This window comes from Bacillus glycinifermentans, assembly GCF_001042475.2.
In the GTDB taxonomy this organism is placed as follows: Bacteria; Bacillota; Bacilli; order Bacillales; family Bacillaceae; genus Bacillus; species Bacillus glycinifermentans.
Window position 1 is genome coordinate 57,672 of record NZ_LECW02000067.1, and the last position, 56,672, is coordinate 114,343.

58 protein-coding genes, 1 other RNA gene, 2 pseudogenes and 1 other annotated feature (2 of these 62 cut by a window edge) are annotated in these 56,672 nt (G+C 48.0%); of the genes and pseudogenes, 44 read left to right on the forward strand and 17 right to left on the reverse strand.

What is annotated here, in order from left to right:
• The 12 genes from AB447_RS23530 to AB447_RS23585 form a co-directional block, all read left to right on the forward strand.
• Positions 1 to 58, forward strand: the 3' end of a protein-coding gene (locus AB447_RS23530) for a glycosyltransferase family 4 protein (RefSeq protein WP_048354358.1). Its footprint begins 1,091 nt before the window's first position; only the last 58 of its 1,149 coding nucleotides appear in the window; its start codon lies beyond the left edge, outside the window; the stop codon is at positions 56 to 58.
• Entirely contained in the window at positions 55 to 897 is an 843-nt protein-coding gene (locus AB447_RS23535; RefSeq protein WP_048354357.1) for a glycosyltransferase EpsE, read from the forward strand. Before AB447_RS23530 ends, AB447_RS23535 begins: the two co-directional genes overlap by 4 nt.
• Complete coding sequence (locus AB447_RS23540) at positions 890 to 2,050, forward strand: glycosyltransferase family 1 protein (RefSeq protein WP_048354356.1); 1,161 nt, start codon at positions 890 to 892, stop codon at positions 2,048 to 2,050. Before AB447_RS23535 ends, AB447_RS23540 begins: the two co-directional genes overlap by 8 nt.
• Before the next feature lie 2 nt (positions 2,051 to 2,052).
• On the forward strand, positions 2,053 to 3,156 hold the full coding sequence (locus AB447_RS23545) for an EpsG family protein (RefSeq protein WP_048354355.1): 1,104 nt from the start codon (positions 2,053 to 2,055) through the stop codon (positions 3,154 to 3,156).
• Positions 3,157 to 3,225: 69 nt separating this feature from the next.
• Positions 3,226 to 4,257, forward strand: coding sequence for a glycosyltransferase family 2 protein (locus tag AB447_RS23550; RefSeq protein ID WP_048354354.1), 1,032 nt, complete (start codon positions 3,226 to 3,228; stop codon positions 4,255 to 4,257).
• Between the two features lie 11 nt (positions 4,258 to 4,268).
• A complete protein-coding gene (locus AB447_RS23555) occupies positions 4,269 to 5,348 on the forward strand; it encodes a polysaccharide pyruvyl transferase family protein (protein WP_048354353.1) in 1,080 nt (359 codons plus the stop codon).
• Positions 5,345 to 6,364: a glycosyltransferase gene (locus AB447_RS23560; protein ID WP_048354352.1), complete on the forward strand. Its 1,020-nt coding sequence runs from the start codon at positions 5,345 to 5,347 to the stop codon at positions 6,362 to 6,364. The genes AB447_RS23555 and AB447_RS23560 overlap by 4 nt, the downstream gene beginning before the upstream one ends.
• Positions 6,361 to 7,917, forward strand: coding sequence for an MATE family efflux transporter (locus AB447_RS23565; protein WP_231592533.1), 1,557 nt, complete (start codon positions 6,361 to 6,363; stop codon positions 7,915 to 7,917). The genes AB447_RS23560 and AB447_RS23565 overlap by 4 nt, the downstream gene beginning before the upstream one ends.
• A gap of 20 nt (positions 7,918 to 7,937) precedes the next feature.
• Entirely contained in the window at positions 7,938 to 8,540 is a 603-nt protein-coding gene (locus tag AB447_RS23570) for a sugar transferase (protein WP_048354350.1), read from the forward strand.
• Positions 8,540 to 9,166 (forward strand): acetyltransferase, encoded by a 627-nt coding sequence (locus tag AB447_RS23575; RefSeq protein ID WP_048354349.1) that lies wholly within the window; start codon positions 8,540 to 8,542, stop codon positions 9,164 to 9,166. The genes AB447_RS23570 and AB447_RS23575 overlap by 1 nt, the downstream gene beginning before the upstream one ends.
• Positions 9,167 to 9,188: 22 nt before the next feature.
• Entirely contained in the window at positions 9,189 to 10,334 is a 1,146-nt protein-coding gene (locus AB447_RS23580; protein WP_048354348.1) for a DegT/DnrJ/EryC1/StrS family aminotransferase, read from the forward strand.
• 11 nt (positions 10,335 to 10,345) lie between these two features.
• Entirely contained in the window at positions 10,346 to 11,311 is a 966-nt protein-coding gene (locus AB447_RS23585; RefSeq protein WP_048354347.1) for a polysaccharide pyruvyl transferase family protein, read from the forward strand.
• A 21-nt stretch (positions 11,312 to 11,332) separates the two neighbouring features.
• On the opposite strand, the gene yvfG is transcribed toward AB447_RS23585, so the two are convergent.
• Positions 11,333 to 11,545, reverse strand: coding sequence for a protein YvfG (gene yvfG, locus AB447_RS23590; RefSeq protein ID WP_048354346.1), 213 nt, complete (start codon positions 11,543 to 11,545; stop codon positions 11,333 to 11,335).
• A gap of 75 nt (positions 11,546 to 11,620) precedes the next feature.
• Between yvfG and rpoN the strand changes: the two genes are divergently transcribed.
• Complete coding sequence (gene rpoN, locus AB447_RS23595; protein ID WP_232517728.1) at positions 11,621 to 12,931, forward strand: RNA polymerase factor sigma-54; 1,311 nt, start codon at positions 11,621 to 11,623, stop codon at positions 12,929 to 12,931.
• Positions 12,932 to 12,960: 29 nt separating this feature from the next.
• On the opposite strand, the gene lutP is transcribed toward rpoN, so the two are convergent.
• Complete coding sequence (gene lutP / locus AB447_RS23600; protein WP_048354344.1) at positions 12,961 to 14,649, reverse strand: L-lactate permease LutP; 1,689 nt, start codon at positions 14,647 to 14,649, stop codon at positions 12,961 to 12,963.
• A gap of 213 nt (positions 14,650 to 14,862) precedes the next feature.
• Here lutP and lutR point away from each other — a divergent pair, with 213 nt between their 5' ends.
• The 4 genes from lutR to AB447_RS23620 all read left to right on the forward strand — a co-directional run bounded on the left by lutR (position 14,863) and on the right by AB447_RS23620 (position 18,653).
• Positions 14,863 to 15,591: an L-lactate utilization/bacilysin biosynthesis transcriptional regulator LutR gene (lutR, locus tag AB447_RS23605; RefSeq protein WP_048354379.1), complete on the forward strand. Its 729-nt coding sequence runs from the start codon at positions 14,863 to 14,865 to the stop codon at positions 15,589 to 15,591.
• A gap of 159 nt (positions 15,592 to 15,750) precedes the next feature.
• Complete coding sequence (locus tag AB447_RS23610; RefSeq protein ID WP_048354343.1) at positions 15,751 to 16,467, forward strand: (Fe-S)-binding protein; 717 nt, start codon at positions 15,751 to 15,753, stop codon at positions 16,465 to 16,467.
• Between the two features lie 39 nt (positions 16,468 to 16,506).
• Positions 16,507 to 17,934: a LutB/LldF family L-lactate oxidation iron-sulfur protein gene (locus AB447_RS23615; RefSeq protein ID WP_048354342.1), complete on the forward strand. Its 1,428-nt coding sequence runs from the start codon at positions 16,507 to 16,509 to the stop codon at positions 17,932 to 17,934.
• Positions 17,931 to 18,653, forward strand: coding sequence for a LutC/YkgG family protein (locus tag AB447_RS23620; RefSeq protein ID WP_057957775.1), 723 nt, complete (start codon positions 17,931 to 17,933; stop codon positions 18,651 to 18,653). The genes AB447_RS23615 and AB447_RS23620 overlap by 4 nt, the downstream gene beginning before the upstream one ends.
• A gap of 40 nt (positions 18,654 to 18,693) precedes the next feature.
• On the opposite strand, the gene AB447_RS23625 is transcribed toward AB447_RS23620, so the two are convergent.
• Positions 18,694 to 20,451 carry a CocE/NonD family hydrolase gene (locus tag AB447_RS23625; RefSeq protein WP_048354341.1) on the reverse strand — a complete coding sequence of 586 codons (1,758 nt, stop codon included), beginning with the start codon at positions 20,449 to 20,451 and terminating at the stop codon, positions 18,694 to 18,696.
• The gene (locus AB447_RS23630; RefSeq protein WP_048354340.1) at positions 20,448 to 21,284 is read right to left on the reverse strand and encodes a MerR family transcriptional regulator; all 837 of its coding nucleotides are present in this window, start codon (positions 21,282 to 21,284) and stop codon (positions 20,448 to 20,450) included. The genes AB447_RS23625 and AB447_RS23630 overlap by 4 nt, the downstream gene beginning before the upstream one ends.
• A 160-nt stretch (positions 21,285 to 21,444) precedes the next feature.
• Here AB447_RS23630 and AB447_RS23635 point away from each other — a divergent pair, with 160 nt between their 5' ends.
• The 3 genes from AB447_RS23635 (at position 21,445) to AB447_RS23645 (ending at position 23,434) form a co-directional block, all read left to right on the forward strand.
• Positions 21,445 to 22,134, forward strand: coding sequence for an ABC transporter permease subunit (locus AB447_RS23635; RefSeq protein WP_048354339.1), 690 nt, complete (start codon positions 21,445 to 21,447; stop codon positions 22,132 to 22,134).
• Positions 22,134 to 23,060 carry an ABC transporter ATP-binding protein gene (locus tag AB447_RS23640; RefSeq protein ID WP_048354338.1) on the forward strand — a complete coding sequence of 309 codons (927 nt, stop codon included), beginning with the start codon at positions 22,134 to 22,136 and terminating at the stop codon, positions 23,058 to 23,060. Before AB447_RS23635 ends, AB447_RS23640 begins: the two co-directional genes overlap by 1 nt.
• 80 nt (positions 23,061 to 23,140) lie before the next feature.
• A complete protein-coding gene (locus AB447_RS23645) occupies positions 23,141 to 23,434 on the forward strand; it encodes a hypothetical protein (RefSeq protein WP_048354337.1) in 294 nt (97 codons plus the stop codon).
• 77 nt (positions 23,435 to 23,511) lie between these two features.
• On the opposite strand, the gene AB447_RS23650 is transcribed toward AB447_RS23645, so the two are convergent.
• The 4 genes and pseudogenes from AB447_RS23650 to AB447_RS23665 all read right to left on the reverse strand — a co-directional run bounded on the left by AB447_RS23650 (position 23,512) and on the right by AB447_RS23665 (position 26,833).
• A complete protein-coding gene (locus AB447_RS23650) occupies positions 23,512 to 24,174 on the reverse strand; it encodes a response regulator transcription factor (RefSeq protein WP_048354336.1) in 663 nt (220 codons plus the stop codon).
• Positions 24,171 to 25,383 (reverse strand): annotated as a pseudogene (locus tag AB447_RS23655) (sensor histidine kinase). The gene AB447_RS23650 and the pseudogene AB447_RS23655 overlap by 4 nt, the downstream one beginning before the upstream one ends.
• 17 nt (positions 25,384 to 25,400) lie before the next feature.
• Positions 25,401 to 25,874 (reverse strand): DUF1453 family protein, encoded by a 474-nt coding sequence (locus AB447_RS23660; RefSeq protein WP_048354378.1) that lies wholly within the window; start codon positions 25,872 to 25,874, stop codon positions 25,401 to 25,403.
• 83 nt (positions 25,875 to 25,957) lie between these two features.
• Positions 25,958 to 26,833: a LysR family transcriptional regulator gene (locus tag AB447_RS23665; RefSeq protein WP_048406638.1), complete on the reverse strand. Its 876-nt coding sequence runs from the start codon at positions 26,831 to 26,833 to the stop codon at positions 25,958 to 25,960.
• Positions 26,834 to 26,939: 106 nt separating this feature from the next.
• Here AB447_RS23665 and AB447_RS23670 point away from each other — a divergent pair, with 106 nt between their 5' ends.
• Entirely contained in the window at positions 26,940 to 27,446 is a 507-nt protein-coding gene (locus AB447_RS23670) for a YbhB/YbcL family Raf kinase inhibitor-like protein (protein WP_048354335.1), read from the forward strand.
• A gap of 152 nt (positions 27,447 to 27,598) precedes the next feature.
• On the opposite strand, the gene AB447_RS23675 is transcribed toward AB447_RS23670, so the two are convergent.
• Positions 27,599 to 28,069: a hypothetical protein gene (locus AB447_RS23675; RefSeq protein WP_048354334.1), complete on the reverse strand. Its 471-nt coding sequence runs from the start codon at positions 28,067 to 28,069 to the stop codon at positions 27,599 to 27,601.
• Between the two features lie 315 nt (positions 28,070 to 28,384).
• Positions 28,385 to 28,622, forward strand: a binding site (T-box leader).
• Between the two features lie 63 nt (positions 28,623 to 28,685).
• Between AB447_RS23675 and AB447_RS23680 the strand changes: the two genes are divergently transcribed.
• From AB447_RS23680 to eno, 9 genes and pseudogenes are all read left to right on the forward strand, one after another.
• Positions 28,686 to 30,032, forward strand: a complete 1,347-nt coding sequence (locus AB447_RS23680) for an amino acid permease (RefSeq protein WP_048354333.1) — start codon at positions 28,686 to 28,688, stop codon at positions 30,030 to 30,032.
• Positions 30,033 to 30,166: 134 nt separating this feature from the next.
• Positions 30,167 to 31,171 (forward strand): LLM class flavin-dependent oxidoreductase, encoded by a 1,005-nt coding sequence (locus tag AB447_RS23685; RefSeq protein ID WP_048354332.1) that lies wholly within the window; start codon positions 30,167 to 30,169, stop codon positions 31,169 to 31,171.
• Between the two features lie 35 nt (positions 31,172 to 31,206).
• Positions 31,207 to 31,655: pseudogene (locus AB447_RS25555) on the forward strand (MFS transporter); the annotation flags it as partial.
• 286 nt (positions 31,656 to 31,941) lie between these two features.
• Positions 31,942 to 32,982, forward strand: a complete 1,041-nt coding sequence (locus AB447_RS23695) for a sugar-binding transcriptional regulator (protein WP_048354330.1) — start codon at positions 31,942 to 31,944, stop codon at positions 32,980 to 32,982.
• 34 nt (positions 32,983 to 33,016) lie between these two features.
• Positions 33,017 to 34,024 carry a type I glyceraldehyde-3-phosphate dehydrogenase gene (gene gap, locus AB447_RS23700; RefSeq protein WP_048406641.1) on the forward strand — a complete coding sequence of 336 codons (1,008 nt, stop codon included), beginning with the start codon at positions 33,017 to 33,019 and terminating at the stop codon, positions 34,022 to 34,024.
• A 174-nt stretch (positions 34,025 to 34,198) separates the two neighbouring features.
• Positions 34,199 to 35,383 carry a phosphoglycerate kinase gene (locus AB447_RS23705; protein WP_048355548.1) on the forward strand — a complete coding sequence of 395 codons (1,185 nt, stop codon included), beginning with the start codon at positions 34,199 to 34,201 and terminating at the stop codon, positions 35,381 to 35,383.
• Between the two features lie 30 nt (positions 35,384 to 35,413).
• Positions 35,414 to 36,175 (forward strand): triose-phosphate isomerase, encoded by a 762-nt coding sequence (gene tpiA, locus AB447_RS23710; protein WP_057957776.1) that lies wholly within the window; start codon positions 35,414 to 35,416, stop codon positions 36,173 to 36,175.
• Positions 36,168 to 37,703, forward strand: a complete 1,536-nt coding sequence (gene gpmI / locus AB447_RS23715) for a 2,3-bisphosphoglycerate-independent phosphoglycerate mutase (RefSeq protein ID WP_048355547.1) — start codon at positions 36,168 to 36,170, stop codon at positions 37,701 to 37,703. Before tpiA ends, gpmI begins: the two co-directional genes overlap by 8 nt.
• Positions 37,704 to 37,725: 22 nt before the next feature.
• Positions 37,726 to 39,018 carry a phosphopyruvate hydratase gene (eno, locus tag AB447_RS23720; protein ID WP_048406642.1) on the forward strand — a complete coding sequence of 431 codons (1,293 nt, stop codon included), beginning with the start codon at positions 37,726 to 37,728 and terminating at the stop codon, positions 39,016 to 39,018.
• Between the two features lie 37 nt (positions 39,019 to 39,055).
• Here eno and AB447_RS23725 read toward each other — a convergent pair whose 3' ends face one another.
• Complete coding sequence (locus tag AB447_RS23725) at positions 39,056 to 39,448, reverse strand: hypothetical protein (RefSeq protein WP_048355546.1); 393 nt, start codon at positions 39,446 to 39,448, stop codon at positions 39,056 to 39,058.
• Positions 39,449 to 39,587: 139 nt separating this feature from the next.
• Between AB447_RS23725 and AB447_RS23730 the strand changes: the two genes are divergently transcribed.
• A complete protein-coding gene (locus AB447_RS23730; protein ID WP_082634701.1) occupies positions 39,588 to 40,538 on the forward strand; it encodes an ABC transporter substrate-binding protein in 951 nt (316 codons plus the stop codon).
• A gap of 126 nt (positions 40,539 to 40,664) precedes the next feature.
• The gene (locus tag AB447_RS23735; RefSeq protein ID WP_048355544.1) at positions 40,665 to 42,455 is read left to right on the forward strand and encodes a zinc ribbon domain-containing protein; all 1,791 of its coding nucleotides are present in this window, start codon (positions 40,665 to 40,667) and stop codon (positions 42,453 to 42,455) included.
• Positions 42,456 to 42,507: 52 nt separating this feature from the next.
• On the opposite strand, the gene AB447_RS23740 is transcribed toward AB447_RS23735, so the two are convergent.
• Positions 42,508 to 43,287, reverse strand: a complete 780-nt coding sequence (locus AB447_RS23740; RefSeq protein ID WP_048355543.1) for a zinc ribbon domain-containing protein — start codon at positions 43,285 to 43,287, stop codon at positions 42,508 to 42,510.
• 148 nt (positions 43,288 to 43,435) lie between these two features.
• On the opposite strand from AB447_RS23740, the gene AB447_RS23745 reads away from it, so the two are divergent.
• Positions 43,436 to 44,068: an NAAT family transporter gene (locus AB447_RS23745; RefSeq protein ID WP_048355542.1), complete on the forward strand. Its 633-nt coding sequence runs from the start codon at positions 43,436 to 43,438 to the stop codon at positions 44,066 to 44,068.
• A 33-nt stretch (positions 44,069 to 44,101) separates the two neighbouring features.
• Here the strand turns inward: AB447_RS23745 and AB447_RS23750 are convergent, their stop codons facing one another.
• The gene (locus tag AB447_RS23750; RefSeq protein ID WP_048406644.1) at positions 44,102 to 44,638 is read right to left on the reverse strand and encodes a GbsR/MarR family transcriptional regulator; all 537 of its coding nucleotides are present in this window, start codon (positions 44,636 to 44,638) and stop codon (positions 44,102 to 44,104) included.
• A 258-nt stretch (positions 44,639 to 44,896) separates the two neighbouring features.
• Between AB447_RS23750 and AB447_RS23755 the strand changes: the two genes are divergently transcribed.
• From AB447_RS23755 to AB447_RS23770, 4 genes are read left to right on the forward strand one after another with little or no spacing between them, the layout of a single operon-like run.
• Positions 44,897 to 46,039, forward strand: coding sequence for a betaine/proline/choline family ABC transporter ATP-binding protein (locus AB447_RS23755; protein ID WP_048354935.1), 1,143 nt, complete (start codon positions 44,897 to 44,899; stop codon positions 46,037 to 46,039).
• Between the two features lie 12 nt (positions 46,040 to 46,051).
• Positions 46,052 to 46,705 (forward strand): ABC transporter permease, encoded by a 654-nt coding sequence (locus AB447_RS23760; RefSeq protein WP_048354934.1) that lies wholly within the window; start codon positions 46,052 to 46,054, stop codon positions 46,703 to 46,705.
• A 13-nt stretch (positions 46,706 to 46,718) separates the two neighbouring features.
• Complete coding sequence (gene opuCC, locus AB447_RS23765; RefSeq protein ID WP_048354933.1) at positions 46,719 to 47,636, forward strand: osmoprotectant ABC transporter substrate-binding lipoprotein OpuCC; 918 nt, start codon at positions 46,719 to 46,721, stop codon at positions 47,634 to 47,636.
• A gap of 21 nt (positions 47,637 to 47,657) precedes the next feature.
• Positions 47,658 to 48,335: an ABC transporter permease gene (locus AB447_RS23770; RefSeq protein WP_048354932.1), complete on the forward strand. Its 678-nt coding sequence runs from the start codon at positions 47,658 to 47,660 to the stop codon at positions 48,333 to 48,335.
• 48 nt (positions 48,336 to 48,383) lie between these two features.
• Here the strand turns inward: AB447_RS23770 and AB447_RS23775 are convergent, their stop codons facing one another.
• On the reverse strand, positions 48,384 to 48,782 hold the full coding sequence (locus AB447_RS23775) for a helix-turn-helix domain-containing protein (protein WP_048354937.1): 399 nt from the start codon (positions 48,780 to 48,782) through the stop codon (positions 48,384 to 48,386).
• Between the two features lie 155 nt (positions 48,783 to 48,937).
• A complete protein-coding gene (locus AB447_RS23780) occupies positions 48,938 to 49,342 on the reverse strand; it encodes a transcriptional regulator (RefSeq protein ID WP_048354931.1) in 405 nt (134 codons plus the stop codon).
• 200 nt (positions 49,343 to 49,542) lie between these two features.
• On the opposite strand from AB447_RS23780, the gene AB447_RS23785 reads away from it, so the two are divergent.
• The 7 genes from AB447_RS23785 to ssrA all read left to right on the forward strand — a co-directional run bounded on the left by AB447_RS23785 (position 49,543) and on the right by ssrA (position 54,672).
• Entirely contained in the window at positions 49,543 to 49,728 is a 186-nt protein-coding gene (locus AB447_RS23785; protein WP_096892181.1) for a helix-turn-helix transcriptional regulator, read from the forward strand.
• Between the two features lie 29 nt (positions 49,729 to 49,757).
• On the forward strand, positions 49,758 to 50,042 hold the full coding sequence (locus AB447_RS23790) for an AbrB/MazE/SpoVT family DNA-binding domain-containing protein (RefSeq protein WP_048354936.1): 285 nt from the start codon (positions 49,758 to 49,760) through the stop codon (positions 50,040 to 50,042).
• 159 nt (positions 50,043 to 50,201) lie between these two features.
• Positions 50,202 to 50,432 (forward strand): preprotein translocase subunit SecG, encoded by a 231-nt coding sequence (secG, locus tag AB447_RS23795; protein WP_048354930.1) that lies wholly within the window; start codon positions 50,202 to 50,204, stop codon positions 50,430 to 50,432.
• Positions 50,433 to 50,549: 117 nt separating this feature from the next.
• Complete coding sequence (locus tag AB447_RS23800) at positions 50,550 to 51,296, forward strand: alpha/beta hydrolase (RefSeq protein WP_048354929.1); 747 nt, start codon at positions 50,550 to 50,552, stop codon at positions 51,294 to 51,296.
• Positions 51,297 to 51,309: 13 nt separating this feature from the next.
• Complete coding sequence (rnr, locus tag AB447_RS23805) at positions 51,310 to 53,613, forward strand: ribonuclease R (protein ID WP_057957777.1); 2,304 nt, start codon at positions 51,310 to 51,312, stop codon at positions 53,611 to 53,613.
• A gap of 112 nt (positions 53,614 to 53,725) precedes the next feature.
• Positions 53,726 to 54,199 (forward strand): SsrA-binding protein, encoded by a 474-nt coding sequence (gene smpB, locus AB447_RS23810; RefSeq protein ID WP_048356477.1) that lies wholly within the window; start codon positions 53,726 to 53,728, stop codon positions 54,197 to 54,199.
• A gap of 115 nt (positions 54,200 to 54,314) precedes the next feature.
• Positions 54,315 to 54,672: a transfer-messenger RNA gene (ssrA, locus tag AB447_RS25560) on the forward strand.
• Positions 54,673 to 54,745: 73 nt separating this feature from the next.
• Here ssrA and AB447_RS23815 read toward each other — a convergent pair.
• The 3 genes in view from AB447_RS23815 to AB447_RS23825 are tightly spaced (at most 48 nt apart) and all read right to left on the reverse strand, a layout consistent with a single transcriptional unit that may run on beyond the window.
• On the reverse strand, positions 54,746 to 55,810 hold the full coding sequence (locus AB447_RS23815; RefSeq protein WP_048356478.1) for a tyrosine-type recombinase/integrase: 1,065 nt from the start codon (positions 55,808 to 55,810) through the stop codon (positions 54,746 to 54,748).
• A 48-nt stretch (positions 55,811 to 55,858) separates the two neighbouring features.
• Complete coding sequence (locus AB447_RS23820) at positions 55,859 to 56,302, reverse strand: ImmA/IrrE family metallo-endopeptidase (RefSeq protein WP_048356479.1); 444 nt, start codon at positions 56,300 to 56,302, stop codon at positions 55,859 to 55,861.
• Positions 56,303 to 56,324: 22 nt separating this feature from the next.
• Positions 56,325 to 56,672 carry the 3' portion of a helix-turn-helix domain-containing protein gene (locus AB447_RS23825; RefSeq protein WP_048356480.1) on the reverse strand. The gene runs 69 nt beyond the window's last position, so 348 of the gene's 417 nt are visible here — the last part of the coding sequence; the start codon falls outside the window, past its right edge — the gene reads right to left on this strand; it ends in the stop codon at positions 56,325 to 56,327.

A 56,672-nucleotide genomic window follows, 5' to 3' on the forward strand; every position in this document is an offset into this window, starting at 1 on the left:
GGACATATATTCTTCCTTTATGAAAAACGAAGCAGCTGAAAGGAGGCTGAAAGGATGACAAACCGGCAAAAGCCGAAAGTATCGGTCATTATGGGAGTGTACAATTGCGAAGACACGCTAGCCGAAAGCATCGAGTCGATTTTGAGCCAAACCTATAAAAATTGGGAGATGATCATCTGCGACGACGCTTCGACAGATCGGACCTATGACATCGCCAGGCAGTATGCCGACCATTACAGCGATAAAATCAGGCTGATCAGGAATGAGAAAAATAAGCGCCTCGCCGCTTCCCTAAATCATTGCCTCCGGTATGCCGGCGGGACATATATCGCGCGCCAGGACGGCGATGATATCTCTTTGCCGCGCCGCTTTGAAAAACAGGTCGCGTTTTTGGAAAAACAGCCCCATTACCAGGTCGTCGGAAGCGGGATGATCGCTTTTGATGAAGAAGGCGTGAGAGGCGTCAGAATGCTTCCTCCTGCGCCGACCCCGCGAATCATGGCAAAAGGGACGCCGTTTTGCCATGCGACGATCATGATGCGTGCTGAAGCTTATCAGGCGCTGAAAGGCTACCGCGTTGGCAGGCGGACGAGAAGAATGGAAGACATCGATTTATGGCTCCGGTTTTTTGAAGCGGGATACAGAGGCTACAATCTTCAGGAGGCATTGTACAAAGTAAGGGAAGACGAATCGGCGTTTAAAAGGAGAAAGCTCAGCTATTCCATCGATAATGCGTTTATCGTCTATGACGCATGCAGACGGCTGAAGCTGCCGCTTTCCGACTATGCTTACATGATGAAACCGATCATCAGGGGGCTCATGCCTCCTTTTATCATGAACAAATATCATAAAAAAAGACTGATGAATGAAGGCGGAGGGGTCGTAAAACATGAATGACAGAAGCGCGAGACCAAAACGGGTGCTCCACATCGTAAGCGGAATGAACCGAGGCGGCGCGGAGACGATGATTATGAACATGTACCGCCATGCCGACAGGAGCCGGGTCCAATTCGATTTCATTTCACACCGGGAGGAAACGTGCGACTACGACCCGGAAATCATATCGCTCGGCGGGCGCGTGTTTTATGTGCCGAGCATCGGCACGGCCGGTCTTCTTTCTTATATCAAAAGGATCAGGGACGTTCTGATCGAAAAAGGGCCGTTTTCAGCCGTTCATGCACACACCGACTTTCAGACGGGCTTTGCCGCTTTGGCGGCCAAGCTTGCGGGCGTTCCGGTCCGCATCTGCCATTCGCATAATACGGCCTGGAAGCCGAATCCCCGTTTTATGGATGCGGTTCAGCTCCGGTTGTTCCGCCGGCTCATGTTCGCGTGCTCCACGGCGCTTTGCGCCTGCGGCCAAGATGCCGGCCGCTTTTTGTTCGGCGGAAAGAAGATGAGCAAAAACGCTGTTCACCTTTTGCAAAACGGAATTGACCTTGCCCGTTTTCAAGAGGCGAACAGCCGCTCAAAAGCCGGTATGAGAAAAAGGTTCGGCATCCGCGAAAACGCGCTTGTCATCGGGCATGTCGGCCGCTTTTTCGAACAAAAAAACCACCCGTTTCTGCTTGAGCTCGCCGGCAGCCTCAAAAAAACGGGCACACCCTTTCAGGCGGTGTTCGCCGGCGACGGGCCGCTTCGCAAACAAATCGAAGAACAAGCGGCAAGGCTCGGGCTGGAAGACGAGGTCTTGTTTCTCGGCGTTGTTGAAGACGTTCCTTCCTTGATGCGGACGTTTGACGTATTCGTGATGCCGTCCTTGTTTGAAGGGCTGCCGCTCGTTCTTGTGGAAGCGCAGGCTTCCGGTCTTCCTTGCGTCGTCTCGGACACCATCACGAAGGAAACCGACCTTGGTCTCGGTTTATTGAAGAGGGTCAGCCTTGGAGCGGGGTTTGACCGATGGGCAGAGGAGATCGGCCGGGCACAGCAGGCGGAACAGCCGGCTTGGCCCGACATCGAAAGCGCTCTGGCGGCGAGGGGATATGATGCGAAAGCGAATCTGACAAGGTTAATGGATCTCTATTCGATCTCCTTAGCAGAAGGACAGTAAACATGGCCGTTTACATGCTGAATATGGGGATCGTTTTCGTATGGTCATGGTTTGCGAAAATGTACGGCAAAGAAGATCATTCTCTGCCGACGGGCTACCGTCCGAACGCGATTCTTGCCGCCGTTCCGCTCGCTTCCCTGATCATCGTCGCCGGATTGAGGTACAAGGTCGGAACAGACTACCAAACCTATATGCTGCTTTACGAATTGGCCGGCAAATATGACAGCATTTGGGCGATTTTCGGATTCGGCGGGTCCAAAGCCTCTACAGATCCGGGCTTCACTGCGCTCTTGTGGCTGTTGAATCATATCACAGGCGATCCGCAGATCATGTTTGTCACCGTCAGTGCCATCACCTATTTTTTTATCGTCAAGACGCTTTATGTATACGGACGGCCGTTTGAATTAAGCATGTTTTTATTTTTAGGAATGTTCTATTACTATGCGTCATTCAACGGGATCCGCCAGTACATGGTGGCGGCTGCCTTGTTTTGGGCGGTCAAGTACGTGATCGGCGGAAACTGGGTGCGCTATACGATGACCGTGCTGATTTGCTCGCTGTTTCATTCATCTGCCCTGATCATGATTCCCGTCTATTTCATTGTCAGAAGAAAAGCGTGGTCGCCTGTCATGGGTCTCCTCACTCTTCTATTTTTAGCCGGGACTTTCATGTATCAAAAGTTTCTTTCCGTCTTTATCTCCGTGCTTGAAAACAGTTCATACGGACATTATGAAGAGTGGCTTATGAAAAATTCAAACGGAATGAACTCGATTAAAATCATCGTCCTTCTCCTTCCGCTCGTGCTTGCGTTTTGCTTCAGAGAGCAGCTGCGGAAGCGCTGGCCCGAGATCGACTATATCGTCAACTTTTGCCTGATCGGTTTTTTATTCGGTGTTTTGGCGACAAAGGATGTCATCTTTGCAAGGTTTAACATCTATTTTGGACTTTATCAGCTGATTCTCGTTCCTTACTTTGTCCGGATTTTTGAACCGAAATCGAATGCGCTTTTATACGTTTTGTTTTTGATCTGTTATTTCTTATACAGCTTTATGCTCATGCCGTTCGATTCTTCGGTGCTGCCGTACAGAACGATTTTTGAACGTTAATCTATGAAACAGACAAGGCGGCGGATCATTCCGGTCTTGTGAAAAATGTCGACAAAGGAGTTAATCATATTGGAAAACCCAGCCGTTAGCTTACTGGTCGCAGTATACAATACAGAAGCTTTTTTGCCGAATTGTTTACAATCGCTGATCAGCCAGACCTTAACAAATATCGAAATCATCATCGTCAATGACGGTTCGACGGACGGAAGCCAGAAAATCATTGATCATTTTGCCAGAAAGGACGGCCGGATCAAAACGATCCAGCAGGAAAATCAAGGGCTCGGGGCCGTGCGGAATAAAGGAATAGAAGCCGCAGAAGGAGAGTATCTGGCTTTCATCGATTCGGATGACTGGATTGACCCCGACTATTGCAGGGCCATGTATGAAAAAGCGAAGGCCGAGGAAGCCGATCTCGTCATCTGCGATTATGCCGTAGACATTCAGGATACGGGGAAAACGATCTTTCCCGAGATTGGGAAACTCTACGCCGGAAAGCCGAAAGACGCATACATCACAGATCTGCTCAAGGGCAGGGTGAGCGGTTTTTCCTGGAACAAGCTTTACAGGCGCAGCCTGATCGAAGAGCACCGGCTCGCCTTTCCGCTCAGGGATGAATTGGAGAATATCGAAGATCAATACTTCAGTTTCAGGTGCCTGCTTTTTGCAAATACAGCGGCGTTTGTGACCAAGCCTTTGTACCACTACAGGGTTCACCTGACATCGATTGTCCAAAAGTATCAGCCGGGGCTTTACGAAGACGGCCTTGCCCTATACGAGGCAAATCTTGAATGCCTGGCAAAGCACGGAGGGCTTCAAGCTTTGGAAGACGCGCTTCACGTCTTTCTCGTGAACCACGCGTTGGGCAGCATTTTGAATGAGTGCAAAAGCCTGAATAAAAACCCTTCGGCGGAAAAATACAAAAATATCAGGCGGATTTGCGCCTCTCCTGAGTTTAGAAGGAAAATTCCCGCTGTCGACCTGACGGCTTTTGATTCGAAGAAGAAGCTGCTGCTGTTGCTCGTCCGCTGGCGCCTCGTGCCGGCCGTGTACGGGTTCGCAGCGCTGTATCAGAAAACGATCGAGTACAGAATGAAGAAATAGGCGGTGAGGACATGACCTTTCAGGAATGGAAAGTCAATCTTGCGGAATGGCTTCTGCTGAAGGTGAAATATCCATCAGAATTCTTGATGGGAACACCTGGTTTAAAAAGGTTTGACCAATATAACGGGAAGAAAAAGATCATTTTGACGCTAATTCCTTCCCACGATAATTTGGGGGATCACGCGATTGCCCTGGCAAGCAGAACATTTATAGAAAATGAGTTTCCCGGTTTTGAAGTGATCGAGATCGGCATCAATGATATTTACAAACACGCAAAAGCGCTGCGGCGCGTCCGCCACCCAGAGGATATGGTGTTTATCATCGGCGGCGGCAATATGGGCGATTTATACAGAAATGAAGAATGGACGAGACGCTTTATCATCAAGACGTTTAAGCAGTATAAAATCGTGCAGCTTCCGGCCACTGCCCATTTTTCGAAGACGCCTTACGGACAAAAGGAATTAAAAAGGGCGAAAAAAATCTACAATGCCCATCCCCGCCTGTTGCTGATGGCGCGCGATGAGACAACCTATCAATTGATGAAACGGCATTTTGCGGATAAAACGATTTTGAAACAGCCGGACATGGTGCTGTATTTAAAGAAAGAGAAGCAGGGGGAAAGAGACGGCATTTTGGTGTGCTTGAGGGATGATAAAGAAAGCTTTCTAAAAAAAGAAGAGCGAAAAGCGCTGTTGAAAGCAGTCACTGACGAATACGGAGAGGTCAGAACGTTTACGACGACGATCGGCAAGAGAGTGAGCAGCGTCTCGCGCGAGATGGAGCTGAACAAGCTCTGGGATCGATTGAGAGGCGCTGAAGTTGTGGTGACGGACAGGCTGCACGGCATGATCTTTTGCGCGATTACCGGAACGCCGTGCGTCGTGATCCGCTCCTTTGACCATAAGGTGCTTGAAGGGTTCAACTGGCTGAAAGACATCCCGTCGATGAAGCTTGTCGAAAAGCCCGGAACGGCAGAGGTGCTCGGTGCGATCAAGGAATTGATCAAAAGCGATGCATCACACGAAAACGCTCCGACAAGGGATCATTATTTCACCGATCTGAAGCGGAAGATATTAGGTGATGCCCTATGAAGCCGTTCGTCAGCATCATCGTTCCGATGTACAATGTCGAAGCTTATATTGAAGAATGCGTCAATTCTTTGCTCAAGCAGACGTTGAGAAATATCGAAATCATTCTCGTTGATGACGGGTCACCCGACAGATCTGGAGACATCGCAAGGCGGTATTGCGATCAGGATGCAAGAGTCAAAGTGATCCATAAAAAGAACGGCGGGCTGAGCTCCGCCAGAAATGCGGGGCTCCATGCAGCGACAGGGGAGTATGTCGGCTTTGTCGACGGAGACGACTTTGTGTCGCCGGCGATGTTTGAAAATATGTACGCCGCTGCGAAGGAGGACGATCTTGATATCGTCATGTGCGGCTATCATAGGCATTCTGATAAAGGAAACGAGTATGTTCCGCCGACTTTGCCGGCCGGACGCCTGCTGCTGGGCTGGGATATTAAGCATGAGCTGAGAAGGGCGCACGAAACCCGGTTCATCTGGTATGTATGGCGGAATTTGTACAGACGCGACCTGCTGAAGCATAACGAGCTCTATTTTTATGAAGATATTCGTTTTGCGGAAGATTCGCCGTTTAACCTGTACGCTTTTTACGCCGCAAAGCGCGTAAAAGCGGTCGATGAAGGCTATTACATGTACAGGTGTAATCCGGAGAGCCTGACAGAGCTTCCTTTTAAGCCGTACATGGATGACAGCCTGATCAGGCAATATCGTGCAAAAAAGAGATTTTACGAGACATTCCAGATGTTTGAGGAATGTGCGGAGGATCTGCAGACGTACATGTGCAAACACCAGATTCCGATGCTTCTGGCCAATGCGTGCGCCGAACGGAAGCCTTCAAAACAGGTACGGCGGCATATTAAGGATATTTTGTCCTACCGGATGGTGCAGTCATCGGTGGAAAAAACGTCATTGCGCAATAAAAAGCTATTGCTCGGACAGCGGATTGTTTTACTGTTATGCAAATTGCATGTTCCGATCCTGCTCGAATTGTTTTTTAAACGAAATCTGCCCAGTAAGGGATGAGCCTTTTGAATAAGACATTTTTGCTGAATCTGGGCGCCAATGTGGCGTCCTTTTTGCTATCCGTGCTGTTTTCGATGTGGCTGACTCCGTTTGTCATCAAAACGCTCGGAGTTGAAGCGTTCGGCTTCGTTCATTTAACGCAAAACATGATCAATTATTTTTCGATAATTACGGTCGCCTTGAGCGCGGTCGTCGTCAGATTTTTTTCCGTCTCCGCCCACAGGGGGGCGCTCGATGAGGCAAGGGGCTATATGAATACGTATATGATTTCGTCTTTTGCCCTCTCGCTCGTTTTGCTCTTGCCGCTTGGCGGAACGATCTATTTTGTCGACCGGATCATCCGCGTCCCTGCGGGTCTCTTGAGCGATGTGCAAATCGCGCTGTTCATCGGCGGTCTGCTTTTTCTGCTGACATTTTTTATGTCAGGGTTTGCGGCAGGTCCATTTTTCGCCAATAAAATCTATATCACGAGCACGATCCAGGCGGTGCAAATGCTGATTCGCGTGCTGTCGGTCTTCTGTATTTTTTCATTGTTTGCGCCGAAGATTTGGCACATTCAGCTCGCCGCTTTTATCGCCACCGTGTCGGCGTGCATGCTGTCGCTCGTTTTCTTTAAAAAACTGATTCCCTGGTATTCGTTTCGAATCAAGGATATGTCGCTCAAAAAATGCAGGAAGCTGCTGCAGTCCGGGGGATGGAGCTCGGTCAGCCAGGTCGGCGTGCTGCTGTTTCTGCAAATCGATTTAATGGTGGCCAACCTTATGCTTGGGGTCAGCGAATCGGGAATGTACGCGGCGATCATTCAGTTCCCGCTTTTATTGAGGACGCTGTCCTCAACGCTTGCAGCCGTATTTTCTCCGACGATTACGCTCTATTATTCAAAAGGGGACAAAGAAGGGCTTGTCCGCTATGCCAACCGGGCCGTCAGGTTCAACGGATTGATCCTTGCGCTGCCTGCAGCATTGCTCGGCGGACTGGCCGGCCCGTTTTTGACGATTTGGCTCGGACCTTCTTTCGAGCATTTGAAATGGCTTTTATTGATACATGCCGGATATTTGGTCGTTTCTTTAAGCCCTGCGCCGCTGTTTTACATTTTTACAGCTTACAACAAGCTGAGAACGCCGGCGCTGACGACGGTTGCCTTCGGCGCCGTCAACTTGATCCTCGCCGTCGTGCTGAGCGGTCCGGCGGGACTCGGCCTTTACGGAATCGCGCTTTCCGGAGCTGTTGCCTTAATGCTGAAAAACGTCGTCTTCACCCCGATGTACGCCTCAAAGATCACGGGTGAACGAAAACGGGTCTTTTATAAAGGCGTGTATGCCCCGCTTGCCGGCGCTTCATTCGCATTGGGCGTCTGCTTCGCAATCCAGTTCTTTTTTGCGGTCGACGGCCTGCCGTCTCTTATTATGACGGCGCTGGCAGCGTCTGGTGCGTACGTATTGTTTGCGTATTTTGTGTTATGTACAAAAGAAGAACGGCTTTCAGTCCTCAGCTGGCTGGAAAAGTTTCGGACTTCTGCGTTGCTCCCTTTTCAGAAGGGATTTTTCAAATAGGAGAAAGGGGTGCGGTATTCGTGAAAGCTAAACGGTTTTTTGATCTTGTGTCAGCGATTGTTTTGCTCCTTGTTCTCGGTCCGGCCATGCTGCTTGTGGCTTGCATCATCAGGTGGAAAATCGGCTCGCCCGTTTTGTTCCGCCAGACGCGTCCGGGGCTGAACGGCAAGCCTTTCACATTGTATAAGTTTCGAACGATGACAGATGAAAGGGATGAAGCAGGGAACCTGCTCAGCGACGAAAAACGGCTGACAAAGACGGGAAAGCTGATCAGAAAAACGAGCCTTGATGAACTGCCGCAGCTGATCAACGTCATCAAAGGCGACCTCAGCCTCGTCGGCCCGCGGCCGCTGTTGATGGAATATGTCCCCTTATATACAAAGCGGCAGTGGAGGCGGCACGAAGTCAGACCCGGCATTACAGGCTGGGCGCAAATCAACGGCAGAAATAAAGTGACATGGGAAGAAAAGTTTGAACTCGATGTCTGGTATGTCGATCACAGGTCTTTCTTTCTCGACCTGAAAATCATTATGTTGACGATCGGCAAGGTGCTGAAGTCAGAGGGCGTCAGCCAGGACCATCATGTCACCGCCGAAAAATTCACGGGGAGAAGGAATGCCTGATGCAAAACGTGGTAATCATCGGCGCAGGGGGCCACGGCAAGGTCATCCGGGAGATCGTCGAAGAGCTGCCGGATACAGTGCTGGCCGGAATTCTTGATGACCGGTTTCAGGAGCTTCAGCTAGAAAACGGCCTTTATAAAGGACCTTCCCATGCGGCGAAAGAGCTGATCCAGGAGCTTTCGGATGCGAAGTTTATGCTTGGGGTCGGAAGCAACGAAACGAGGGAAAAGCTGTTTCAAAGCCTCGGCCTCCCGCTTGAACGGTATGCGGTGCTTATTCATCCGTCCGCCGTTATCAGCAAATCGGCGCAGCTTCAAAACGGGACGGTCGTCATGGCGGCGAGCGTCATTCAGGCTGATGTCTTTATCGGTGCCCACAGCATCGTCAACACCGGTGCGATCGTTGAACACGACAATGTGATCGGTGACTATGTCCATCTGTCGCCGGGAACGATTTTGACCGGAAGCGTGACCGTTAAAGACGGAGCGCATGTCGGCGCAGGAACCGTTGTCATTCCCGGAAAGACGATCGGAGAGAGAAGCGTGACCGGCGCGGGAGCGGTGGTGACCGGCGATATTCCGGACGATTCGACCGCCGTCGGAACACCGGCGCGAACGATTAAATAACTGCGTAAAAAGGGTGAAAACAATGGATCAGAAAAAGCGAATTTATTTATCGCCTCCGCACATGAGCGGTGAAGAGGAACGCTATGTAGCAGAGGCTTTTCGGACAAACTGGATCGCGCCTCTCGGTCCGCTCGTCGATGCGTTTGAAGAAAAGCTGGCATCATATGCCGGAACGGCCGGAGCGGCAGCCGTCAGCTCGGGGACGGCTGCGATTCATCTCGCACTCAAATTATTGGGGGCCGAAAAAGGCGACAAAGTATTTTGTTCTACCTTTACGTTTGTCGCCAGTGCCAATCCTGTACTGTATGAGCAGGCCGAACCTGTGTTTATCGATTCTGAACCGGATACGTGGAACATGTCTCCCGAAGCGCTCGAACGGGCGCTGGACGAAGCGGAGCGCGAAAGGAGCCTTCCAAAGGCCGTCATCGTTGTCAATTTATACGGGCAAAGTGCCAAAATGGACGAGATCATCTCGATCTGCGACAAATATGCCGTGCCGGTCATCGAAGATGCAGCCGAATCGCTCGGATCAGAATATAAAGGCAGAAAAAGCGGAACATTCGGCCGGTTTGGCATCTATTCGTTCAACGGGAATAAAATCATCACGACCTCCGGCGGGGGAATGCTTGTCAGCGATGATGAGGAAGCCTTGCAAAGAGCGCGGTTTTTGGCGACCCAGGCGAGAGAGCCTGCCGTTCATTACCAGCATGAGAAAGCCGGCTTCAATTACCGGATGAGCAATGTGCTGGCCGGAATCGGCATCGCCCAGCTCGGCGTTTTGGACGACAGGGTAAAAGCGCGGCGCGCTGTTTTTAAACGGTATCAGGAGGCGCTCTCTGACATCGCCGGCATCGACTTCATGCCTGAAATCGGCATGTCAAACAGATGGCTGACGACCTTGACGTTTGATGCAGAAAAGATCAAAACGTCACCGGCGGACATCATCGAACAGCTTGCACGCGAAAATATTGAAGCGCGTCCGTTATGGAAGCCGCTTCACAGGCAGCCGCTTTTTAAAGGCGCCGCCTTTTATGCGCATGATGAAACCCGCCCGGTTGCCGACGACCTTTTCGAACGGGGGCTCTGCCTGCCGTCAGGCTCAAGCTTGACGATCGAAGAACAAGACCGGATCATTCAGGTGCTCTGTGACCGGATCACATATAAATGAGGTGTAATACAATGACTACAATCTATTCCATGGACAGCTTGAAGGAAAAGCTGGCGGAATTGCTGGATGTCATTCCAAAGCATTCGTCAGTCGTTTACTTGGATTATCCCCTCTACGGGAATGTAGGCGATTTATTGATTATGAAAGGAACGGAAGCCTTTTTTAAAGCATACGGCATTCGCGTCCGCGAAAGGTGGAATGCGGAAAACTTTAATCCGGGCCGGAAAATTCCCCAAGAAGCGATTATCGTCTGCCAGGGAGGCGGCAATTTCGGAGATTTATACCCTCATTTTCAACAGTTCAGGGAGCGTGTCATCGAGCATTATCCGAACAATCGGATTGTGATCCTCCCGCAGTCGATTTACTATGAAAATGAACAAAACATCAGGCGGACAAGAGATATATTGACGGCACACCCGGATCTTCACCTTTATACGAGGGAAAAAGCGTCATTTCAATTTGCAAACAAACATTTTGAAGGGCTCAACAACATCAGGATGATGCCTGACATGGCCCATCAGCTCTGGCCGATTGAGCCGCCGGAGAAGCCGTCGGAATCCGTGCTGCGCTTAATCAGAACGGATAAAGAAGCAAACGGAAGCCTGCAAAAAGCGCAGGAGCCTGATACATACGACTGGCCTGTGATTTTGTCAGACCGCGACAAACGCGGCATCAGGCGGCTGCAAACGTTGAACGCCCTCAATAAAAAAGCGGGGAATCCGCTGCCGATCGCTCATTATTGGGAGCGTTATTCAGACATGCTCGTCAACAAATCGATCCGATTTTTCAGCTGCTACGAATCAGTCGTCACCTCAAGGCTTCACGGGCACATTTTATCGTGTCTGCTTCAAAAGGAAAACATCGTAATCGACAATTCCTACGGGAAAAATGCAAACTATTACAACACATGGATGAAAGATATTCCGGATACGAAGCTCATCCAGGAAAAAACAGAAGAGCCGCCTGTTCTCGTGTAACAGACGGCTTTTTTCTTTCCCTTATTCTCCGCGTTTTACTTTGTTGTAAGCCTCATCCAAATGCTGAATCCGTTTTAGGACGACTGCGTTCTTTGTCAGCTGGTCCTGCACAAGCGTCGAAACGACGGAACGGTAATAGCTGTTCATGGCATGGATCTTATCCTCGTCTGGATTCATTTCAATATGGGATTTAAAATTTTCTATGAAATAAGGCACTGAAAATAGTTCTGTCATTACGGTAAACACTCCTTTTTATGTCTATACGGTAAAGATTCGATCGTGTAAACTAATAATGGGAGGGGAGAAATGATGAAATTGCATGTGCAGCAGCAGCAAACGGTGAAACTTCACTTGACCCAGGGGCTTACACAAGCAATTACCATGCTTCAGTATACCTCGGCCGAACTCAACAGCAAGATAGATGAGCTCTCAATGGAAAACCCTCTTATCGAACGGAAGGACTCCGACGTTCCCCGATCATTTTACCATAAAACAAAGCAGCATTTGCAGCGGGAGCAGACGATTGTTCCGGAGGCGGCGTATCACCGCGAGACGCTAAAAAGCGCCCTGAAACGGCAGGCGCTTGACCTGCATTTGTCAAACCGGGAAAAGCGGATCTTCGCCTACTTGGTTGAATCGCTTGATTCAAACGGCTATGTGACGGAAAAGCTGTCGTTTATCGCGTCCGAGCTGTCCGTACCAGCCGGGGAGCCAGAAGCGGTTCTGGCCAAACTTCAGTCTCTTGAGCCTGCAGGCGTCGGTGCGCGTTCTCTTCAGGAATGCATTCTCATCCAGCTAAGGCGGCTGCCGAAAGATACAGGTCAGGCTGAAACCGTCATTTCAAGCTATTTTGAGCTTTTCGCAAAAAAAGCGTGGAAGGAGCTTTCTGTTAAAACAGGCCTGTCTCTGGCTGAACTTCAGAATATTCAAGATATTGTCGCCAACCTGTCGCCAAGGCCGGGGCTTGCGTATGATGCTGATGAACGGGACGTCTATATCGAGCCCGATGTCGTCGTCTCAGCCGAGAACGGAAAATTGACGCTCGAGCTCAGCAGCCGCTCGTTTCCGGATATCCAGCTCAATTCGTTTTACGAAACGTTTCTCGAAAGGCGGGCGAATGATGAAACTGCCTCGTTTTTATCCGAGAAATACAGGCAGTGGAAATGGCTTGACCAGGCGCTCAGACAGCGAAGGGAAACGATGACAAGGGTCATGAAGGAAATCATGGTTCGCCAAAAGGGGTATTTTTTTAACGGACAACATGATATTCAGCCCCTGACCTTAAAAGAGGTGGCAGATGCCCTCGGCATCCACGAATCGACGGTGAGCCGGGCGGTGAAGGGGAAAACGGTGCAAACGCCTTATGAACTGTGCGAGCTGAAGCGGTTTTTTTCGGCAAAAGTAAAGGATTCAGGCGACGGCCATACGTCAAGCCATACAGTGAAAGCACATCTGTGCCGCCTGATCGAACAGGAAAACAAAATGAAACCGCTTTCAGATCGAAAGCTGGCCGATTTATTAAAAGAAGCGCACGGCATCGTCATTTCGAGGCGAACCGTCGCAAAATATCGAGACCAGCTCAACATTTTGCCGTCATCCGTCAGGAAACGGTACGAATAAAGGCCGACGTGCGAACCGCCGGCCTTTTTTTACGGAATCATCCATGAGAACGCATGATGCTGCAAAAACGTGATGATGCATACGAGCAGCAAGAGAAATAAACTGTGTTTCACCGTAAAGCGGAGCAGATCGGATTCTTTTCCGGCCAGGCCGACGGCGGCGCAGGCTACTGCGATCGATTGCGGGGATATCATTTTCCCCGTAACGCCGCCAGATGAATTGGCGGCCACCGCAAGCACCGGCTCCATTCCGACAGATGACGCCGTCACTTTTTGCAGGCTGCCGAACAGCAGGTTTGCCGAGGTATCGGAGCCTGTAATAAAGACGCCGAGCCAGCCGAGCACAGGAGAGAAAAATGAAAACATCGCACCCGTCATGGCAAGCGACATGCCGAGCGTCGTGCTCATGCCCGAAGAGTTGGTGACATAGGCAAAGCCGACGACGGAAGCGATCGTCAACACGGGCTTTCTCAGTTCCTTCAGGGTGTCGACAAAAACGGAGCCCCACTCTTTCCATGAAACAGCCGTGATAAACTTGGTCAGCACAGCGGCAAGCAGAATCGCAGTTCCTGCTGAGCCGAGCAGATCGAGTTTATAAAGGGCTTCAAGCGGCTTACCCGCCCCATCGAGGATCTCGTTGTTCAAAAAAGGCACACCCGGAGCAAATGACAAACGGCTGCCGATTTCATTGATAAAAAGCAGGAACGGATTTGCCCCTTGATAATGACCTGTCAGCGCTTCTTTCACAGCGGGAATGCCCCATATGGAGACCATTGCGGTTAGCAATAAAAACGGTGTCCACGCTTTCAAAATGCGGCCGGCCGAATACGTGCGCTCTTGTTTTTCCTGTCTCGCTTCCGCGGCGGCGGCCGCCTCTTTTTCCCCGGGAAATCTGAACGTCGTCTTCGGCTTCCAGAACTTTAAAAATACGGCGAGCGCAACAAGCGAAACGATGGCCGACAAGATATCCGGAAGCTCAGGCCCCAGGAAATTCGAGCTTACATATTGCGTGGCGGCAAAAGAAACGCCCGACACCAAAATGGCCGGCAGCACTTCCAAAGACCTCCTGAAGCCGCTCATGATCACGATCAAATAAAACGGAATAAAAACGGATAAAAACGGGAGCTGACGGCCGACCATTTTTGAAATATCCATCGCCGGTATTCCGGTCGGCCCTTCGACTGCGATAATCGGTATCCCGATCGCGCCGAAGGCGACAGGCGCCGTGTTGGCAATTAAACAGATGCCTGCCGCGTATAAAGGGTTGAATCCGAGCCCGACAAGCAGTGCGGCCGATATCGCAACCGGGGCCCCAAATCCGGCCGCTCCCTCTAAAAACGCACCGAATGAAAACGCTATCAAAAGTGCCTGCAGGCGCCGGTCATCTGTGATCGACAACACGGAGCTCCGAATCACGTCAAACTGCCCCGTTTTCACCGTCAGCTTGTACAAAAAGACCGATGTGACGATGATCCAGCCGATTGGCAAAAGCCCGTACACTGCGCCCTGCGATGCGGACATGACGGCTTTTTCGGCGGGTATGCCGTAGACGAAAACAGCCAAAACAAGCGCGATCAATAAGGTCGTCAACCCGGCTGTATGCCCTTTCATTCTTTTGATGGCCAAAGCCCAGAAAAAATATAAAATCGGTATAAGCGCTGCAATTGAAGAGAGCAGCAAATTGTTCCCCAGCGGAGTGTAAATTTGAGTCCATCCCATCTCCTCATTCCCCCTTTGTTGGTAAAACGGCCTGTCCAAAATCAGACATCTGATGACATGATGACAGGACCAATCACATTTAGCATTATATTTCTGAATGTTCAAAATTACAATCTTTTTTTGCATGACGCTCCGGCTATATATTCAAACTGGAAAGAGCGGTATAATAAAAAAATGAAGCATCACGTGCAGTCTGTCGATGAGGTGAAAAAATTGAAATATAAGCAAATCAAGACGAAAAAAATATACGAGGAAGTAGCTGAAGCGCTGCTTGATACGATCAAAAAAGGCGAGCTTCAGCCTGGGGATAAACTCGATTCCGTCCAATCGCTCGCCGACAGCTTTCAAGTCAGCCGCTCAGCCGTCCGGGAAGCCCTCTCTGCTTTAAAAGCGATGGGGATGGTCGAAATGAAGCAAGGGGAAGGCACCTATGTGAAAACGTTCGAGCCTGAACAAATCTCAATCCCGCTTTCAGCCGCCCTTCTGATGAAAAAGAAAGATGTCGCTGAGCTGCTTGAAGTGAGGAAAATTCTGGAAATTGGCGCCGTCTCGGCTGCGGCGGAAAAGCGGACGGAAGAAGACCTGGAACGCATGCATGCGGCGCTTGCCGATATGAATCTGGCCGACGGGAACGATGAGCTCGGCGAAAAAGCCGATCTTGCGTTTCATTTGGCGCTGGCCGGTGCATCGCAAAACGGCTTGTTAAAAGGCCTGATGAACCATGTCTCATCACTCCTGATCGAAACGATGAGAGAAACGCGGAAAATCTGGCTGTTTTCCAAAAAAACGACCGTAAAGCGGCTGTACGAAGAGCATGAAGCGATCTACAGGGCCGTGAAAGAGCAGGACGGACAAAAAGCCGAACAGGCGATGCTTGAGCACCTGACAAACGTCGAAAAAGTGCTGGCCTCGTACTTTGAAGAAACAGAGCAGCCCCATTGAAAAGCAGACGAGCGTCTGCTTTTTCTTATAGAGCCGGACCCGAAACTCGAAAGAAACCCCTTTCAAAAAAAGTTCACAAGGTGTAAGATGAAAAAAGAGGTTTTTACATCCAAGTCATCAGATGACCTGACTAATTCAGGTCGGGGAGAGGGGATCAAGATGAAAGTTTCACTGTTTGTCACGTGTTTGGTTGACATGTTCCAGACGAATGTCGGAAAAGCAACCGTTGAGCTGCTGGAACGGCTGGGATGTGAAGTCGATTTTCCCGAAGGCCAAATCTGCTGCGGCCAGCCTGCATACAACAGCGGGTATGTCAAAGACTCCAAAAAGGCGATGAGACGGATGATTGAAACGTTTGAAGGGGCAGAATACGTCGTCAGTCCTTCCGGTTCATGCGCTTTTATGTTCAAGGAATATCCGCACCTTTTTCAGGATGAGCCTGCCTGGGCGGAAAAAGCGCAGCGGCTTGCCGACAAAACGTATGAGCTGACCGACTTTATCGTCAATGTACTGAAAGTGGAGGACGTGGGGGCAAGGCTTGAGAAAAAGGCGACTTATCATACGTCATGCCACATGACCAGGCTTCTCGGGGTAACAGACGCGCCGATGAAGCTGCTGCAGCATGTGAAGGGGCTTGAGTTCACACCGCTGCCCCGAAAGCATGACTGCTGCGGATTCGGGGGGACATTTTCGGTGAAAATGTCGCAAATTTCGGAGCAGATGGTCGACGAGAAAGTGGCGTGTGTCGAAGAAACGGCCGCAGATGTGCTCATCGGGGCGGACTGCGGCTGTCTGATGAATATCGGGGGGCGGATCGCAAGGAAAGAAAAACCGATTCAAGTGATGCACATCGCTGAGGTCTTAAACAGCAGATAACACATCCGGTCATTTCACAGATAGAGGGGGACGATGGTCATGGCAATGAAGATCGGAACACAACATTTTAAAGACCGCGTATCAGAGGGGCTTGAAAATCACTTCATGAGAGGCGCCGTTTCAAGCGCCCAGGAACGGTTGAGGGCCCGCCGGCTTGAAGCGGCTGAAGAGCTCGGCAACTGGGAAGAATGGCGGTCTCTCGCCGAAGAAATCAGACAGCACGTACTGGCGAATCTCGACTATTATCTTGAGCAGCTCGCCGAAAATGTCGCCAAAAAAGGCGGGCACGTTTTCTTTGCGGAAACGGCAGAAGAAGCGACAGGCTACATACGCGACGTCGTCAAAAAGAAAAACGGCAAAAAAATCGTCAAATCAAAATCGATGGTCACGGAAGAAATCAATATGAACGAAGTGCTTGCAAGAGAAGGATGCGAGGTGGTCGAAACCGATTTGGGAGAATACATCCTTCAGATCGATGACCACGATCCGCCGTCGCATATCGTGGCGCCCGCGCTTCATAAAAACAAAGAGCAAATCCGCGACGTTTTCAAAGAGCGGCTCGACTACCGCAAAACGGAAAAGCCCGAGGAGCTCGTCATGCACGCGAGAGCCGTGCTCAGGAAAAAGTTTTTGGAGGCGGACATCGGAATTACGGGCTGCAACTTCGCGATTGCCGATACGGGCTCCGTCAGCCTCGTCACAAACGAAGGGAACGGACGCCTCGTTACGACGATTCCGAAAACGCAGATTACCGTCATGGGGATGGAACGGATTGTCCCGTCTTTCGACGAATTCGAGGTGCTTGTCGGAATGCTGACGAGAAGCGCCGTCGGTCAGCGGCTGACAAGCTATATCACCGCGCTGACAGGACCGAAGCTCCCTGATGAAGCGGACGGACCGGAAGAGTTTCATCTCGTGATCGTCGACAACGGCCGCTCGAAGATTCTCGGAACCGAATTTCAATCGGTTCTTCAATGTATCCGCTGTGCGGCCTGCATCAACGTCTGTCCGGTCTACCGCCATGTCGGCGGACATTCCTACGGCTCGATTTATCCAGGACCGATCGGTGCGGTATTATCTCCGCTGCTCTGCGGGTATGACGACTACAAAGAGCTTCCTTACGCATCGTCGTTGTGTGGGGCCTGTACGGAAGCCTGTCCGGTGAAAATTCCTCTTCACGAGCTGCTCTTAAAACACCGCCAGCGCATCGTAGAACAGGAAGGGCGCGCTCCGATTGCCGAAAAGCTGGCGATGAAAGCCTTCGGTCTCGGAACGTCTGCACCGTCGCTTTATAAAATGGGATCAAAATGGGCTCCGGCGGCGATGAAGCCGTTTAAAGAAGGCGAAAAGATTACGAAGGGACCGGGGCCATTGAAGCAATGGACGCAAATCCGCGACTTTCCCGCACCGAACCGGTCCAGATTCCGCGACTGGTTCCAGGACAGACAGAAGGGGGAAGACAGATGACAAACGGAACGATCCAAAACAAGGAAAGCTTCTTAAACAGGGTTGCCGAAAGACTCGGCCGCGAAAGGAGATCATCAGGCGTCACAACACCCGATTACACATATCAGCCGCAGCACAAAGTGTATCAAGGATATACGCCCGATGAGCTCTTAGGCGTATTAAAGGAGCACTGCCTGAAGATTCATACCGAACTGATTGAAACGGACGCCGTCAGCTTGTACGATGCGCTCCATGATCAAGTATCGCGATTTGGCGGGGGCCCCGTGATCGTTCCGAAAGACGATCGCTTTCAAGAATTCGGACTGTCCGGGCTGCTTGCCGATACATGGCCGCAAGAAGGCACACAAGTGTGGGAATGGGATGCGGCCGCTGGAGACGAAAATATTAAGCACGCCGAACAGGCGAACGTCGGCATCACATTCAGCGAAATCACCCTTGCGGAATCAGGCACCGTCGTCCTTTTCAGCTCAAAAGATAAAGGGCGCTCCGTGAGCCTGTTGCCGACGACATACATCGCCATCGTGCCGAAAAGCACGATCGTCCCGAGAATGACGCAGGCAAGCCGGATCATTAAACAGAGGATTGCAGAAGGCAGCGTCATCCCGTCCTGCATCAACTATGTGACAGGACCGAGCAATTCCGCCGATATCGAAATGGACCTCGTTGTCGGCGTCCACGGACCTGTCAAAGCGGCTTATATTGTGGTGACAGACCGCTAAAAAACTTCAGCGCTATCATGCGCTGAAGTTTTTTTAGCAGTCACTTTCCCGGTATGACAGGGAGAATGATTGCAGAAGGATGATCTCTGTCATGAAGGATGGTTTGCCTCGCTGTCCGGGCATCTTCCTTGCGGCCGTTTCCGATATCAAGCCCGTTGTTGAGATTCCGGTCCCAGCGGGGAAAACTGCTGCTTGTGATATCCAAGCGGATGCGGTGCCCTTTTTTGAATACGTTGCTCGTTGACCAGAGGTCGATTTCATAAAGGTACGCTTTTCCCGGCTCGATCAGGCTCGGTTTTTCGCCTTTTGAGCTGTTCCGGAAGCGGGCCCGGATGATGCCGTCGGTCAAATTGTATGCCGAGCCGTCGGGGTGTACGTCAATCAAGCGGGCGACAAAATCGGTGTCAGCCGCACTCGAGACCGCCCACAGCCTGACCGTTACAGGCCCTGTCACTTCCGTGTCTTCTTCGAGAACAGGGGAAGTGTACACCAATACATCTTCCCGTTTTTCAATGTCCCTTTGATCATGGGCGCCGCTTGTAAAATCAGGCGGCATCATGATGGCTCCGCCTTTTGTCGGAACGGGATGCAGCGGATCGTAGACGAAATGATCGGGTGCTTCCGCATCAGGCGGCGCCGCGCTGAGAGTTCCGTCGCCATGCAATGTATTCGCCTGACCGCCGCTGTGCAAATAATACGGCGTAAACCGGGTGCGGGCGAGCGGCCATTCGTTTTCATCGCGCCACACGTTTTCTCCCATCACGAACAATTTGATCGGCGCTTCATTCGTCATGCCGGTATCGATTCCTTTTACGAAATGATCAAACCACCGCAAATGGATCCCGTCCAAATCAAGGGAAGCGGAATGGGCGGCTAATCCGAAATTCTTTTCGCCCGACTGATGGCTATGATCCAAATGCTGCCACGGGCCGATGATCAGCCGGCTTTGCCGGGCTTCAGGAGTGGCGCCGTTTTCTCGCATGTGCAGAAAGTTCTCAATCGTTCCCGCCAGGAATATATCGTACCAGCCGGCGATATTCAGCACAGGCGTCGTGAATGTATGATACTTCCCTTTTAAAGATAAATGGTCCGTATATTTCCGATCCATACCCCTCTTGATCAGTTCAAGAATAGAAGGCGCGACGCGGTTTCGCCGAAACGGCGCAAAATCCTTCAGCGGGAGCGCTTCGATCTCTGTTTTGAGCTGATCAATGTCTGAGATCAATCGTTTTCTCGCAGCCGCGAGTTCGTGTTCAGCTGAATACAGCGCCGGCAATGTATCAAGATACATGCCCATTTGCCAGTAAGATAAAAAACCTAGCTCCAATGCGCCACCCCGGAATATCAGGCCGTCAAAAGGGTCGCTCCAGGAAAATGCCGGAGCCGCCGCTTTCAGCGCTTTTGCTTTTCGCTCTATTCCGGCCCATTGCGTAAATGCGTAATAAGATGAACCGAACATTCCGACCCGCCCGCTGCTGTAGGGAAGCTTCGCCGCCCAATCGATCGTTTCCTCTGTATCCCCGGCCTCATGGGCGCTCGTCACAATCGGGTCCCACCCGCCGTCTGATGAAAAACGTCCTCTCGTATCTTGAAGAATGACGACATATCCTTTCTGAACCGCCCGAATCACGCCATGAAAACCTAACAGCACATGGGGAACGTCCTTCCCGTAGGGGAGGCGGGTCAAAAGAACAGGCCACGATCCTTCGCCTGCCGGCCGGTAAATATTCGCGCGAAGCACTGTACCGTCTTTCATTGTCAACGGAACATTCAATTCAGTAATGATTTGATCGGTCATGCTCCAAACTCCTTTCTGATGCCGGCCTTTTCAATCGGGATTTGAACCTCTGCGATATAATCGTTTGAATGTTCATGTTCAGGGTGCAGAAATACTTCGCGGCGCGGCTGATTTTCCTTGATGCGATACCCGTTTTGTTCAATCCAAACCCCGAGATGCGCGCTTGCTTTGCAAGGGCTTGCCGGATTGCAGCGGTGCAAAAGCGTTGCCATTACCGGAATCTCCGGCAGCCGGCTCACGCTGCCATTCGGAAGAGACGGCAAGGGACGGCTGATGAGATAGCCTGCTTCTAAATCAATTGCATCTTCACACTCTTCGCAGCCATGCCAAAGAATGATTTTGGGAAGCGAAGCCGTGAACCGCTTATCGAATCGCCCCTCCAACTCTTGAAAAAGAGCGGGGATTCGTTTGATCGAAGTCTGCCTCCGTACGGATATGAGCTGCCGGCTTTCCGCTTTTTTCAGCACGATCTCGTGCTCGGCGTCTCCATATTCTTCATTTTCTACCTGCTCAAGCCGTTCTTCGATTCGTTTCAGGCGCGCCTGTTCTTCTTCTATGAGCGTCAAAATCTCTGCTTTTTTGAGCCGGAACATCCCCCTGATCTGTTCTGCCGGCACATTTTCTTCGATAAGCTCTGCAATCTGCTGAAGCGTGAATCCGAGCTCCTTAAAAGCGAGAATGCGATTCAATAGAAAGAGCTGGTTTGCCGTATAGTAGCGGTAGCCGGTTTCCTGATCTGTACAGGCCGGCTTTAACAAACCGATCTGATCATAATACCGCAGGGCTTTTACGGAAACCTGGCTCAGTTTGGAAAACTCGCTGATTTTAAACAAAAGCTAAAATCTCCTCCTTTCTAAAAGCGATTATAAACCCTCCAGTAGAGGGGAAAGTCAAGACAGATGCGCACGTTTCGATTTAAGGTAATGTTAAGGATAAAATTATTTCCGGATAATCTTCAGCCTCTATAATAAAGGGATGAAGGAGTGACTTGTGATGCGGGCAATCTGTCTGAATGAATTTAAAAGTCTTTTTAAAAGTATTAAATCGATTATTGTGATCGCCATCATTTTTTTCGTGAGCTTTAAGGTGGCCGATGTCATCGAAAACTTGCCGGCCGATATGGTCAGCGAATTGGATTTGGGAAGCGACGCCAATGCAGCCGGAACTGCTATGATCGTATTCCTGCTCGGTTTTCTGATCATCACCGGACTGTCCCATGACATCATCAACCGCGAGGTCTATACGCGGACGATAAGATTTCTTGTGACGAAAACGTCGCGTCCGAAAATTATCATAGGCAAATTTTTAGGAGTCTGGCTGTTTTGGTTCACGTGTATTCTGGCATCATACATATTGGTCATGATCGTATCTAAAACGTTTTTATGGCAGAGCGCTGCTGACAGCATGGCATTTCTGACAGCGGCAATCGCGTTAAATCTCTTATTCTCGGTTATCTTTCCGAAGCCTGCTATGTCAATGTTTTTCGGCATTGTGTTTGCCCTGTTCTTTCCCGCACTCAGCATATGGGCCATCTTCTCGGACAATATGATGATCAGCTGGTTTAAATATTTGTCGCCCTATTATTATTCTAATCTGGGACATTATTTTACCCTGATCAACATCGTTTACGCGATTGCGGTGCTCGGCGGGGCCATCGCTTTATTTAAAAGGAGAGATTTATAATGAGTGTTGTGATCGAGGCAAAGGGATTGACGAAGACATTCGGATCAAGGACGGTCGTCAACAATGTCGATCTTCAGGTGGAAAAAGGGGAGATTTACGGATTCCTCGGCCGCAATGGCGCCGGGAAATCGACGTTTATCAACATGATCACCGGAATTATTGAACCGTCAGCCGGCAGCTTTCAACTATTAAACGAATCTTCTATTGATCATATAAAGCAACGCATCGGCGTTTTGCCGGACTATTCGACCTTTTACGATTCAATGACGGCGGCCGGGCATTTAAAATACTTCGCCAAGCTGACCGGACAAAACGTGTCAAGACAGCAGTGCGAGTCCGTTTTGGCAAGGGTCGGTCTGCTTGAACACGCCGACAAAAAGGCGGGGACTTTTTCCTTCGGCATGAAAAAAAAGCTTGGAATCGCCCAAGCCATCATCCACGACCCGGAGTTGATCTTCTTGGATGAGCCGACTTCAGGAGTCGATGCAGAATCAGCCTTGAATATACAAAAGCTGATCATCGATCTGCAAAAAGAAGGGAAAACGGTATTTATGACATCCCACAATCTATACGAAATCGAAAAGATTTGTACCAGAATTGCGATCATGAAGGATGGCGGTATTTTACGCGAAGGGACGCTAGATGAATTAAGAAAGCATTTTATGTCTTCTATTACGGTTTATATCAGGCATTCGCAAATTCCCGAACAGCATTTCGGCTTGATCAGCAATTTCCTCGAGTCAGCAGGCGAGGAAGTCAACTTCCGTGACAATGAGCTTTCGCTCGTCGTCAATTCAGAAGAAAAAATCCCCGCCATTATCCGCGTCTTAACCAATTGCAAAGTAAACATTTACAGGGTCCATGTCGACGAACCGTCGCTGGAAGACATTTTTTTGGACCGTGAACAAGAAAACAGCGCATCTTAGGCAGCCTCCGGAAAGACACGGAGGCGTCTTTTTTTAGGTGCTGGAAAAATGCGCCCGCACATAGAAGAGGAAGTGCTTGAATGTTTATCAAGTATAATGAGAATGAACCGGTAATTATCACACATAAAGATGCTGGCGAGTTTATTTATGCGTATAAAGAACTTCAACATTTTAAATTGATCTTTACTCTGGAGGTCTATCAAAAAACGTGCAGCCTTAGCATAACATATAACGATTACATCATTTTTGCAGGTTCTTTTACAAATGTTACCAGAATCAAAAAAGCTGACAAACATTCAATAGTGATATTCGTTGAGAATGAAGAAAAAGTAAGGGTAAAGTTCTCTATACAGGTTGGGGTAGAGCTGCTATAACTATTGCTGCGAATTTGAAATACAAAAAGAATCCTCCTGCATACAATGAACACAGCGGAGCTTTTCCGTTCAACAAACTATTCAACAATCCCGTTTCGTATCGCAAAAACGACGGCCTGCGTTCTGTCCTGGGCGCTGCATTTTTGCAGGATGCGGTAGACGTGCGTTTTGACGGTGCTTTCGCTGACGAAAAGCTTGTCGGCGATGTCTTCGTTTCTTAAGCCGTAGGCCATTTGCTGGAGTACCTCCAGTTCTCTTTTTGTAAACGGCTCAAGCAGGTCTCCGTCCTGCGGTTGATATTGTTGTTTTGTGCGGAACGTTTCGCTGATGATTCTGGCGGCTGTGGCCGTCCGGAAGATGGCTTCTCCTCTGGCTGCGGCGCGAATGGCGTCAATCAGTTCTTCGGGAAGGGCATCTTTCAGCAGATAGCCGGCTGCATCGGCGCGGATGCCTTCAAATACATATTCTTCAGTGTCAAAGGTCGTTAAAATGACGATTTTCGTATCCGGATATGCAGACATGATCTGTTTTGTCGCTTCAATGCCCGAGCAGGACAGCATTTGGACATCCATGAGGATGACGTCGGGTTTTGTTTGTTTTGCGAGTGATGTGATTTCGTCTCCGCCGCCTGCTTCGCATGATACGGTCATATCGTGTTGTGCATTGATGACATAGCGGAAGCCTTCGCGTACAAGCGGCTGGTCGTCGGCGAGCGCGACGCGGATTTTATGATCGTTCATACTGCTTCCTCCTTATTGATTTGTTGCGTAAGCGGCAATTGTAATTCGACTTGCATGCCGCTCGGCTGGAGTGCCTTGATAAAGAAGGAGCCGCCTGCTTGCTCGGCGCGCTCTTTCATGCCTGTCAATCCGAACCCGAATGTGAGATCTCCGCTGAATTCGCCGTCGTCTGAAACAGTCATGTTCAGACGGCATTCATCGTTTGACAGGACGATGTCCGCACGGGAAGCGCCTGCATGTCGCAGAATATTTGTCAGCGATTCCTGCAAAACGCGGTATACCGTCTCGCTGACGTTTTGCGGCCATGATTCTTCTTGCAGGCCGGACGTATCCAAAGAAATGGCCAAATCGCTGCGCTCCCCGGTTTGATGAATAAGGCCCCGGATCGAGGCGAGGCCCACCATCGCTTCGCTTTTGCCCATTTGATGTACGACGGAGCGGACTTCCCCAAGGCACCCCCTTGCGACGGTGAGTACGTTTTGGATGACTTTTTCCGGATCTTCGGCGCTTCCTTTCAATACATACGGAAGCGATTGGAGCTGGACGATGACAGACGTCAGTTCATGGCCGATGCTGTCGTGAATGTCGCGGGCGATCCTTGTCCGTTCTTCAAGGACGGCATACCGCAAGGAAAGGACCGATGCTTCCTTCGGTTCAAGGTGTGCCTGTTGAAGCTCTGCGTGTGCTTTCTCTAATTCCTTGTGCATGTGCGCCAGCTTGGCGTGATTTCGCTCCGTCTCTTGCCGGGCTTCTTTTCTGATGCGGAAAGAGGTAAAGAGAATATACAGTCCGGTAATCACCGCCGCGTTATCGATGAGCACACCCAAGCCGCTGTGATAAACGCTAAAGACCAGCAAGCTGTTGGATATGACCAAAAACGCAACGAATATCGTTGATAGCCTTCCCGGAAGCTTTGAAGAGACATAGACGGTTAAAAAGGCCATTAAATAACGCAGACCCTTGCTCATGCCCGGACACGATCCATAATAAGCTTGCCGAAAGCCAAAGGCTTGCAAATATACTTAAAAGGGCAGGAATCGGCGTGAGGCGGGGAATGATCCACACTGCCGCCACATAGAGCGCGAAAACCGCCGCAGTAAAGAGCGGATCGGCATTGGTAAGAGAAGAAAGAGATTGTATGAGATTTGCAATGAGAATAGAGCTCGGCAAAAGCGGTCGATAATGCCGAGCTGAAAATTGTCTGACCATGCTGATCCTTCTTTCAGTTATTGAATCCGTGCTTTGACCTTTGTGAGCCTGCTGTATTCCTTGAACAGCATGAAATTGCGGGCGGCAATGGTGCCGAGCGGGACGAACAGCATGGAATGGACAATCGTTGAAAACCATTCGTTATCCCCTGGCAGCCATATTCTTAGAGACATCCGCAGCAGCAGTACGGCTATGATGAGGATGACACTGCCGAGAGAACCGCGTGACGTGATATTTCCGCTTTCCTCATCAATTCGAACGGTCACCATTTTTCCGATGGCATAACCGATTCCTGAGCCGATGATCAGTAAAATGCCGCTTATGATGATGTGCTGCGTAGAGGAGAAATATCCCGGCTGAACGGAAGAAGACACCCCCCATAAAAGCAGAATGGGAAAGAACAGCAGCTTCCAGGGCCGCACTGTCCGTTCACGGTACATATTTAAAATGATAAGGGCAAAAACCACTAAAATGTAAGGACCCATTGTCATTGTCATGTTGATCAACTCCTTTCTGCAACGAGTATAACGAACGTTGGAAAGGAATGCGTCAACCGGCAGATTGATTTTGATCACTACATCTGTTCCTGCTTCAAAAATTCGCATAACATGGCGTGGAATTGTTTAATATGCTCACTGTTTCTTTTCCATATCATATAAGTCTGTGAAGCGGACAGCTCCAAATGCGGCGTCTCGATCGGCATCAGTCCGTATTGATCGTGCTTGATGATGTATGTCGGAAGAAAAGAAACGCCGATTCCGGCCTTGATCATGTTAACCGCGGCATCAATCTGTCCGACAGACATCGTTTGAACGTGCGGATATTGGAGACGGATCATCGCCATCAGAGAATCTCCTGAGGGATGATCGTGTGTCAGCAGCCGGCAGCGGCCGAGAATGGCGTCTGCATCACAAGGGCTGTTTTGCTGGGAAGGTACGGCAAGGCAAAATGTCCCTTCACAAATGTGTTCATAATACAGGCTGTCCGAATTCGGATCTTTGCGCGATAATCCGATATCTGCCTGATTTTCTTCGACGGCTGTTTTAATATCATCAGATTCGGCCACGATTGTCGAGATTTCTACATCAGGATTCTCTTTTATATAGCGCGGCAAAAACCTCGGCAATATATAAGATGCGATATACGGATGTACAGCTAATGTAATACTCCGGCTGAATCCCTGTTTCCACTGTGCCACCTTATGTATTCCCGAATGATACACGTCGATCATTTTTTCGGCATAAGGCAAAAAAATTTTGCCTTCTTCCGTGAGTATGACGCTTCTTCCGCTATGGACAAATAATGTCATGCCGAGCTCGTTTTCCAGTTTTCTTATATGCTGCGAAACTGCAGACTGTGTAAGATAAAGGAATTCGGCTGTTTCTCTGAAATTTTCTGATTCTGCAGCGGCAACAAAAGTTCGCGGACATGTCTCCCAGTCGTTTCCAATCTATAACAAAATGTCAATCCTATAAGGCCAATTGCTTATCAATGATTATACATATAATCGTTTAGGATAAATAGAGAAGAAATCAAAAATTGAAAGAAGGATTGACATGAACATTCACGTAGAAACACACCCATATTTGCCTGATAAGTATTCAAAATACGCGGATGAAGAGTTTAAGAGGGAGGGTAATCCGGTTGTCTCGTTTCCCATCGCATTTGAACACATTCCCGCCGGCGCAAAGACTCTTGCGCTTACGCTCATCGATCATGACGCCGTTCCAGTTTGCGGGTTCAGCTGGATTCATTGGACAGCGGCAAATATTCCGGCGCACATCGGGGAGCTTCCCGAAAATGCGAGCGATGAAAGGCAGGACTTGATGGTTCAAGGACAAAACAGCTTCGCTTCGCCGCTTGCCGGACTTAAGAATCCAAAAATCATCCATCAGTATTGCGGCCCGATGCCTCCTGATCAGGATCATATCTATACATTGACGGTTTATGCCTTGGATGATGCGTTGGATTTGCAAGCCGGGTTTTACTTAAACGATTTTTATCAAAGCATAAAAGGTCATGTGCTGACCCAGTCTGTTTTGGAAATTAAGGGGAGGGTGTAAGAGCTTAACAAAAACACTGCTTCTGCGGGAAACAGTGTTTTCGTTGGTTATGCCGTTTTTTTCAGCGGCTTCATTGAACAAGGGAGGCGAAAGGCATTCAAAACAAAAAACGCCCAGTAAAAAGGGCGTTATAAAAGGGGGCAGGCAAGAATTCAGTATCTCCACAATATCGACATATCACCTGTCGTTTTCTCATAGATGACATTGCCTTTTTTGTCATGTTTGACGACGTACTTGCCGCCGTTCGTGACATTTTTGTATTCGGTTGTTGATGTACGGTCATCGTTTTGTTTCAATGTAAACCGGATGTCTGCAATGAGCGTGTCGCTGTTCAGGTCAACGTAGTATGAATGGAACCTGACATGGCTCCAGGCGTCTTTTTTGTCGGAGATGTCCGAAATGATGCCGACTTTTTCGTCAGGTTTATTCACGATTACTCCGTTATCCTTTTTCAGGTTGCCGGTCTGGATATCAGCATTCCCTAAGACTTGTTGAATCTGGCTAAATTCGGCTTTTGTCGGCACGGTATACTTATCTTCCGGCACGTCTTTCGCAAAGCTGGCAGGCGTACTGAATACGATCGTCAATACGGAAAGGATCACCATCAACGAAAGTTTTTTCATGCATCATCCTCCTTTAGCTGATCATTTGATTCGGGTCTCACTCTATCATCATTAAAATATTTTGTAAAGTTTGAATAGTATATCAATTTAACCATTTTTTTTCGGGGAGTTTCAGCCGGTTTTTCCTGTCGATCTGTTCATGAAACGGCAGATCAACTGAAAACTCATGCTCAAATCCTCTTGCATTCTGCAAAAGAGAGGGTGATTTTCACTGGAAATAGAGAAATATTCTGTTTTTTTTATTTTATCACTCTATTTGTTATTGACAAAGTGAAGTTTAGGTCGTATATTAAATGAATAAATTTTCAGGCAAAAAGAAACGCGATGAATGGGAGCAGTAGAAGACAATCATTAGCCAAGAGAGCTGCGGGTCGGTGTGACGCAGCCTAATGAATCTTTGAACTCGCCCGGGAGTGGACTTGCTAAAAGGGAAAGACATCAATTCCTGAAGGCTTTACGATTAACCCCCGTTACCGGGTTTACAAGCGGATTCTATTAATGGAATCAAAAAGAGTGGTACCGCGGTAGGCTTTAATAGCTCATCGTCTCTTAATCTTCAATGATGAAGAAAAGAGACGGTGAGCTTTTTTATTTTCAGCAGAGGAAGTGGCAAAGAATGGAGAAAAAGACGCAGAAACTGGAGAGAACGATGACATCGCGGCACATTATGATGATGGCGTTGGGCGGGGCCATCGGTGCCGGATTGTTTAAAGGAAGCAGCAATGCGATAGATTTAGCGGGGCCGTCGGTTCTGATCGCCTATCTAATCGGCGGGATCATCCTGCTGTTCATCATGCAGGGTCTCGCCGAAATGGCGGTCAAAAACAGCGAAGCGAGAACGTTCAGGGACCTCGTTCAATCGGTTTTAGGGCCATATGCAGCGTATTTTTTGGACTGGATTTATTGGAAAATGTGGGTGTTGAATATTGCGGCAGAGGCTGTCGTGGCGGCGACCTTTTTGCAATATTGGCTTCCGGGCATGCCGGTGTGGGTGCTGGCGCTGTTTGTCGCCCTCGTCATTACAAGCGTCAATTTGCTTTCTGTTAAAAGCTTTGCCGAGACGGAGTATTGGCTCGCCTTGATTAAAATCACAGTAATTGTCGTCTTTATTATTGCCGGATTTATTTTATTGTTTTTCTCATTTGGCAGTCATACAGCTGTAGGTTTTTCTCATTTGACCGATCACGGCGGGTTCTTTCCGAACGGAGCCGGAGGGCTGGTCACGGCGATGCTCGTTGTCATTTACTCTTACGGCGGAACTGAAATCATCGGCGTGACATTGGCGGAGACAAAAAATCCTGAGAAGGTTGTGCCGAAAGCCGTCCGCGGGACGCTGACGCGGATTATTGCTTTTTATATCCTTCCGTTTTACATCATCGTCAGCCTGATTCCGTGGAATCAAGTGAATCAGGTGTCCGAAAGCCCGTTTGTCATGGTGTTTAAATTGATCGGAATTCCAGGGGCGGACCATGTCATGAACGCCGTCATTTTATTGGCGATCATCTCTTCGATGAACTCCGGACTCTACGGTTCTTCGCGGATATTATATACACAGGCTGCAGACGGCCGGGTGCCGAAAATCTTTTCAAAGCTGTCCGGCAGAAAGGTTCCGGTATATGCGATTTTGCTATGTACTTCTTTCTTATATTTAGGTGTATTGTTTTCAATCTTTGCGGGCAGCCAGGCATTCGAGTATTTGATGGGATCTTTAGGCTATACGGTGCTGATGATCTGGCTTGTCATCGCCTTCGCCCACTTGAAGTCAAGAAAACGGAATCAGACGGCACCGGGCGGCTACTATGTCAAATGGTTTCCTTATACGACCTGGCTGGCGATACTGGCCCTTTTGGCAATTTTAATCGGCGTCATTTGGACAACTTCGATTGCTATCACATTGGTGACGGCAGGAATATACTTGCTCATTACCATCGCTTATCTCGTCAAAGGACGAAAGCTGGCGTAAAATTGACTGCCTCCGCTTTAAGGAGGCGGTTTTTTTGAAAAACGGTTCGAATTTGATCGAACTAATTTCTTTAACTATCATCTTCTGTTGTGGTATCGTCTAAGTACGATAACGAATAGGAAGAAGGAGAAAACATGCCAGGACAGCATTTCAAAAACACCAAATACTCCGTATTGAATTTGTCTCCCGTCGTCCAAGGCGGGACTGTTGAAGAATCCTTTCACAATTCCATGGATTTGGCCCGCCGTGCCGAGGATTGGGGATACCACCGGTTCTGGCTGGCCGAGCATCACGGCATGGAGGGAGTGGCGAGTTCAGCCACGGCTGTTTTGATCGGCCATATCGCCGGAGGAACAAAAACGATCCGCGTCGGATCGGGAGGCATTATGCTGCCGAACCACTCTTCCCTCGTCATTGCGGAACAATTCGGAACGCTTGAATCCCTCTATCCGGGAAGAATCGATCTGGGGCTTGGACGGGCGCCGGGCACCGATCAATTAACAGCAAGGGCGTTGAGAAGAAACATTAACAACGGCGAGGATTTTCCCGAGCAGCTTGCCGAGCTGCGCAATTATTTTCAGCCGTCCGGAAATGTCCGGAACCATGTGCGTGCCATCCCCGGCGAAGGGTTGAATGTGCCGATATGGCTTCTCGGTTCGAGCGGATTCAGCGCCCGTCTCGCGGGTGAGCTCGGCTTGCCGTTTGCATTTGCGGCTCATTTTTCGCCGGCTAATACGATTCCCGCTTTAGAGCTGTACCGGAGTTCATTTACGCCCGGCGTGCTGGATGAACCGTATGCGATGGTCGGAGTGACGGTGATCGCGGCTGATACTGATGATAAAGCGCAGCATCTTGCGACATCACACTATCAGAAATTTTTGGACCTCGTCCGCGGGAATTCGACAAAGCTCAAGCCGCCTGTTGACGATATGGACCAGATCTGGTCGCCGCGAGAGAAAGCGATGGTCAATGAACAGCTCAGCTCAACGATCATCGGCGGACCGAAAGAAGTGAAAGAGAAGCTCGAAGACTTTATTCAAGCGACACAGGCGAACGAAATCATCGTCAACTCAGAAACCTTTGATCATGCAGACAGGCTGCGGTCCTTCGAAATCATCGCAGACGTCTTGAAAAGCTGACAAAAGCCGAAAAAAAGCAATGGAATGGCAAACCCGTCCATTGCTTTTTTACCGTGATTGCGGTACTTCTCATCGATAAAGTCGGGCGGAAAAGGCTGATGTCGATCGGGTCGGCCTTCATGGCTCTTTTTATGATGCTGATCGGGACATCGTTTTATTTTCAATTAACAGGCGGACTTATGCTGATTTAGGATTCGCAGCCGCGTTCTGCGTGTCAGTCGGGCCGATCACATGGATTATGATTTCGGAAATATTCCCTAACCACTTGCGGGCGCGCGCCGCCGGCATCGCGACCATCTTCTTATGGGGAGCGAACTGGGCGATCGGACAATTCGTCCCGATGACGATCAGCGGATTCGGCCTCGCCTATACGTTCTGGATCTTCGCCGTAATCAACGTTCTCTGCTTCCTGTTCGTCGTCACCATTTGTCCGGAAACAAAGAATAAGTCGCTGGAAGAGATAGAAAAACTTTGGGTGAAATGAAAGCGCTTTAAGACCCTTTTGAGAAAAGGGCTTTTTTCGTCTGCACCTTTTGATCAGTTGCTGTATAAGCTGGAGATAATAGGAAACAATGATGATGACAAAAAACCGTTCTGTCGAAACGGTGCGAATATTGTCAAGGAATTGGTTTCTAAACAGTTGAATAAACATTTTAACCCTGTTACAATAAGACGTGTAAGCAGGAGTAATTTTTTTTGGCTGAGGCGGGACGTTTTCAGTCACAGCGGGACATTTTTTGTCCAGGACGAGATGAAAGGAACGTTTTGGCATGAATCAATTAATACAGGCTCAAAAAAAATTATTGCCGGATCTTCTCGATGTCATGCAAAAAAGGTACGAAATCTTGCAGTACATAAGGCTGACTGAACCGATCGGCAGGAGAAGCCTCGCCGCCAGCCTCGGCATAAGCGAACGCGTATTAAGGGCGGAGGTTCAGTTTTTAAAAGAACAAAATCTTCTCGAGATCAAAACGAGCGGCATGACATTGACACCTGAAGGCTCTGACCTGCTGTACATTCTCGAAGATACGATGAAAGACGTTTTAGGTTTGACTCTTTTGGAAAATACATTAAAAGAGAGGCTGAATCTTGAACAGGTTATCATCGTCTCCGGAGACAGCGACCATTCCCCATGGGTCAAAAAAGAGATGGGGAGAGCGGCCGTCGCATGCATGAAAAACAGGTTTCAAGGGGAAAATATCGTCGCCGTAACCGGAGGTACGACCCTCGAAGCTGTGGCTGAAATGATGACGCCCGACTCGAAAAATCGCAAACTGCTTTTTGTTCCGGCAAGAGGCGGACTCGGCGAAAACGTCAGAAATCAGGCAAACACGATTTGCGCCCATATGGCTGAAAAAGCTTCCGGTACATACAAACTGCTATTCGTGCCGGGCCAGCTGAGCAAAGAAGCCTATTCTTCTATTATCGAAGAGCCTTCCATCAAGGAAGTGCTGCAGACGATTCGATCATCCAGTATGGTCATCCACGGTATCGGGGATGCTAAAACAATGGCTGAACGAAGGAATACGCCGGAGAAAGATTTGCGGAAGATAGAAGAAAACGAAGCTGTTGCAGAGGCGTTCGGCTATTATTTTGACCGCCACGGAGAAGTCATTCACAAGGTGCACAGCGTGGGCATTCAGCTTGAGGATCTCGATTCGATCCCGAACATCATCGCGGTGGCGGGAGGCTCATCAAAGGCGGAGGCCATTGAGGCTTATTTTAAAAAGCCGCGCAACACGGTTCTGATCACTGACGAAGGAGCCGCAAAACAGTTATTAAGGGAAGTTTCTTCCCTCAATATAAATTAAAATATCTCTTACTTACTTAAAGGAGGAAATCATCATGGCAGTAAAAGTCGGTATTAATGGTTTTGGTCGTATTGGACGCAACGTATTCCGTGCAGCGTTAAATAATCCTGATGTTGAGGTTGTAGCAGTTAACGATTTAACGGACGCTAACATGCTTGCTCACCTATTACAATATGATTCAGTTCACGGTAAACTTGACGCAGAGGTATCTGTTGACGGAAACAACCTGGTTGTTAACGGTCAAACGATCCAAGTTACAGCAGAGCGCGATCCTTCTAAACTAAGCTGGGGAGAGCAAGGTGTTGAAATCGTTGTTGAATCAACTGGTTTCTTCACAAAACGCGCTGATGCGGCTAAACATTTGGAAGCTGGCGCGAAAAAAGTCATCATCTCAGCTCCTGCGAGTGAAGAAGATATCACAATCGTTATGGGTGTTAACGAAGATAAATACGATGCGGCAAACCACCATGTTATCTCTAACGCATCTTGCACAACAAACTGCCTTGCGCCGTTTGCAAAAGTGCTTAACGACAAATTCGGCATCAAACGCGGTATGATGACAACTGTTCACTCATACACTAACGACCAGCAAATCCTTGACCTTCCGCACAAAGACTACCGTCGTGCGCGTGCGGCAGCTGAAAGCATCATTCCTACAACAACTGGTGCAGCGAAAGCCGTTTCTCTTGTACTTCCTGAATTGAAAGGAAAACTGAACGGCGGTGCAATGCGTGTTCCAACACCAAACGTATCACTTGTTGACCTGGTTGCTGAACTTGACAAAGAAGTAACAGCAGAAGAAGTAAACGCAGCGTTTAAAGAAGCAGCAGAAGGCGAACTTCAAGGCGTTCTTGGCTACAGCGAAGAGCCGCTTGTATCTAAAGACTACAACGGCAATGCAAACTCTTCTACAATCGATGCTCTTTCTACAATGGTTATGGAAGGCAGCATGGTTAAAGTTATTTCTTGGTATGACAACGAAAGCGGATATTCTCACCGTGTAGTTGACCTTGCCGCTTACATCGCAAAACAAGGTCTTTAATCCGGAAACCAGAATCAGACTTGGTTCTTGATGAGAGAAGCGCTATAATGAAAGCGGACAAGGGAAGGGGACAGACACTCCCTTTCCCTTTTTCCATATCGGCGCCATTTAAGCCGCCCGGGGATTTCCGTTTTCAGGCTTGTAAAACATTAAAAGGAGGATCTCCTAAAAGCCATGAACAAAAAATCAGTAAAAGACATTGATGTAAAAGGCCGTGTTGTTTTCTGCCGTGTTGACTTTAACGTTCCGATGAAGGACGGAAAAGTGACGGATGATACGAGAATCCGCGCCGCACTTCCGACGATTCAATACTTAACAGAGCAGGGAGCGAAAGTTCTTCTTGCAAGCCACTTGGGCCGTCCGAAAGGCCAGGTTTCAGAAGAGCTTCGCTTAACGCCGGTAGCCGCACGCCTCGGCGAACTGATCGGCAAAGAAGTGAAAAAAGCGGATGAAGCTTACGGCGACGCCGTCAAAGCGCAAATTTCCGAAATGAAAGCCGGAGATATTCTCGTACTGGAAAATGTCCGCTTCTATCCGGGAGAAGAAAAGAATGATCCTGAGCTGTCTAAAGCATTTGCCGACCTGGCTGATGTTTATGTCAATGACGCATTCGGAGCGGCTCACCGTGCCCATGCTTCCACAGCAGGTATCGCTGAACACCTTCCGGCTGTTGCAGGCTTCCTCATGGAAAAAGAGCTTGAAGTGCTGGGCAAAGCATTGTCAAACCCTGAGCGTCCGTTTACAGCGATCATCGGCGGCGCAAAAGTAAAAGACAAAATCGGCGTGATCGAAAGTCTTCTTGAGAAAGTAGACAACCTGATCATCGGCGGCGGTCTTGCTTACACGTTTGTCAAAGCGCTGGGCCATGAAGTAGGAAAATCCCTGCTTGAAGAAGATAAAATTGAATTGGCTAAATCTTTCATGGACCGCGCCAAAGAAAAAGGCGTGAACTTCTACATGCCTACAGACGTGCTTGTTGCTGACGATTTTTCAAACGACGCCAACACGAAAGTCGTGCCGGTCAGCGAAATCCCTAGCGACTGGGAAGCGCTTGACATCGGGGAGGAAACAAGAAAAACATATGCTGACGTCATTAAAAACAGCAAGCTTGTTGTTTGGAACGGACCGATGGGCGTATTCGAACTCGATGCGTTCGCTAAAGGAACAAAAGCTGTCGCTGAAGCTTTAGCAGAGGCAAAAGATACATACTCTGTCATCGGCGGCGGAGACTCTGCAGCTGCTGTAGAAAAGTTCGGTCTTGCTGACAAAATGAGCCACATTTCAACAGGCGGCGGAGCTTCCCTTGAGTTTATGGAAGGAAAAGAACTTCCTGGCGTCAAAGCATTGAACGACAAGTAAGCAAAATATACAGCATAAGGAGTGGAGCACATGAGAAAACCAATTATAGCCGGTAACTGGAAGATGAATAAAGTGCTTTCAGAAGCTGTCAGCTTCGTTGAAGAAGTGAAATCTTCCATTCCCGCAGCAGATAAAGCAGAAGCCGTTGTCTGTGCGCCTGCGCTGTTCCTTGAAAAGCTGACATCAGCTGTAAAAGGCACCGACCTGAAAGTCGGCGCGCAAAACATGCACTTTGAAGAAAGCGGCGCTTTCACCGGAGAAATCAGCCCTGTTGCTCTGAAAGACCTCGGGGTTCAATATTGCGTGATCGGCCACTCTGAGCGCCGCGAAATGTTCGCCGAAACCGACGAGACCGTAAACAAAAAGGCGCACGCAGCCTTCAAACACGGCATCGTGCCGATCATCTGCGTAGGTGAAACGCTTGAAGAGCGTGAAGCCGGTAAAACAAATGACCTTGTTGCAGGTCAAGTGAAAAAAGCGCTCGCCGGCCTGACAACTGAGCAGGTGTCTGCTTCTGTTATCGCTTATGAGCCAATCTGGGCGATCGGAACAGGCAAATCTTCAACAGCACAAGATGCAAACGAGGTGTGCGCACACATCCGCAAAACGGTCGCTGCAGAATTCGGACAAGCGGCAGCCGACAGCATCCGCATCCAGTACGGCGGCAGCGTAAAACCTGCGAACATTAAAGAATACATGGCCGAGTCTGATATTGACGGCGCTCTCGTAGGCGGCGCAAGCCTTGAGCCTCAGTCTTTCGTTCAATTATTGGAGGCAGGTCAATATGAGTAACAAATTAGCCGCACTCATCATTTTGGATGGGTTTGGACTAAGAAACGAAACTGTCGGAAACGCAGTGGCCCAAGCGAACAAACCGAATTTTGACCGCTATTGGAACAAGTATCCGCATCAGACGCTGACAGCTTCAGGCGAAGCGGTCGGACTTCCTGAAGGACAAATGGGAAACTCTGAAGTCGGCCACTTGAATATCGGCGCCGGACGGATCGTCTATCAAAGCCTCACGCGCGTCAACGTAGCGATTCGCGATGGCGAATTTGAGCGGAACGAAACGTTTTTGAACGCGATGAAGCACGCCAAAGAAAAAGGCACAAACCTTCACCTGTTCGGACTGCTGTCTGACGGCGGGGTTCACAGCCACATCAACCATTTGTACGCGCTCTTAAAGCTTGCGAAAAAAGAAGGCGTTCAAAACGTCTATATTCACGGCTTCCTTGACGGACGCGACGTAGGTCCGCAAACGGCCGAGAAATATCTCAATGAGCTAGAGGAACAAATTGAAAAAATCGGCGTCGGCGAAATTGCGACGCTATCAGGCCGCTACTACTCAATGGACCGCGACAAACGCTGGGACCGTGTCGAAAAAGCGTATCGCGCCATGGTATACGGCGAAGGACCTGCATACAACAATCCGCTTGATGTCGTGAAGGATTCTTATGAAAAAGGCATTTACGATGAATTCGTCATCCCTTCCGTCATCACAAAAGAAAACGGCGAGCCTGTTGCGACAATCAAAGACAACGACGCGGTGATTTTCTATAATTTCAGACCGGACCGTGCGATCCAGATTTCCAACACGTTCACGAATGACGATTTCCGCGACTTTGACCGCGGTGACAAGCATCCGAAAAACCTTTATTTCGTCTGCTTGACCCACTTCAGTGAAACGGTTGACGGATACGTGGCATTCAAGCCGGTCAATCTCGACAATACGGTAGGAGAAGTTTTATCCCAAAACGGACTGAAACAGCTCCGCATTGCAGAGACCGAAAAATATCCGCACGTGACATTCTTTATGAGCGGCGGTCGCGAAGAGCAATTCCCGGGCGAAGAACGGATTCTCATCAATTCGCCGAAAGTTGCAACATATGACTTGAAACCTGAAATGAGCGCCTATGAAGTGAAAGACGCGCTCGTAAAAGAAATCGAGGCTGACAAGCACAACGCAATCATCCTCAATTTCGCCAACCCGGATATGGTTGGACACTCCGGTAAAGTCGAGCCGACGATCAAAGCGATCGAAGCGGTCGATGAATGCCTGGGAGAAGTCGTTGACGCGATTATTGCAAAAGGCGGCCACGCGATCATCACGGCTGACCACGGCAACGCGGACGTGCTGATTACAGAAGAAGGCAAGCCGCACACCGCCCATACGACAAACCCGGTTCCCGTGATCGTCACAAAAGAAGGCGTGACACTAAGGGAAGGCGGAATTCTCGGAGACCTTGCACCAACGCTTTTAGATTTGCTCGGTGTCGAAAAACCGAAAGAAATGACAGGAACGTCATTAATTCAAAAATAAGATTCAAAGGAGAGAAACAAACATGCCATACATTGTTGATGTTTATGCACGCGAAGTATTAGACTCCCGCGGTAATCCGACGGTTGAAGTCGAAGTATACACAGAATCAGGAGCTTTCGGACGCGCGCTTGTTCCAAGCGGTGCTTCCACAGGTGAATACGAAGCGGTTGAGCTTCGCGACGGCGACAAAGACCGTTACCTTGGCAAAGGTGTTTTAACTGCCGTTAACAACGTAAACGAAATCATTGCTCCGGAGCTTCTCGGCTTCGACGTTACAGAACAAGTAGCAATCGACAAATTGTTGATCGAACTTGACGGAACTGAAAACAAAGGCAAGCTCGGCGCTAACGCGATCCTTGGCGTATCAATGGCCGTTGCCCGCGCTGCTGCTGATTTCTTGCAAATTCCTCTATATCAATACCTTGGAGGATTCAACTCTAAAACGCTTCCTGTACCGATGATGAACATCGTAAACGGCGGGGAACATGCGGACAACAACGTTGACATTCAAGAATTCATGATCATGCCTGTCGGCGCGGAAAACTTCCGCGAAGCGCTTCGCATGGGAGCTCAAATTTTCCACAGCTTAAAAGCTGTCCTGAAAGCAAAAGGCCTGAACACTGCTGTCGGTGATGAAGGCGGATTTGCTCCAAACCTTGGATCAAACGAAGAAGCGCTTCAAACGATCGTTGAAGCGATCGAAAAAGCCGGCTTCAAACCTGGCGAACAAGTCAAACTTGCAATGGACGCTGCATCTTCTGAGTTCTACAACAAAGAAGACGGCAAATACCATCTGTCCGGCGAAGGCGTTGTGAAAACATCTGCTGAAATGGTTGACTGGTATGAACAGCTTGTTTCTAAATACCCAATCATCTCAATCGAAGACGGCCTTGACGAAAACGACTGGGAAGGCCACAAACTTCTTACTGAGCGCCTTGGCAAAAAAGTTCAGCTTGTCGGTGACGACCTGTTCGTTACAAACACGAAAAAACTTGCTGAAGGCATCAAAAACGGCGTAGGCAACTCTATCCTGATCAAAGTAAACCAAATCGGTACGCTGTCTGAAACATTCGACGCGATCGAAATGGCAAAACGCGCAGGATACACTGCTGTTATCTCTCACCGCTCCGGTGAAACAGAAGACAGCACAATCGCTGACATCGCCGTTGCAACAAACGCAGGACAAATCAAAACAGGTGCTCCGTCCCGTACGGACCGTGTTGCGAAATACAACCAGCTTCTTCGCATCGAAGATCAACTGGCTGAAACTGCGCAGTACCACGGAATTCAGTCTTTCTATAACTTAAGCAAGTAAGCATAAAAAGAGCTTGGCCGCATGACGCGGCCAAGCTTTATTTGTTGTTCGATGGTTTTAGCAAATAGGCGGGGAGGAATCCGGTAAGACCAATCATCATGAAGCCTATAATAGATAATATCGCTATCATCATTGAGGAGAGAAAATCATGAAGGACATTTGCTGCGCTGGATAACATTACTCCCAATATCAGGCTAATCAGAATTACTTTTTTATTTTTAAGAAGTAAATGCTCTGATTTTCTGAACTTATTATAAATCAAAGGAAGACCAACATAGCATCCAATCATAAGTGTAAATAGCATTGCTAATATAAATTGCGGTAAAGTTGAAAAATCATTTGTTCCAATTATTTCACCAAATGAAACCGACCAACTGCTTAACATAACAAATCCGAAAAGGTACAAAACCGGCAGCACCAGTTTGAACATTTGCAAAGCCCCCAATCTCCATCTATCTTACCATCAAGATGAAGGGTCTGCAGGATTTCATATTGACAATTCACATACACATTATATAATCTAATTGATAATGAAAATCATTTGAAAAAGGGGATACTTACATATGCCGATGAAACGAATAAAATGGGTTGCGCTTTTTGCAGCGCTTTTCCTGATACTTTCGGCCTGCGGGAATCAGAAATCTGCGGGTTCGAATAAAGCCTCAGGAAAGGCAGAAAGCTCATACGAGGTAAAGAATGCAATGGGAACGGCGACCATTAAAGGAACGCCGAAAAGGGTTGTCGTGTTAACGAATGAAGCGACAGAGGCCGTGCTTGCCCTCGGTGTCAAACCTGTCGGAGCCGTTCAGTCATGGCTTGGTGATCCGTGGTATAAGCATATCAAATCGAAAATGGACGGCGTTGAAAACGTCGGTACGGAAGTGCAGCCGAATATCGAAAAAATCGCCAGCCTTAAGCCTGATTTAATTATTGGAAACAAAGTGCGCCAGGAAGAAGTGTACGACAAATTAAGCGCCATCGCGCCGACCGTCTTTGCCGAAACGCTGTCAGGAGATTGGAAAGGCAACTTTAAGCTGGCGGCTGAAGCGCTGAATCAAAAAGAAAAAGGCGATCAAGTCATCGCCGATTTTGATAAACGGGTTGCTGATCTTCACAAAAAGCTCGGTGACAAGGTGAAGCAAAAGGTCTCACTCGTCCGCTTTACAGATGCCGATGCCCGCATTTATCATAAATCCTCATTTGCCGGAACGATTCTTGACCAGCTCGGTTTTGCAAGGCCAAAAGGACAGGAAGCCAACGATTTGGGACAATTGAAAGTGACGAAAGAACAAATTCCGGATATGGATGCGGACGTGCTTTTCTATTACACGTATGAGACTGGAGATGACAAAGCAAGCGCGATCGAGAAAGACTACGTCAATGATCAGCTTTTCAAAAACTTGAGCGTTTATAAAAAAGGCAGCGTTCATAAAGTAGATGACGCCGTCTGGAATACGGCAGGGGGCGTACTTGCCGCGAATCTGATGCTGGACGATATTGAAAAGTACTTTCTGAAGTAATCGTGTAACCCAAACCAAACGGATGATAGACTATTCGTTTGGTTTTTTATTTATGAAAACACTCCTCCTTTTCATAAATATAGTATAAAATAACTATTATAGAAACAGAGTAATAGGAGGAAAGACATGAATTTTTGTAAAGCATGCGGGCGCGAGCTGGCAGGGCAAGCGCAATTTTGCAAACATTGCGGGACTCCTGTGAATGGCAGGCAAGCAGACGCGGAAGAACCCGTCAATCAAGATCCTGTACATAAACGAAAAATTTCAAGGAAAAGCATGATGATTTGGGCGGGGATTGCCGCGGTATGCGTCCTCCTGTTTGCGGGCTATAAGACCGGAGAAGCCTTGACTTCAAAGGAAAAATTAATCGGCGACTTTGAAAGTGCGCTGAAGCAAAACGATGAGAAAAAGGTCGCGGCACTGCTTCATTCATCAGACGTAGACTTGACGATTACGAAACAGAACGTCAAACCGCTGATGACGTATTTAGACGATCACCCCGATGAGAAAAAAGACCTGATCAGTTCTTTGAAGGATCAGAGCGGGGACGGGCTTGTTTCCATCGAAAAAGCGGGAAAACAATTTTTGATTTATGACCGCTATGTGCTGAATGTGAAGCCGGTCTATTTGACGGTTAAGGCAAGCGAGAAAGGCGCCGGCCTTTACATAAACAATAAAAAGGTAATGACAACGGAAAAGGAAAACTTCGAGAAAAAATTCGGCCCGTTCGTCCCCGGTTCGTACGATGTGGAAGCAAAGCTGAACTCCGATATCGGCGAACTGAAAAAATCGAAACATATCAATGCGCTGGACGAGGACGCAAGCGCTGATGTGTCCCTTGATGCGCAAAAAGCGAAGCTCGTCTTTGACGATGGTTATGACAAGCTGAAAGGAACGTTATGGATCAACGGTCAAAAAGTAAAGATCAATCCTTTTCAAGGAACGTCGTTCGGCCCGGTTTTGACAGACGGTTCGATGTCTGCCTCGGTCGAAGCGGAGTTTCCGTGGGGGAATCTGAAAAGCGAAAAAACGCCGATCGACGGCGCGGAAATCAAAGTCAATCTCGCTTCTGACCAAGGTTTTATGAATATGATCATGAACACGGTCGTTCAAAATACGAAGGAAACGATGAAGGCTTTTGCAAATGGAAGCGTCAATGGCATGACCGTTGCCGCACCTTCTTTTAAAAGCGATTTAAAAGAGATAGTCGGCGGGATGAAGAGCAGCAATACGTATTATAAAGGAACGTATCTATCCACTGCTTTTGACCTTGATTCGTTCCGGCTGTATCACGAGGGCGGCAAGTGGAAAGCGGACGTCAGCGGCATTGAAAAGCACAAATCGGCTTACTATGACGATTACAGCGCGCCGGATTTGGCGGAAAACGAAAACGGCTATACATACACATTGGTATACGCCGAAGACGAGAAAAAGTGGCTGGTCGAAAAAAGCGATTCTGCGTTAGTGTATATCAAAAACAAAAAAGAGATCAAAGACGAAAATCCGAAACAATATACATCAGCATGGGCTTCAGCTAAAGGCACTTCCAAAAACGTTCCGGCGGGCGGAGAACTGACAGATCAAAAAGTGACTCAAGCGATTGAAGGGTATGTATACGACCTGCAAAACGCCGTCAATGGCAATGATTTCGAACTTGTCGCAGACGATTTGAAAGAAGGAAGCCAGCTATACGCCGATCAAAAAGCGCTTGTTGCGAAACTGAATCACAGCGGCACAAAAGAAGAAGTCGCCGATGTCAGCGTGAAAAGCTGGAGTCAGGACGGCTCAGACGTGACGATAAAAACGCTTGAAAAAATCAACATTATCAAAAACGGAAAAGAGCAGCTGAAAACCTACAACTGGACATACCACGCTGTTGTTGAAGACGGGGAGCTGCTTCTGACGTCAATTGAATAATATAAAAAAAGCCTTTTTTCCTCAGCGGAAAAAGGCTTTTTTTCTGATTGATTTAAAACAGCGAGCCTAACAAGGAGCGCAAGATATCTCTTACGTATTCAAGAAACAGATTTCCCATGATCCTGACGGCGATAAACGTCGCCAAGTAAACGAGAAGCGTCGTGTAGATGAAATCGATGGAGCCCGCCGCTTTCTCGCGGTAGCTGAACAGCACGGCCGGCGGAATGAGAAACGCGATACCGCAAAAAGCGAAAAATACTAGATACAAAAATAAGTCTGTTTTCAAAAGCGACAACAGCAACGCGCAAAGCAATAAAGCCGTAAAAGGAATGAGGGCGGCGCCGAAGCGGCCCATCACTTCCTTAAATGAAGCCTGAACCCCTTGAATTCGCACTCCTGCGTATGTAAACACAAATAATAAGAAAATATAAATAGCAAACGTAAAAGCAGGCTTTACCACGATGTCAAAAAATCCGGGCATGACGCCGGTTCCGCCGAATATTCCGGAATACGTGCCCATAGAAGCGTAAAAACTTTTTAAGCTGAAATAAAACATGAGCGGCACGGTCAATGCAAAGATCACCATCGTGATGATGCTGCTCAGCATATGCTCTTCTCCGGCCTTTTTCGTTTCTGCATACGGGCGCTTCATGACGCGCACAAAGAAAGAAAAATACATCGAAGAGGCTTTTTTTGCCGCATCAACGTATTGCTTGGCCTGCGCTGCTTCTCCGGCCGGCTGACCGCCGTCGTGTTCAGCGGAAAGGCTTGCTCCGCAGTTTTCGCAAAATTTTCCGCCATCTGTTTGATGGCCGCATTTCGTACATCTCATCAAATATTGTCTCCTTTTTTGAAAAATAGTTATTTTGTACTATGTTGCATTATAAATGAAAAAGATGCTGGTTGTATAGACCTGATCAATGTTTAAGCAAGCATTTCCCGAGGTAATGATCGAATATCTTTACGAAAGGAGAGAACCTATGTTTTCTTTTATCATCCATGTTTTCGTCTCATTGTTTGCCGTCACAAATCCAATCGGCAATGTTCCACTCTTTTTGGCTTTGACTGAGGGCTATCAAGCGGAGGAGCGCACCGCTTTGGCGAGAAAGGCTGCCATTTTGTCATTTCTTATTTTAATTGCGTTTCTCATCTTCGGCGAATTTATCTTCCGGCTTTTTGCTATTAACATCCATGCGCTCAGGATCGCAGGCGGCATCTTTATTTTCGGAATCGCCTACAATCTGCTCAATGCCAAGCAATCGCACGTTCAGTCGCTCCACAAAAATGAGCATCGGGAAAGCAAAGAAAAAGAGGATATTTCCGTGACGCCTCTCAGCATTCCGATTATTTCCGGACCGGGAACGATCGCCACTGTGATGAGCCTTTCGGCGGGAAGCCGCAGCCTGATTCATTTCGGCGGAATGATCGTCGGGATTGCTGCCGTGCTGCTATTGACCTTTGCAGCCTTTCATTATTCCACGATTATCGCAAAAAGGCTCGGACAGACGGAGATGAACGTCATCACGCGGCTGATGGGCCTGATCTTGGCGGTGGTCGCCGTCGGCATGATCGGAACGGGGCTGAAAGGAATGTTTCCGGTTTTGGCGGGATAAAGCAAAAAAGCTGCACGGTCTGCAGCTTTTTTTTTACGGCTTGGGCACGTATTTGAAGATGTCTTCGCTTTCAAGGAAATCAATCAGGTTGTCAAGCCATTGGCAGTAATCGAGCCATTTTTTCGTTTCTTCTAGCAGGTCGTTGATCTTCTCCTCTGTTTCGGGTGAAAGACTGTCCTCTTCAAGCGCATCCAACAGCTCTTTTCTTATCTTTTTTCCGATCATCCGGTTTTTTTTGACGACCTTGCTCCAATTGGCGGTAAACAGTGAAATAAACGTCTGGTAATAATCCTGTTCGACATCGTACAAGTCTTTGCGGACGCCTTTTTCAAAGACCTTTTCCGCTATATTTAAGTCGAGCATTTCGCGTACGACCTGGCTCATTCTCGTTTTGCTCATGCCCGTCGCATCGGACAGTTCGTTTAACGTCAGCGGCTTTCTGTTCATGTAGATGATTCCCAAAACGCGGCCGACAGTTGATGATATACCGTACGTATTCATGTTTTCAGCGATTTTTTCGATAAAATGCTCCTTCGCTTGTTCAACCGTTTGCAAAGCTTTTTCTTCCAAAGCATATCATCCCTTCAGACAGCCAATTTTAATGCCAATATATCATAAATGACTTTCCTCTTGAAAACAATAAAACATCAGTAAATGAAAGAAAACGGCAGTTATTCTAAGAATGGCCGATCTCATCAGGACTGAATATATTTTTTATGTCTTATTCAAATAATATGAACACATTGTAAACTTTTTATTTTACAAAGTGTATTTTATAATGGATGAGATGTTGCAATTTTAAAAAAATATTCAAGCGGAGGTGTGCTGATGCTGAAGTTAGACAATGTATCCAAGGTTTATAAAGGCGGCAAAAAAGCCGTCAGCAATATCAACCTTGATATAGAAAAGGGTGAATTCATCGTCTTTATCGGGCCCAGCGGATGCGGGAAGACGACGACGATGAAAATGATCAACCGGCTGATTGAGCCGACTTCAGGAAGCATTTACATCGATGGAGAAAACATTTTGGATCAGGATCCCGTCCAGCTGCGCCGGAAAATCGGCTATGTCATTCAGCAAATCGGGTTGTTTCCTCATATGACGATCCAGCAAAATATTGCCCTTGTGCCAAAGCTTTTGAAATGGCCGGAAGAAAAAAGAAAACAGCGGGCGGAAGAATTGCTTCAGCTCGTCGATATGGGACCGGAATATTTGGACCGCTACCCGCACGAATTAAGCGGCGGACAGCAGCAGAGAATCGGGGTGCTGAGGGCGCTTGCGGCCGAGCCGCCGTTGATTTTAATGGATGAACCTTTCGGCGCGCTTGACCCGATCACACGCGATTCGCTTCAGGAAGAGTTTAAAAAACTGCAGAAATCGCTGAACAAAACGATCGTGTTCGTCACCCATGACATGGATGAAGCGATTAAGCTCGCCGATCGGATCGTGATTTTGCGGGCGGGTGAAATCGTTCAGGTCGGAACGCCTGATGAGATTTTGCGCCAACCGGCAAACGAATTCGTCGAGGAGTTTATCGGTAAGGAACGGCTTCTTCAGTCGCGGCCTGATGTTGAGTTCGTCGAGCAGGTAATGAATCCGAAACCGGTCACCGTCACAAGCGAAAAAACCCTTTCAGAAGCGATTCAGATCATGAGGCAGCACCGCGTCGACTCATTGCTGGTCGTTGATGAAGCCAACGTGTTAAAAGGCTATATCGACGTCGAAATCATTGACCAAAACCGCAAAAAAGCCGCAACGGTCGGCGAGGTTCTCAATCAGGACGTGTATTCGGTGCAAAAAGACACGCTTATCCGAGATACCGTCCGAAAAATTTTGAAAAGAGGCTTCAAATACGTCCCTGTCCTCGATGAAAACAAACGTCTTGTCGGCATTGTCACAAGGGCGAGTCTCGTCGATATCGTCTACGATTCTATTTGGGGAGAAGAAAAAGACGTCGTCATGAATAACTAAGGAGGCGGAAGGATGTATCAGGTGATTCAATTTTTGCAGCAGAACGGCGGAGAGATGCTTTATAAAACGTGGGAGCATTTATACATTTCCATTTTGGCGGTGCTCTTCGGCATTGTTGCGGCTGTTCCGCTCGGCGTGCTTTTGGCGAGGATGAAAAAGGGAGCGGAGGTCGTGATCGGCGTCGTCAATATCGTGCAGACATTGCCGAGTTTGGCGATCTTAGCGTTTTTTATTCCGCTGCTCGGCGTGGGGAAGGTTCCGGCGATCGTCGCATTATTTTTCTATTCAGTCCTACCGATTCTTAGAAATACGTATACCGGTGTAAAAGGTGTCAATCGAAATTTGTTGGAGTCTGGAAAGGGAATCGGTATGACTGCATGGGAACAGATCCGCCTCGTCGAACTGCCTTTGTCGGTTCCGGTAATCATGGCGGGAATCAGGACATCGACCGTCTACTTGATCGGGTGGGCGACGCTCGCTTCGTTTATCGGCGGCGGGGGCCTCGGCGACTACATTTTTATCGGGCTTAACCTGTACCAGCCTGAATATATTATCGCCGGAGCGGTTCCCGTCATTGTATTGGCCGTGCTGATCGATTATATCCTTCAGAAAACCGAAAGCAAAGTCACGCCTGAAGGATTAAAAGGGATGAAGGAAGTATCGTAAGGAGTTGGCTTATATGCAGAAGAAAACATTGAGGCTGATGTGCGCCGTTATGCTGGTGTTCTCGCTTCTCGCGAGCGGCTGTGCGCTCCCGGGACTGGGCGGGGCGTCTGACAAAACGATTAAAATCGGCGCACAAAGCATGACGGAATCCGAGATTCTCGCCAATATGCTCTCCCGGCTTATCGAGCATGATACAGATTTAAATACGGTGCTGGTGAAAAACCTCGGTTCAAACTATGTACAACACCAGGCGATGCTCGGCGGAGATATCGATATTTCCGCAACGCGCTATTCCGGAACAGACCTGACGAGCACGCTCGGCAGGAAAGCGGAAAAGGACCCGGAAAAAGCGCTCAAAATCGTTCAGAAGGATTTTAAAAAGAAATTTGCTTATAAATGGTTTGATTCCTACGGGTTTGATAATACGTACGCGTTTACGATCACGAAGAAACTGGCCGAAAAAGAACGCTATGAAACGATTTCTGATTTGAAAAAAGACGCGGACACGCTCAAGCTCGGCGTTGACAATGCCTGGCTGAAACGAAAAGGCGACGGTTATGAAGGATTTAAAAAAACGTACGGCTTCGGATTCGGTTCAACGTTTCCGATGCAGATCGGGCTTGTCTATGACGCCGTCAAAAACGGCAAGATGGATATCGTCCTCGCTTATTCAACGGACGGCAGGATCAAAGCCTATGATCTGAAAATATTGAAGGATGACAAGCGTTTTTTCCCGCCGTACGACTGTTCGCCCGTCGTTCCGGAGAAAGTGCTGAAGGAGCATCCCGAACTTGAAGGCGTCATCGATAAATTGATCGGAAAAATCGACACTGAGACGATGCAGGAGCTCAATTACGAGGTCGACGGAAAACTGAAAGAGCCGTCTGTCGTCGCCGAAGAATTTTTAAAGAAACACAACTATTTTCAGTAAAAAAGGATGGTGATGTAGCAGATGGAAGTCCTTCAACAGCTTTGGACATACTACGCGCAAAACGGAGGCTACGTTCTTCAGGAATTTTTCCGCCACTTTTTAATGTCGGCGTACGGCGTGCTGTTCGCTGCGATCGTCGGCATCCCGGCAGGCATTTTGATCGCGAGGTACCGCAATATCAGCGGCTGGGTTTTTGCCATTACAAATGTGATTCAGACGATACCGGCGCTGGCGATGCTTGCCGTGCTCATGCTCGTCATGGGGCTAGGGGCAAACACGGTTATCCTGTCTTTATTTCTGTATTCGCTTCTGCCGATTATCAGAAACACCTATACGGGAATCGTCAGCATCGAACATGCCTATCTCGAATCGGGCAAAGCGATGGGCATGACGAAGCTGCAAGTACTGCGGATGGTTGAGCTTCCCCTGGCGATGTCCGTGATCATGGCCGGCCTTAGAACCGCTTTGGTGATCGCGATCGGCATCACCGCCATCGGAACGTTTGTCGGCGCCGGCGGGCTCGGCGATATCATCGTCAGAGGATCGAACGCCACGAACGGAACGGCGATCATTCTCGCGGGTGCAATCCCGACCGCGCTGATGGCCGTGATCGCTGATCTTTTGATGGGCTGGGTTGAGCGCATGTTAAGCCCGGTGAAAAGCAGCAAAGGACGTACACCAGGCCCTGGAACCGCATAACCACCTTAAAAAAGCCGAAATTTCTTTTAAAAAAGGAAATTCGGCTTTTTACGGTTTTCGCTTCTTGGCTTCAGCGACAAGAAAGTGAAAATACTGCTCAAGATTTAAAATATCCTCACGGGAAAGGCAGTCCCACTTTTCCGCGTCAAACAGCCACAACTCCCCTGCGTCCAGTTCATCTGCGATATCGCAAATGGTGCGGTAGCCCGGCGGCTTTTCGCGGATTTCGCCAGCCCTCATGTAGCCTGCGATGTCCATCAGCTGTTCATAAGGGATCTTTAAGGCTTCTGCCAGCTTTTTGATTGTCGCCGGTTTCGGGACTCCGCGGTGTCCGTTTTCGATCCTGGAGATCGCGGCAGCGCTCACACCGGCATACATCGCCAGCTGATTAACCGATAATTTCCTTTGTTCCCGCAGTTTTTTAAGCTGCTCTCCAAACATCGTCATCGCCATAACCTCGCAATCTTATGATATGTACATTTTAATGCAAATGTTGACTAAAGGAAACAGTTTAATGGGAAAAATATTGACAAAAGTTAACATAAGGGATAAAATAGCAGCAAGAAAGTGTACGGGCTAAAAAGAGGAACGATGGCAGAGGATCAGGATTTGCCGTCACGGCTTTTTGCTTCCTGAACAAGAAAGTCGAAATATTTGTCAAGGTTTTCAATGTCCTTTTTCGAAAGGAGCTTCCATTTTTCGCTGTCGAACAGAGACAGATTCTCCAAGCCGTGCCGGGAGACGACATCATGGATGGTATCATAGCTGCTCCTTGATTCCTGCACCGTTGTGGCGCTGATATAGCCGGCTGATGCCATCAACTCCTCATACGGAATTTTCAGAGCGTCTGCAAGCTTCCTGATCGTCGCCGGTTTGGGAACACCGCGCTTCCCGTTTTCGATTCTCGAAATGCCGGCGGAGCTGACACCGGAATACATGGCAAGCTGATTGACGGTTAGTTTTTTCCGTTCTCTTAATTGTCTTAAATGACTTCCAAAGTTTGTCATGGCTAAAACCTCGCAATCTCTTATTATCAAATATTTTAGTATGAATATTGACTATAGGAAACATCTGGATGAGAAAAGTATTGACAAAAGTTAACAAAGTGTATAAGGTGGATATAGATAAAAAGAAATATATAATCTGGCAAGGGGGAGGTAAAGTGGTAAAGAAGATCCATATCAAAAGAGATTTTGTTCTTCAGTATATGATCGAACATAATCTTTCCTTAAATCAGCTTGCCATCGAAATCGGCGTATCCCCGGCAACACTGAGCAGAGTTTTAAATGGAGAAAGGAGGCCGGGCCAGCTTGTCATCGGCAAAATGATTCATTACTTCAACAAGAAATTCGAAGATCTCTTTTATTATCAGGATGTTGACAAAAGTCAATGAACAAAGGAGAAAAGGAGGCATTTCACAAAGTGAAAAATACCGGAATCGTAAGGAGAATCGACGAGCTTGGAAGGGTGGTCCTCCCGGTTGAAATGCGCAAGGTGCTGAATATTGAGGAAAAGGACCCGCTTGAAATATACAGCGACGGAGACAGCATCATTCTCACGAAGTACGCTGCCAACATGGCATGTCTGATGACAGGAGAAATCACGACGCAGAACAGAGCGTACGCCGGCGGCAAAATCGTGCTCAGCCCGCGTGGTGCAGAGCTGCTTTTGGAAGACATGATGGAGGCGCTGTCGAAAAAGAAATAATGTTACATATCATGAAGCGGCGATCTTTCCGCTTCTTTTTGTTTTAGGACACACCGGAGCCGTAAAAAATAAAAAAGACGCACAGACAGCTCGTGACATGCACTTCGTTTTCATGTAAAATAAAAATATTGTCAGCCAGTTTGTCTGGAGGTGTAGGGAATGGCCACATTTTTAACTGCATTATTAGTGATTGTCAGTATCGTACTAATCATTGTCGTTTTGCTGCAATCCAGTAAAAGCGCCGGGCTGTCTGGTGCAATTTCCGGGGGAGCTGAGCAGCTTTTCGGAAAGCAGAAAGCAAGAGGGCTCGATTTGATTCTTCACCGCATTACGGTCGTATTGGTCGTGCTTTTCTTTTTCCTAACGATTGCGCTTGCTTACTTTGTATAAGGCAATGAAGCATGAGGTCTGATGTTGAAGTCAGACCTTTTTTCTTATTTAACGGATGAAAGTTTGTTTCCGTTTGAAACGTGGAAGAATAGATATGAAAAGGAGAGACTGTAAATCATGAAAATCGTCAAACCACAACCTTTTACATTTAAAGGCGGAAAAAAAGCCGTCCTTCTTTTGCACGGGTTTACCGGAAACACGGCGGATGTGCGCATGCTCGGAAGGTATTTGAATGAAAGGGGCTATACGTGCCACGCCCCGCAATATAAAGGACACGGGGTGCCGCCGGAAGAGCTTGTACATACAGGTCCGGAAGATTGGTGGAAAGACGTCATGGACGGCTATGACTATTTAAAATCGGAAGGATATGAACAAATTGCGGCTTGCGGACTGTCTCTCGGAGGGGTTTTTTCGCTGAAATTGGGTTACACTGTACCCGTGAAGGGAATTGTCCCAATGTGCGCGCCGATGTACATCAAAAGCGAAGAAACAATGTATCAAGGCGTCCTTGATTATGCCCGGAATTATAAGAAGTTCGAAGGAAAATCCGCAGAACAAATTGACGCGGAAATGGAAGAATTCAAAAAAACGCCGATGAACACATTAAAAGCATTACAGGAGCTGATCGCAGATGTCAGACATCATGTCGATATGATTTATTCGCCGACATTTGTGGTGCAGGCCCGCCATGATCATATGATTAATACGGACAGCGCGAACATCATCTACAACGAAGTCGAGACGGATGATAAGCAAATCAAGTGGTATGAAGAATCAGGACATGCTATCACTTTGGATAAAGAGCGGGACACGTTGCACGAGGATGTGTACAGGTTTTTAGAAACGCTGGATTGGCAGACATAAGGAGGTCTGGTTAGTGGAAAAAGAAGAATTTATGGATAAGCTTCTCGCCTTTATGAAGGAAGAAGCGTATAAACCTCTGACAGTTCAGGAACTGGAGGAGATGCTCGAAATTACGGATGCAGATGAATATAAAGAGCTTGTTAAAGCCCTCGTCACTTTAGAGGAAAAAGGGCTTATTGTCAGGACGAGAAGCAACAGATACGGGCTGCCGGAAAAAATGAATTTAATTAAAGGGAAGATTTCCGCGCACGCCAAGGGCTTCGCGTTCCTCCTGCCCGAGGATCCTTCCTTTGACGATGTCTTCATTCCGCCGTCCGAGCTGGGGACGGCGATGAACGGCGATACCGTCCTCGTCCGTCTCAGCACGCAGACCGGCGGAACAAAAAAAGAAGGAACCGTGATCCGGATCGTTGAACGAAATATCGAGACGGTTGTCGGAACTTATACTGAGACGAAAAGCTTCGGCTTCGTCATTCCGGATGACAAAAAAATTACGAATGACATCTTCATCCCGAAACACGCCAAAAACGGCGCAGTCGAAGGACACAAAGTCGTCGTCCGCCTGACAAGCTATCCTGAAGGCCGGATGAGCGCGGAAGGAGAAGTCGTTGAAATTCTCGGCCATAAAAATGATCCGGGGATTGACATCCTCTCCGTCATTCATAAGCACGGGCTGCCGGGAGAATTTCCCCCTGAGGCGATGGAGCAGGCGAACGAAACGCCGGAAAAGATCGATGAGAACGATCTTAAAGGAAGACGGGATTTGCGCGATCAAACGATCGTGACGATCGATGGCGCAGACGCGAAAGATTTGGACGATGCGGTCACCGTCACAAAGCTGAAGAACGGCCACTATAAGCTCGGCGTTCATATTGCCGATGTCAGCCACTATGTCACAGAAGGCTCGCCGATCGACAAAGAGGCGTATGAACGGGGAACGAGCGTCTACCTCGTCGACCGGGTGATCCCGATGATTCCGCACAGGCTGTCAAACGGGATCTGTTCATTAAATCCGAAAGTAGACAGACTGACGATGTCCTGTGAGATGCTGATTAACAAGCAGGGCCAGGTTGTCGAGCACGAAATTTTCCAAAGCGTCATCAAAACGACCGAGCGGATGACGTATTTAGACGTCAACAAAATCCTGGTCGATGATGATCAAGAACTGAAGCAGAAGTATGAAGCGCTTGTGCCGATGTTCAAAGATATGGAAGAGCTTGCCGCCGTTTTGCGCGAGAAGCGGATGGCCCGCGGAGCGGTCGATTTTGACTTTAAGGAAGCGAAAGTCCTCGTCGATGAAGAAGGAAAGGCAAAAGACGTTGTGCTGCGGGAGCGGTCAACGGCAGAAAAGCTGATTGAAGAGTTCATGCTTGTCGCCAATGAAACAGTCGCTGAGCATTTTCACTGGATGAACGTGCCGTTTATTTACAGGATTCACGAAGATCCGGATCAGGAGAAGCTGCAAAGGTTTCTCGAGTTTGTCACGACGTTCGGCTATGTCATCAAAGGAACAGCGGGGAACATCCACCCGAAAGCGCTGCAAAAGGTATTGGATGATGTCCGGGACACGCCTGAGGAAGCCGTCATCTCAACGGTGATGCTCAGATCAATGAAGCAGGCCAAATACGACCCGCAAAGCCTCGGACATTTCGGGCTGTCGACGGAGTTTTACACGCATTTCACATCACCGATCCGCCGCTATCCCGATTTAATCGTTCACAGGCTGATCAGGACGTATTTAATTCAGGGGAAAACGGATGAGGCGACACGGGAGAAGTGGGCCCACCTTCTACCTGACATTGCGGAGCATACCTCCAATATGGAGCGCAATGCGGTCGATGCAGAGCGGGAAACGGACGATCTGAAAAAAGCCGAATATATGATGGATAAGATCGGCGAAGAATTTGACGGCGTCATCAGCTCGGTCACAAACTTCGGGATGTTCGTCGAACTTCCGAACACAATCGAAGGGCTGGTGCATGTCAGCTTTATGACCGACGATTTTTACCGCTTTGACGAACAGCACTTCGCCATGATCGGCGAAAGAACGGGCAACGTCTACCGGATCGGCGACGAAATCACGGTGCGCGTCGTCGATGTCAATAAAGAAGAGCGAAACATCGATTTCGAAATCGTCGGCATGAAAGGGACGCGCCGCCGGAAGAAACCGGATGACAAGAAGAAGTCAGACGTCAAGAAAAAACCGGCGTCCGAAGAAAAAGGCGACTGGTTCACCCGGCCGAAAAAGAAAAAAATAAAGAAAAAACGCGGGTTTCAAAACGCGCCGAAGCAAAAAAGAAAAAAGAAGAAAAAATAGCGGCACACTTCGGAAAAGGCGGCGAATTGTAAGACAGACGCCGATTTGATAGAATAATACGTATTCGCTGCCTTTTCAGGAAGGAAAGAAGCAAGCGGGAGGAGGTTGCCGTATGCCAAAGGGAGAAGGGAAGGTCGTTTCCCAAAATAAAAAAGCAAATCACGATTATTTTATAGAGGAAACATACGAAACAGGCATCGTTCTGCAAGGAACCGAGATCAAATCGATCCGCGCCGGCAAGGTGAACTTAAAGGACTCTTTCGCCAAAATCGAGAGGGGAGAAGTGTTCCTGCATAATATGCACATCAGCCCGTACGAGCAGGGAAACCGCTACAATCACGATCCGCTGCGGACGAGGAAGCTTTTGATGCACCGCAAGCAGATCAACAAGCTCATCGGCTTAACGAAAGAGCAGGGGTATTCGCTCGTGCCGCTCAAATTGTATTTGAAAAACGGCTTTGCCAAAGTGCTGCTCGGTCTTGGAAAAGGGAAAAAGAAATTCGACAAACGGGAAGACCTGAAGCGGAAAGACGCGAAGCGCGAAATCGAAAGGGCTTTTCGCGACAGGCAAAAAGGGTTGATGTAAAGCCTGGATGTATGTTATCATATTTGAACGTGATCACAGAGATTACCATTTCAATCTCGCCGTGATCTTGTTATAATAATGATGCAGCCAGTTTTTCCGTATACCTTGTTTACAAGGGGACGTTACGGATTCGACAGGGACGGATCGAGCTTGAGCTGCGAGCCGAGAGGCGATCTCGTAAAAACGCACCTAAATATAACTGGCAAATCTAATAACCAGAACTTAGCTTTAGCTGCCTAATTAGCGCAGCGAGCTCTTGCCCGCATCGCCTATGTGCCGGTACAGAGCCCATAACCAAGTAGGCTACGCTTGCGCCTCCGTCTGAGGGCGCAGGAAGAGATTCATCAGACTAGCTCTCTGAGGGCCCGCCCGCAGGCACGACGATGAGCGAATTTAAATTTGCAGGGCTACGCTCGTAGACGCTGAAGTATCGACGTTTCTGGACGTGGGTTCGACTCCCACCGTCTCCATACATGTTTTGAAACCCCAGTGTTATCAAGACATTAGGGGTTTTAATTTTATTTATGGCAACACTTTGGTAACATTTTAAAAAATTTTATCGTTTTCCATGAGTGAGACAATTTCACTTTGTTGAGAAGGGTAAAGGTGACTGTAAGTGTTTAAAGTTTCGGCTACATCCTTATGCCCTAACCTTTGTGATATTATCAACGGGTTGCAATTTTTATTAATCAGATAAGAGGCATGTGAATGACGAAACTCATGTAGAACGATTCTTTTAACCCCAGATGCTTTAATATATTTTTCGTATCTTCTATCTATAGTGCTGGTTGACAGGCTACTATAAAAAGAACCAAATACCCTATAATCTGGTTTTAATGGCGCTGTTTTTTCGGCGTCCTGTTTAAGTTTTTTTAACAACTCCATTACATGCGTTGGCATCAAAATAAACCGAATTGATGACTTTGATTTTGGTTTGGTTATTTCCCTATTATATTCGGTTTTTGTTATGTGAATAGTGTTATCCTCAAAATTTACATCATTCCATTGAAGCGCAAGCAATTCCCCTTTTCTAGCGCCTGAAAAATACATTGTTGTAAAAAATGCTTTGTACATTAGATCATCAACTACAGATATAAACTGTTTAAACTCTTCGAAAACCCAGTAATTAAGACGTTTATTAGGTTCTACTTCAAAATTACCTGCTATTCTGGCGGGATTACTCTTTACTCCATAAAATTTTATTGAAAAATTAAAAACAGCCGAGAGTGTTGTATGTATCTTCATTAAAAAATCGGGAGAATATTTTTTTATAATTTTGTTTTGGTATTCCATGACGTTTTTAGGAGTTATAAGGTTTATTTTTGATACCCCAAATTCCGGAATTAAGTGGTTATAAAGAATATTTTTAATCACTTGTATTGATGATTTTTTTCTTCTTACTTTGTACCAATCAAAATAGCCTTCCGCTGCTTGTCTAAATGTTATATTTGAGTTTGTTTCTGTTTGGATAAGTGCTTTTGCTTCGGCTTCCTTTGCCTCTTTCTTAGTTTTGAATCCGCGCCTTTTAATTTGTTTGGTGCTACCATCATTTTGCTTTACTCTAACTACAAAAAAATATGTCTTCCTTTGTTCATCTTTGTATACGGGCATTGTCTAACCTCCAATATAAGAATGTACGTTCGTTTTCGAAGTAAAAAATTAAAGGTTTAAAGATGACAAATCTTTCAAATGACAAACCTCCAGAGGAACATTATTTAATTTCGCAGCATCCTGGAGTGTCATGCCCGTATATCTATATTCCTTTAGCTTCTTATCAGGTAATAAGAGTTCGACAGCATATGTATTCGCTTCGACTTCCATTTTATCAACGGAAAAAAGGGTATTTTCACGCATAAAAGGCGTGTTTGCTCTAGGATGTTCTTGGGAGTGACCGAATTCATGAGCGCACGTGAAAATTTGTTGTGGTTTAGGTAAATTTTCATTGATAACAATAAATTTGTTTTTTCTTGAATATTTATAAAATCCTCTTATCTCATCATGAAGATCCCAAAATAAGACATTAATGTTCAAAATTGAAGCTAATTCGAAAGGATTATTTGTTTTGTATTTTTCTATAATCTTTTCTACATGTTTTTTGATCATTTGATTGCCCCCGCCCCTAATTTTATTCTTTCTCTCTATACTTTTTAGGAGTGAATTTTCTATTTATTATTTTCGTTTGCCTTTCAATGTACTCCATAGCCTCCATTAATGATTCAATCGCTTCTGGACTCATCGGCTCTCCTGAAAAGCTAAGCCCATCACTGTGCATTAAATCATTTCTTATTTGCTCCATTCGTTTAGCTATATCCTTTTCTTCTTTTGGGGAAAAGTCGTCTTTAACTTGATTTCCAAGTAATTCATCGATACTGACGTCATATAATTCTGCCATTTTTTTTAATGTTTCTGTATCTGGATCTCGGTAATCCCTTTCATAACCCGACAGAGTTCCGTTGGAAATACCAAGTTTTTT

Bases quoted from the DNA above. Each gene is read 5' to 3' on its own strand.
- AB447_RS23695 (WP_048354330.1), top strand. From the start codon at position 31,942: ATGAATCAATTAATACAGGCTCAAAAAAAATTATTGCCGGATCTTCTC.
- AB447_RS23615 (WP_048354342.1), top strand. From the start codon at position 16,507: ATGGCAATGAAGATCGGAACACAACATTTTAAAGACCGCGTATCAGAG.
- AB447_RS23660 (WP_048354378.1), bottom strand. From the start codon at position 25,874: ATGACAATGGGTCCTTACATTTTAGTGGTTTTTGCCCTTATCATTTTA.
- AB447_RS23770 (WP_048354932.1), top strand. From the start codon at position 47,658: ATGGAAGTCCTTCAACAGCTTTGGACATACTACGCGCAAAACGGAGGC.
- AB447_RS23555 (WP_048354353.1), top strand. From the start codon at position 4,269: ATGACCTTTCAGGAATGGAAAGTCAATCTTGCGGAATGGCTTCTGCTG.
- AB447_RS23675 (WP_048354334.1), bottom strand. From the start codon at position 28,069: ATGAAAAAACTTTCGTTGATGGTGATCCTTTCCGTATTGACGATCGTA.
- AB447_RS23815 (WP_048356478.1), bottom strand. From the start codon at position 55,810: ATGCCCGTATACAAAGATGAACAAAGGAAGACATATTTTTTTGTAGTT.
- AB447_RS23725 (WP_048355546.1), bottom strand. From the start codon at position 39,448: ATGTTCAAACTGGTGCTGCCGGTTTTGTACCTTTTCGGATTTGTTATG.
- AB447_RS23755 (WP_048354935.1), top strand. From the start codon at position 44,897: ATGCTGAAGTTAGACAATGTATCCAAGGTTTATAAAGGCGGCAAAAAA.
- gap (WP_048406641.1), top strand. From the start codon at position 33,017: ATGGCAGTAAAAGTCGGTATTAATGGTTTTGGTCGTATTGGACGCAAC.
- eno (WP_048406642.1), top strand. From the start codon at position 37,726: ATGCCATACATTGTTGATGTTTATGCACGCGAAGTATTAGACTCCCGC.
- lutP (WP_048354344.1), bottom strand. From the start codon at position 14,649: ATGGGATGGACTCAAATTTACACTCCGCTGGGGAACAATTTGCTGCTC.
- AB447_RS23705 (WP_048355548.1), top strand. From the start codon at position 34,199: ATGAACAAAAAATCAGTAAAAGACATTGATGTAAAAGGCCGTGTTGTT.
- AB447_RS23645 (WP_048354337.1), top strand. From the start codon at position 23,141: ATGTTTATCAAGTATAATGAGAATGAACCGGTAATTATCACACATAAA.
- AB447_RS23775 (WP_048354937.1), bottom strand. From the start codon at position 48,782: ATGACGATGTTTGGAGAGCAGCTTAAAAAACTGCGGGAACAAAGGAAA.
- AB447_RS23735 (WP_048355544.1), top strand. From the start codon at position 40,665: ATGAATTTTTGTAAAGCATGCGGGCGCGAGCTGGCAGGGCAAGCGCAA.
- AB447_RS23670 (WP_048354335.1), top strand. From the start codon at position 26,940: ATGAACATTCACGTAGAAACACACCCATATTTGCCTGATAAGTATTCA.
- AB447_RS23545 (WP_048354355.1), top strand. From the start codon at position 2,053: ATGGCCGTTTACATGCTGAATATGGGGATCGTTTTCGTATGGTCATGG.
- AB447_RS23625 (WP_048354341.1), bottom strand. From the start codon at position 20,451: ATGACCGATCAAATCATTACTGAATTGAATGTTCCGTTGACAATGAAA.
- AB447_RS23580 (WP_048354348.1), top strand. From the start codon at position 9,189: ATGGATCAGAAAAAGCGAATTTATTTATCGCCTCCGCACATGAGCGGT.
- AB447_RS23640 (WP_048354338.1), top strand. From the start codon at position 22,134: ATGAGTGTTGTGATCGAGGCAAAGGGATTGACGAAGACATTCGGATCA.
- AB447_RS23535 (WP_048354357.1), top strand. From the start codon at position 55: ATGACAAACCGGCAAAAGCCGAAAGTATCGGTCATTATGGGAGTGTAC.
- AB447_RS23650 (WP_048354336.1), bottom strand. From the start codon at position 24,174: ATGAACGATCATAAAATCCGCGTCGCGCTCGCCGACGACCAGCCGCTT.
- AB447_RS23820 (WP_048356479.1), bottom strand. From the start codon at position 56,302: ATGATCAAAAAACATGTAGAAAAGATTATAGAAAAATACAAAACAAAT.
- AB447_RS23620 (WP_057957775.1), top strand. From the start codon at position 17,931: ATGACAAACGGAACGATCCAAAACAAGGAAAGCTTCTTAAACAGGGTT.
- AB447_RS23560 (WP_048354352.1), top strand. From the start codon at position 5,345: ATGAAGCCGTTCGTCAGCATCATCGTTCCGATGTACAATGTCGAAGCT.
- yvfG (WP_048354346.1), bottom strand. From the start codon at position 11,545: ATGACAGAACTATTTTCAGTGCCTTATTTCATAGAAAATTTTAAATCC.
- AB447_RS23780 (WP_048354931.1), bottom strand. From the start codon at position 49,342: ATGACAAACTTTGGAAGTCATTTAAGACAATTAAGAGAACGGAAAAAA.
- AB447_RS23760 (WP_048354934.1), top strand. From the start codon at position 46,052: ATGTATCAGGTGATTCAATTTTTGCAGCAGAACGGCGGAGAGATGCTT.
- AB447_RS23680 (WP_048354333.1), top strand. From the start codon at position 28,686: ATGGAGAAAAAGACGCAGAAACTGGAGAGAACGATGACATCGCGGCAC.
- smpB (WP_048356477.1), top strand. From the start codon at position 53,726: ATGCCAAAGGGAGAAGGGAAGGTCGTTTCCCAAAATAAAAAAGCAAAT.
- AB447_RS23785 (WP_096892181.1), top strand. From the start codon at position 49,543: ATGATCGAACATAATCTTTCCTTAAATCAGCTTGCCATCGAAATCGGC.
- AB447_RS23585 (WP_048354347.1), top strand. From the start codon at position 10,346: ATGACTACAATCTATTCCATGGACAGCTTGAAGGAAAAGCTGGCGGAA.
- opuCC (WP_048354933.1), top strand. From the start codon at position 46,719: ATGCAGAAGAAAACATTGAGGCTGATGTGCGCCGTTATGCTGGTGTTC.
- tpiA (WP_057957776.1), top strand. From the start codon at position 35,414: ATGAGAAAACCAATTATAGCCGGTAACTGGAAGATGAATAAAGTGCTT.
- AB447_RS23610 (WP_048354343.1), top strand. From the start codon at position 15,751: ATGAAAGTTTCACTGTTTGTCACGTGTTTGGTTGACATGTTCCAGACG.
- secG (WP_048354930.1), top strand. From the start codon at position 50,202: ATGGCCACATTTTTAACTGCATTATTAGTGATTGTCAGTATCGTACTA.
- AB447_RS23540 (WP_048354356.1), top strand. From the start codon at position 890: ATGAATGACAGAAGCGCGAGACCAAAACGGGTGCTCCACATCGTAAGC.
- AB447_RS23685 (WP_048354332.1), top strand. From the start codon at position 30,167: ATGCCAGGACAGCATTTCAAAAACACCAAATACTCCGTATTGAATTTG.
- AB447_RS23800 (WP_048354929.1), top strand. From the start codon at position 50,550: ATGAAAATCGTCAAACCACAACCTTTTACATTTAAAGGCGGAAAAAAA.
- AB447_RS23745 (WP_048355542.1), top strand. From the start codon at position 43,436: ATGTTTTCTTTTATCATCCATGTTTTCGTCTCATTGTTTGCCGTCACA.
- AB447_RS23730 (WP_082634701.1), top strand. From the start codon at position 39,588: ATGAAACGAATAAAATGGGTTGCGCTTTTTGCAGCGCTTTTCCTGATA.
- gpmI (WP_048355547.1), top strand. From the start codon at position 36,168: ATGAGTAACAAATTAGCCGCACTCATCATTTTGGATGGGTTTGGACTA.
- AB447_RS23740 (WP_048355543.1), bottom strand. From the start codon at position 43,287: ATGAGATGTACGAAATGCGGCCATCAAACAGATGGCGGAAAATTTTGC.
- AB447_RS23565 (WP_231592533.1), top strand. From the start codon at position 6,361: ATGAGCCTTTTGAATAAGACATTTTTGCTGAATCTGGGCGCCAATGTG.
- AB447_RS23575 (WP_048354349.1), top strand. From the start codon at position 8,540: ATGCAAAACGTGGTAATCATCGGCGCAGGGGGCCACGGCAAGGTCATC.
- AB447_RS23635 (WP_048354339.1), top strand. From the start codon at position 21,445: ATGCGGGCAATCTGTCTGAATGAATTTAAAAGTCTTTTTAAAAGTATT.
- rpoN (WP_232517728.1), top strand. From the start codon at position 11,621: ATGAAATTGCATGTGCAGCAGCAGCAAACGGTGAAACTTCACTTGACC.